Raw genomic sequence first — 57,671 nt, forward strand, 5'->3', positions numbered from 1 at the left:
CAGAACACCGGTACCAAAAACTCGCATCTGACATTGGTGGTGCGTTCCTAGCGTTTCTCATTGGCTTTGGCCTGCTGGAGTTCGTCGGCGTGCTCATGCAGCCCATCATGCGACCGTTGTGGAAGACGCCGGGACGCTCTGCTATTGATGCAGTGGCCTCGTTCGTGGGCTCATATTCACTGGGAATTTTGGTCACGGACCGCGTCTACCAAAAGGGCGGATACACCGGGCGTGAGGCAGCGATTATTGCCACCGGCTTTTCGACGGTCTCTGCGGCCTTCATGGTCATCGTGGCCAAGCAGCTCGACTTGATGAAGGTATGGGGCACATACTTCATCGTCACGCTCATCGTGACTTTTGTGGTTACCGCCATTACCGTGCGGATTCCGCCGCTGCGCACCATTCCAGACGAGTATTTTGCGGACGCGCACCCAGATCCGGAAAAGCCGGTGGAAGGCTCGCGCATCAAAAACGCGTGGCGCGAGGCGATGTTGGCGCTACAACGCGCACCGTCGTTGTGGGAGTCCATCTGGGAGAACCTGCGCGATGGTGTGCGCATGGCGGCAGCAATCGTGCCGTCCATTATGTCGGTGGGTCTCATCGGACTGCTGCTTGCGCGCTTTACGCCCATCTTCGAGTGGATTGGCTACCTGTTCTACCCATTTGCGTGGGTAGCGCGGCTTCCGGAGCCGGTACTAGCGGGCAAGGGCGCGGCCATGGGAATTGCGGAGATGTTCCTGCCCGCCACCGCAGTGGCAGGCAGCGACAGCATGGTGCTCAAGTTCGTCATCGGCGTGGTGGCAGTCTCTGCCATTATTTTCTTCTCCGCATTGGTGCCGTGCATCCTGGCAACCAAGATTCCGGTGAAGCTGACTCACTTGGTCATCATTTGGTTTGAGCGTGTCGCGCTGACCATTCTTATCGCCACCCCGATTGCCCACCTGCTGTTTTGATAGGTTAAACCCAAGACGGGTTAGAGGATCTATATCGCTGGAGGGCAATGATGCTTATAGCCACTATCGCAGCTGAGGTAGCCTTTTGGCTTTGCTTAGTGGCTGGCTGCCTCTTGCGCTACGTGTTTAATCTGCGCAAACTCGGTTTGATACTTATGGCCGCGACCCCAATCATCGACCTGCTGCTCTTAGTATTTTTCTACGTGAGCCTGAGCCAAGGCGGTAGGGCCGAGTTCATGCACGGATTCGCGGCCTTTTATATTTCTTTCTCTGTTGTCTTCGGCAAAGACATTATTGGATTCGTAGACCGGAAGGTTTCTGGAGTTGCACCCCGAGAAAGTGCTCATGCGGACAGGCGCAGTTTCACAAAGTGTGTGGTTGCGAGTGCTGGCGCAGCGCTTTTGCTGCTCATAGGCATTGTGGTGACTGGCTTAGCGGGTAGCTTCTGGCTTGTCTACTGGCTCATCGCTGTTGCCTTTACTCCTGCTATGTGGTGGGGAGTCCAACGTTGGATGAGTAAGAAAGCTACCTGATAAACTGCACGGCCCGGGTAAACCCCAACGCCGTTGGCGTTTAGCTAGTGAGGTGGGCCGTGACAATGTCATCGATAAGCCGCGCGGCTGCTTTGGCGGTGCGGTTATCTATGTCAAAGGTGGGATTGAGCTCGACGACGTCCACCAGAGCCAGCTTGCCCGTCCGCGCAATTGCTACGGCCATGGCGCGGATACGCTCATAGCTCACGCCCAGAGATGCCGGGGCGGATACGCCCGGCGCGGTAGAAGCCGGCAGGACATCGAGGTCGATGGACAAGTGAACCTTGTCCTTGCCCTCGGTGGCGCGGGCTGCAAGTTCGCCGCACTCGGCCGGGGTGAGGTTGGTTAGCTCTTCATCCAAAGTGATGGCCACGCCGAGAGATTCGGCTTCATCAAAAAGCACCTTGGTGTTATTGGGGCGGGAGATGCCCAGCACGGTGTAATCAAAGTCATCGCTAAGCTCCGAAATCTGCTTGAACGGGGTGCCGGAGGTCGCCTGGTCCGCGCGGCGGAGATCGAAGTGGGCGTCGAGATTGATGATCTTGGTGGCGCCTACCGCGCGATACAGGCCGCGGTGGGAGCCGAAGGCGGTTTCGTGCCCGCCGCCCAGGATGATGGGGAGGGTGCCGGCCGCGACGAGTTCTTGCACCTTATCGGAAAGGGCGTCGTGGGCACCCTCGAGGTCATCGGCCTGTGTGGTGATCGTGCCGGCGTCGGCAAGCGCATGCTCATGGTGCACCGCCAAGGAGCCAAGCGCGGAACGCAGCGCGGCTGGGCCTGCGGCTGCACCCTGGCGCCCACCATTACGCAGCACGCCCTCGTCGGAAGCAAAACCCAAGAGAGTCACTGGGGCTGGGGAAGTGGCGGACTGATTGATAACGCTATGCCAGCGAGCATGCTCTGGTCCCGGGCCATCGGAGCGGCCGGACCATTCGGGGGCGGGGGTGAAAAGTTCAGCTGTTTCAGTGTTCATGGTCTTCGATGTTAGGCAAAACCGCGGCATGTGGCAGGAAACTCTGCCTACAATCACTAAGCGTGAGTACCAACAGAGTCCCCGCGGCGCGTCACGCGATGGAGATCCTCAAGCTTTTATCCACGATCGACGTCCCTATTTCTGCCGCCCGCATCCAAGGTGAGCTCAACCTGCCGCGCTCATCTACGTACCACCTGCTGGCGGAGATGGTTGATGCTGGTTTTGTAGCCCATTTGCCGGAGCATAAGACCTATGGCCTGGGGTTGGCGGCGTATTCCATGGCCTCGGCCTATGTAACGCAGCAGCCCTTGGTGCGCATGGCTACTCGGGACTTGGAACAGTGTGCGGCGCTGGTGGGTGGATCGGGGCATCTGTCACGTATGGCTGGATCGGAAATTTTGTATCTGCAGGAGGTGCGTGCGGCCGGGGCTACTTCCTTGGTGACCGAGGTGGGCGTGCGCCTGCAAGCACATAAGACGGCATCCGGGCGTGTGATGCTGGCGCATCTGCCTGATGCGGAGGTGCGCGCCGCCTTTGATACTGCGGGAGGTAGCGGCTTTGCCGCGTTGAAAGAACGCTTGGGTTTGGTAGCTGCACGCGGGTGGGACCAAGAGATTGAAGAAATTACTCGCGGTCAGGCCTCTGTGGCGGTACCCATCCTGGATCATTTGGACCGCCCAGCGGCGGCGGTGGCGGTGACGTATCCGGTAGGGACGCCGGATACGAAGGTAGACGCCGCTATTCGAGCTTTGCTGGAGGTATCGGACAAGATGGCGGCTAAAATGTACCGCAATCATAAAAAGTGAGGTAGCATACATTCATCGCGTTAGGCTGTCGCGCGACACATTGAAATTGTTGATCCCTTTTAAAGGAGTTTTTGCCATGCCTAACGCCTACCCAACTACCGTGACCGTAAATGTCGGCGCGCTGAGCATCGAGGACGTCGTTGCCGTTGCCCGTTATGGCGCGCAGGTGGAGATTGCTCCCGAAGCGCTAGCAGAGGTGGCCGCTACCCGCGAGCGCATTGAAGAACTCGCGCAGGATCCGACCCCCGTCTACGGGATTTCCACCGGTTTCGGCGCTTTGGCCCGCCGTCATATCCCGGAAGAGATGCGCGCCCAGCTGCAGCTTTCCCTGGTACGTTCGCATGCTGCGGGCACCGGCCCGGAAGTAGAAGAAGAAGTCATCCGCGCACTGATGCTGCTGCGCCTGTCCACCCTGTGCACCGGCCGCACTGGCGTGCGCCCCGTAGTGGTGGAAACGTATGCCAAGGCCCTCAATGCCGGCATTGTGCCGGTGGTGCGCGAGTATGGCTCGCTGGGCTGCTCCGGAGATTTGGCGCCGCTTGCTCACTGTGCACTGGCCCTGTTGGGAGAAGGCGAGGTGCGGGTAAACGGCGAGCTGCAGGATGCGGGCGAAGCCTTGGCCGCAGCTGGCATCGAGCCGCTGCAGCTGCGCGAGAAGGAAGGCCTAGCGCTCATCAACGGCACCGATGGCATGCTCGGCCAGCTCTGCCTGGCCATTACTGACCTGCGCGCGGCCGCAAAGACCGCCGATATTGCCACCGCCATGACCGTGGAGGGCCTGCTGGGTACCCTCGTTGTCTTTGCAGATGACCTGCAGCAGTTGCGCCCACATCCGGGCCAGGCCGATGCCGCGGCCAATATCCTCCAGGTGGCCGAGGGGTCACAGATCTTGGAAGCCGCGCTCGAGGAGTTCAAGAAGAATCAGGTACAGGATGCCTACTCCGTGCGCTGCGCCCCGCAGGTCGCCGGCGGTTTCCGCGATACGTTGACCCACACTGCCCAGGTGGCTGAACGCGAGCTGGCTGCCGCGGTGGATAATCCGGTGGTGACCAAGGATGGCCGCGTGGTCTCCAATGGTAACTTCCACGGCGCGCCGGTGGCCTATGCGCTCGACTTCCTGGCAATTGTCACCGCGGATTTGGCCTCGATTTCCGAGCGCCGTACCGACCGCTTCCTGGACCCGGCACGCAACCGCGGGCTGAACGCATTTCTTGCCGACGACCCCGGTGTTGACTCCGGCCACATGATTGCCCAGTACGCCCAGGCCGGCATCGTGAGCGAAATGAAGCGCCTGGCCAACCCATCTTCGGCCGATTCCATTCCTTCTTCTGCCATGCAGGAAGACCACGTGTCTATGGGCTGGTCCGCGGCTCGCAAGCTGCGCAAGGCCGTCGATGGCCTGCAGCGCGTGCTGGCCGTTGAGATCCTCACCGCCGCCCGCGCCATCGACATGCGCGAGGGTGCCCCGGCTAAGGGAACCGGCGCGGTGATCGCCAAGCTGCGCGAAACCGTCAAGGGGCCAGGTGTGGACCGTTACCTCTCTCCGGAAATCGAGGAGACCGTGCGCCTAGTCAAGGAGGGCGCGCTTGTCGAAGCCGTCGAGAATGCTACCGGAAAGCTGCGTGGTTAATATGTCGACCATCTCTTGGCGCCCGCAATCTGAGCCCAACCCCTTGCCGTTTTCCCCTTTTAAAGCCAGCACGGTACCGCGCCCCATTGGATGGCTTTCCAGCGTGGATGGTGAGGGCCGCGAAAACATCGCGCCCTATAGTCAGTGGCAAAACCTCACCTTCGATCCACCCATGGTGATGTTTTCGGCCAACCAGTACCCGGATGGTCGCCGCAAGGACACGGTGCTTAACGCGGAGGAGACCGGCTGGTTCGTGTGGAATATGGCCACCTATGATCTACGCGAGGAAGTCAATAAATCCGCCCAGGTGCTCGACTATGGCGACAGCGAGTGGGACCGCCTTTCCGTAACCAAGGAATACGCGGACAATTACCGCATTCCCATGGTGAAAGAATCGCCGGTGAAGTTCGAGTGCCAGTACAAGACCACGCTGCGCGTGCCTGGTAATTCCAAGGTGGGCAGCATCGACCTCGTGGTGGCGGATGTAAAAACCATCCATATCGATGAATCTGTCATCGATGAGGAAGGCAAGCTTGACATCCTCAAGATTAAGCCCATCGCGCGCATGGGCTACTTTGACTACACCGTGGTCACAGGAAAATTCGAGATGCGCGTGCCCGGCTCCGACGACGCCGCGCGCGCCGGACTAGAGGGCAGCGCCTAGCGCATCGGCCATAGCCCGCTGGCCCGCGTGGGTGGATCAAGCGGCGAGGAGGGCCGCAGAAAAGAGGGGGATAAACCGGCGCATGCAGGCCGTCATAGATCATCCCGCATGTGTCTCATATACGAGACAGTTAGGGCTAATGTGGCATGGTACACAGAGCTGTGTCACAGTACTTTATGACATGTGACGCTGAACAAGTCCTCGGGGACAGCCCCGGGATACCGGCCTAGGGGGCTTGTGTGGGCGTCGAAAAGCACAAGCGAAAGGAATCCTCACCATGTCTCAACCACGCGAAGTACGCGCACCGCGCGGAACCGAACTGTCCGCCAAGTCCTGGCAGACCGAAGCGCCCCTGCGCATGCTCATGAATAACCTCGACCCGGAGGTAGCCGAGCGCCCCGAGGATCTCGTGGTCTACGGCGGCACCGGCCGTGCAGCGCGCAGCTGGGAAGCCTTCGATGCCATCGTAGAGTCCCTTAAGGATCTCGAGTCCGACGAGACCCTGCTCGTCCAGTCGGGTAAGCCGGTCGGCATCTGGAAGACCAATGAGTGGGCACCCCGCGTGCTCATCGCAAACTCCAACCTCGTGGGGGACTGGGCCAACTGGGAGCACTTCCGTGAGCTCGAGGACGAGGGCCTCATGATGTACGGCCAAATGACGGCCGGCTCCTGGATCTACATCGCTACCCAGGGCATCCTGCAGGGCACCTTTGAGACCTTCGCGGCCGTAGCGAAGAAGCGTTTTGGCGGCACCCTGGCCGGCACTTTCACCCTGACCGGTGGCTGCGGCGGCATGGGTGGCGCACAGCCGCTGTCTGTCACCCTTAACGGTGGTGCCTGCCTCATCGTGGACGTTGATGAAACCCGCCTAAAGCGCCGCCAGCATAAGCGTTACCTCGATGAGGTTGTCACCGACCTAGATGAAGCACTCAAGCTGGTTCTTGACGCCAAGGAAAACAAGAAGCCGCTATCCGTAGGCCTGGTAGGCAACGCCGCCGAGGTATTCCCGGAGATTCTGCGCCGCCAGCGCGCCGGGGAATTTACCGTCGACATCGTCACCGACCAGACCTCGGCCCACGATCCTTTGTCCTACCTGCCTTCTGAAATCACCGTGGAAGACTGGCACAACGAGGCTAAGGCGGATCCAACCACCTTCACTAAGAAGGCCCGCGAGTCCATGGCTGCTCAGGTCCAGGCTATGGTCGAGTTCCAGGATGAGGGCGCAGAGGTCTTTGACTATGGCAACTCCATTCGTGATGAGGCTCGCAAGGCCGGCTACCAGCGTGCCTTCGAGTTCCCTGGCTTTGTGCCGGCCTACATTCGTCCGCTGTTCTGCGAGGGCCTTGGCCCGTTCCGCTGGGCTGCGCTCTCCGGTGACCCAGAGGACATCAAGGTAACCGACCAAGCCCTCAAGGAGCTCTTCCCAGACAACGAGCACCTGCACAACTGGCTCGACGCAGCAGAGGAGTACGTTGAGTTCGAAGGGCTGCCGGCGCGTATTTGCTGGCTCGGCTATAACGAGCGCCACAAGGCCGGCCTGCTCTTCAACGAGCTTGTCCGTGACGGAAAGGTCTCTGCTCCGATTGTTATCGGGCGTGATCACCTCGACTCCGGTTCCGTGGCTTCTCCGTACCGCGAAACCGAGGCGATGCTCGATGGCACTGACGCGGTAGCAGACTGGCCACTGCTTAACGCCATGACCGCTGTGTCTTCCGGTGCTACCTGGGTGTCCCTTCACCACGGCGGCGGCGTGGGCATGGGCCGTTCCATCCACGCCGGTCAGGTTACCGTTGCAGACGGCACCGAGTTGGCCGCCGCCAAGCTGCGCGCGGTCCTCACCAACGACCCGGGCATGGGCGTTATCCGCCACGTCGATTCCGGATACACTCGCGCGAAGGAAGTAGCTGATGAGCGCGGCGTACGTATTCCGATGGAATTTCGAGCTCGCGACTAGCAGACGGCACCACATACGGGTTGGTCAAACCCAGAAAGGACGCTTTAGATGAGCACCCTGTTTACTGGAATCTCCGAATTACACACGGTTAGTGAAGCCGGAACGCTTGACGACGCCGCCATCGTCGTCACCGATGGTGTGGTTTCGTGGGTGGGGCAGCGGTCTCAAGCGCCGGCCGCTGACGACATCGTGGATTGCGGTGGGCGAGCAGTTTTGCCCGGTTGGGTCGATTCGCATACCCACATGATTTTCGATGGAGACCGCTCCGCCGAATTCGAGGCCCGCATGAGCGGTGGCTCTTATGAAGCAGGCGGCATTGCAGTCACTATGGATGCCACTCGCTCTGCTGGCGAAAGCCGACTCGAGCAGCTTCTGGTCGAGCGCATTGCAGCGGCCCGTCGAGGCGGTACTACGACCGTCGAGACAAAGACTGGGTACGGCCTCAACACCGAATCCGAAGTGCTAGCTGCGCGGGTAGCATCCAAGTACGCAGATGACGTCACTTTTCTCGGCGCGCACCTTGTTCCACCAGGCGCGGATGCTGATGACTATTTGGATGAGGTCGTAGGCCCGATGCTTGACGGCGTCGCAGACTATGCGAATTGGATTGACGTGTTCTGTGAGCGAGGCGCGTTTGATGAGACGCAGTCTCGGCGGGTTCTTGCTGCTGGTAAGGAACGTGGCTTAGGCGTGCGTGTACACGGTAATCAGTTGGGTGAGGGGCCCGGTGTTCAACTCGCGGTTGAGCTGGATGCCGCTTCAGTCGACCACGTTAACTATTTGAGCGATGCCGACATTGAGGCTTTAGCCAACTCCGAGACCGTCGCTACCATGCTTCCTGCCTGCGATCTTTCCACTCGCGAGCCGCTAGCTCCAGGGCGTCGTCTGCTTGATGCAGGCGCCACCGTTGCTATCGCTTCTAATCTGAATCCGGGAACGTCTTATACCTCCTCGATGAATTTTTGTGTTACTACGGCGGTGTTGCAGCAGCGTCTATCTCTAGACGAGGCTGTCCGAGCAGCGACGTTTGGTGGCGCTAAAGCTCTTCGCAGGCACGATGTTGGTGGAGGCCTAGATGCGCAGGGGCGTCCGGCAAAGGGCACGATTGTTGAAGGCGCTGCGGCCGATCTTCATGTGCTCGATGCACCGAGCGCCATTCACCTGGCTTATCGCCCGGGTATGCCCATGACGTGGCGTACGTTTGTCGCAGGAAAACCTGCGTTCTAAAGGCGCTCAGCGATGGCATGTGCCATCGCTGACTGCCCTTCGTGGGTGGGATGCATGGGGTAGGCCCCAGTTTCAGTCCCCGCGAGGTCGACCCAGCGCTCCGCAACGGGGGCGCAGCCGGTGTGCAGTTCGGTGGCCGGTGGCACGATGAACTGCGCGCCGGCGCGGTGGGCTGCTTGCTCGACTTCCAAGTTGATCTGCGAAATCTTTTGCATCAGCCAAAGACGGTCGACGTCGCTGACTTTTTCAATCGCGGGGCAATTGCTTTCGTTATCCGTCGCTGCAAGAAGTGGCATATAGGCGGTCGCGAAAATCTTGGCCTGTGGGGCCTTGCGGTGGATGCCGGCGTAGACGTCGTCTAGCTTGGCAGGCAGTGCCGCCAGGGCTTGGTCGATCTCCCCGCCGTGGAGCTCGGCGCAATTCAGGTCGCTGGTGTTCATGGCGCAGCTTGTCAGCACGCCGAAGCCGGCGTCATTGCCGCCGATGGACAAGGTGATGATGTCGGTCGTGGTGTGCACGGCGTCCAACTGCGGTGGAAGGTCCGCACGTGGCCCCAGGACGTGGTCGGTTAGGGCGCCTTGGCACGTGACGTCGTCAAGCGCGAGCCCCTTCATCTGCTGTAACTGTGACGGATAGTTGTCGCTCGCCCGTGCACACCATCCTGGCCCGGTGTGTGGGGCGCCGCGGGTGCCCATCGAGGCATAAGAGTCGCCCAACGCGACGTAGTGCAGGGCGTCGCTAGTCTGCTCGTCCTTGCCTGTCTCTTCTTTTGCTGTGTCGCAGGCGCCAAGGCTGAGCGCTAGGGCGGTGGTTGCCAGCGCAGCCAGCGTGGCGTGGCGCAGGTGGTGCGGCAGGAGGCGAGCGGAGACGGTCATGGGCGTGATTGTACGCAAATGCGGGGGGAAGGTTGACTATGCAATTGGGTGAGTGTGACCGTTAGGTAATGGGATAGATGGTGTGTTTGTTGGCACCTTTAAAGCGCTTTTAGCTCGATCGATGGCGGTAGGGGGTTTGTATAACGTACTGTGGAGCAAGCAATGAGCATTACCGATAACGCCACCGGCGGCGTGAACGAGCCGGAAGAAATCAATAAGTCGGAATCTCAGGAAATCTCGCAAGGTGACGTTGAAACCACCGGGGCTGCGAATAACCCTGAGGACACCGGCGCTGAAAATACTTCAGCCAACGACAATTCTCAGGGGTTTGCAACTCTCGGCCTGCCTGACGATGTTCAGCACGCCGTTGCGAAGGTCGGCTTTACCCAGCCATCCCCAATCCAGGAACAAACCATCCCGATCCTGATGGAAGGCCGCGACGTCGTGGGCCTCGCCCAGACGGGTACCGGAAAAACCGCAGCTTTCGCGCTGCCGGTTCTATCCCAGGTCGACCCAGAAGTACGCCACCCACAGGCACTGGTTCTCGCCCCAACGCGTGAACTTGCCCTGCAGGTTGCGGACTCCTTCCAGTCCTTTGCTGATCACCTGGGTCGCATCGAGGTGCTGCCAATCTACGGTGGTCAAGCATACGGCATTCAGCTTTCTGGTCTGCGCCGTGGCGCCCAGATCATCGTCGGCACCCCTGGCCGCGTCATCGACCACCTAGAGAAGGGCTCCCTGGATATTTCCCAGCTGCGCTTCCTAGTCCTCGACGAGGCAGATGAGATGCTGAACATGGGCTTCCAGGAAGACGTTGAGCGCATCCTGGAAGACACTCCGGAAGAAAAGCAGGTCGCGCTGTTCTCGGCAACGATGCCGAACTCCATCCGCCGCCTGTCTAAGCAGTACCTCAACGATCCTGCTGAGGTTACTGTTAAGTCTGAGCGCCGCACCAATGACAACATCACGCAGCGTTACCTTTTGACCCCACACCGTCAGAAGATGGATGCCTTCACCCGCATCCTCGAGGTCATCGAGTACGACGCCATCATCGTCTTTTGCCGTACCAAGCACGAGACCGAAGAGGTCGCTGACAATCTGCGCGACGCTGGCTATAACGCGGCCGCCATTAACGGCGACATCGCCCAGCAGCAGCGTGAGCGCACCGTTGACCAGCTCAAGGATGGCCGCTTGGACATCCTCGTGGCTACAGACGTCGCCGCTCGTGGCCTGGACGTTGAGCGCATCACCCACGTGGTCAACTACGACATCCCGAACGACACCGAGTCCTACGTGCACCGCATTGGCCGTACCGGCCGTGCAGGCCGTACCGGTGAGGCGATCCTGTTCGTCACCCCGCGTGAGCGCCGCATGCTGCGCTCCATCGAGCGCGTGACCAACGCCCGCCTCGAGGAAATGGACCTGCCTTCCGCTGACGAGGTCAACGAGAAGCGCAAGGAAAAATTCCTGGCCAAGATCGGCGAGTCCCTGGGTGAGAAGCAGTTCGAGTTCTTCCGCGACATGGTTCGCGAGTACTCTGCAACGAACAACGTTGCCATGGATGACATCGCCGCAGCGCTTGCAGTCCAGCTGCAGGGCGGTAAGGACTTCCTGCTCAAGGAGCAGCCAGCGCCGAAGCGCGACCGCCGTGACCGCGACCGTTTTGACCGTGGGGATCGCCGCGACCGTGGTGACCGCGGTGGACGTGGCGGCTTCCGTGACCGCGATCGTGACCGTGGCCCGCGCCGCCCGGACGGTGACTTTGAGACCTACCGCCTGGACGTCGGCAAGCGCCAGAACGTGCGCCCAGGCGCCATCGTCGGTGCGCTGGCCAACGAGGGTGGCTTGTCCTCCAAGGACTTCGGCCGCATCACCATTGCAGTGGGCCACACCCTGGTCGACCTGCCGAAGAACCTTGACCGCGCAGTGCTGGACCGTCTGAAGGACACACGCATCTCCGGCCAGCTGATTAACATCGCCAAGGACACCGGCCGCCCGCCGCGCCGCGATGGCGATGACCGTGGCGGACGCGGCGGCCGTGGTGGTTACCGTGATGATCGTCGCGGAGGCCGTGGGCGCCGTGACGACCGTGGCGGACGGGGTGGCCGTGGTGGCTACCGTGACCGTGATGACCGTCGTGGCGGTTGGCACGACTAACACGCGCAAAGCGTTACCGCCGTCCTTTTTCTTCCGCGGTACCTTAGAGGTGCAGCAAACCAGGGAGAATGGGGGGACGGCGGTTTCGCCGTTTTAGCGCAACTTCAAATGCTGTATGCCCGCGATGATGCCTTCGCGCCATGGGGCATAATCGTGGCCGCCGACGAATTGGCGCGATACCTGGTGAGGTGACTGCAAGCAACGCGCGAACTCTTGATTGACACTGCCCATGGAATCCTTTTTCGTGGGGGTGCTGGAACTCAATGCGGTCTCTAGGGTGCCAATCTCATGGAAGATTCGCCGCGGTGGCCCGGCAAGCGGCTTTTGCCAAGCCGCAAGTTCTTCTGGATCAAACCAAAAGGACGCCGACTGCACGATGGCATTTTCTAGCAGGTCCGGACGCCTGCGCACGGTGCGAGCGGCGGCGAGCCCGCCGAAGGAAGCGCCGGCGATGGCGGTGTCCGCAGGTCGCATATTTACCCCGAGACCATGCAGCCAGGGAAGCAACTGATCGGCGAGAAAAGGCTCAAGCACCGCCGCGTTGCACAGCAAGGTGCCGCGGTCTTGCGCATTCGTGGTGCTGAAATATGCGGTGCTGCACTGCGGCGCGAACGGGTAGGAGTTTACGTACCTGTTGCCATCTGTGAGCAACAGAAGCGAAGGGCCGCCGGTGATATCAGCCCAGGCCTCCACACTAAAGCGGTGGCCGTCGGGGGCGGCAATATCGAAAAGCGTGTGGTGTTGGGGCTTGCGAACGGGATAAGGCGCGGCCGGAACTTCACCAGACGCTGGCACGCGCAGGCAAGTAAGGTTTCCCACCCTCTCGGATTCTTGGTCGAGTGCTGTGGCAGTTTCAATGTGTTTAATCCATTGCTCCCGTTCGGTTGAAATTGGCTTGCCTGCAGGAATTAGCCCGGCACTCATTACGAGACCGCGCGGTAGCGCGAAAGCGCCGACGAACCAGTCGCGGTAAGGCCGTAGCCGGAAATGCTCGAGGTCTTCGCGATGGACGTGAGTGATTGTGTCGAAGAAAACGTAAGCGTCGTGAGGCGAAGCGATGAGTACAACCGCTTGGTCATCGGTGTGCGAAAGCACCTGGTAACGCGCATAGACCTTTTCGGGATTAACTTCGTCCCAATCGAAATCAATGCGCTGAGCTGCACTAAGAAGGCTAATTTCGGATAACATAACGAGTTAGTATAGCATCACCTAAATAAATAATGGGTTACTTTAGTTCGGTGGGAGGTTTGCCTCGTGCTCACAGTTCGGCGTATTGCCGTCTTAGTGCTGACCTGCGCAATTCTTGCCTTGTTGTGTTTTGCTTCTTTAGCTATCGGTTCATCCCACATTCCGCTAGCCAACGTGTGGCACTTGCTCCTTCATCCTGATGGCTCCGGTGAAAGCTACAACGTCAATGGGTTGCGTCTGCAGCGGACGGTGGTGGGCGTGCTCGTGGGAGTAGCCCTTGCAGTCGCAGGTGCAGTAATGCAGGTGATTACTAGGAACCCGATGGCAGACCCAGGCTTACTGGGCGTCAACTCTGGGGCTTCGCTCGCCATCGTGGTGGGTGCGTGCTTGGGTAGCGCTGATAGTGCCCACATGCAATTTCTCCTCGCTGCGGTGGGCGCGGCCGGCGCTGCGACTTTGGTGTACTTCGTTGGCGGTGCCTCGCAAGTGGGCGGTGCCTCGCCCGTGCGGCTGGTGCTCGCTGGCGCCGCCTTTTCCGCCGCGTCCGGCGGCGTCGTTTCGGCACTATTGTTGTTGCGCGAAGATGCATTTCAAACGTTTCGCTACTGGGACGTGGGCGCGCTAACTCGCAACGACGTCAACCTGTGGTGGTTTGCGGTACCGCTCGCCGCTGGGCTCGTCATCATCTTTGCAACGTTCCCGCAGCTTTCAAACATGGCGCTTGGCGACGACGTCGCTGCCGCCTTGGGCACCGATGTGGTGCGAACCCGAGGCCTTGCCTTGGTGGGGCTGACCTTGCTTTGTGCTGCCGCAACTGCGATTGCTGGCCCCATCAGCTTCGTGGGGCTCATGGTCCCACTGTGGGCGGGATGGCTGATGGGCTCACACCTTGCCTGGACCATCTCCTTGTGCTTGGTATTCGGACCGTGCTTGATGCTCACTGCAGACATCCTGGGCCGCGTCATCGCCAGGCCCTCCGAGATCCCAGTGGGTGTCCTTACTGCCTTTGTCGGAGCGCCCTTCTTGTTCTTTATGGCAACTCGAATGAAGACTCGGAGCTGACATGTCACACCTAATACAGCGAGGTGGTCTGCCGAAAGGTCAGTGGCGAGTGGGAACGGGGAAGTACTCGGTCATTGTCCATTTCCGCAGTTGGGGCGTTTGTTTAGCATGTTCCATACTTCTATTGGCATTGAGCCTTGTCGCTTTACGCGTTGGTACCACTAGTTATGGATTTGCGGACTTGTGGGAAGTTCTTAGCGGAGGCGGGGAAAAGCGCGCTCGCTTGGTGATAGTGGAGTGGCGTCTACCGCGCATCCTTGCGGGCATCGTGGTAGGAGCGCTGTTGGGTATGTCGGGTGTTGTTTTCCAAACGATAACTCGCAACCCCTTGGGCAGCCCGGACATCATCGGGTTTTCCATGGGCGCACAGACGGGAATCTTGGTGAGCGTCCTCGTCTTTGGCGGCAGCATCATTGGTTCTTCCTTCGCGGCAATGGTGGGCGGAACCCTAGCCGGGGCAGTGATCTTTGCTTTGTCCAGCAAAGGAGGCTTTGGCGGTGTGCGCCTGATTTTGGCCGGCATCGCGCTGTCGGCGATGCTGGGCTCTTTAAATCGCTGGCTCCTGCTCCAGGCCGATAGCGATGCCGCCTATGGCGCGGCTCGTGCTATTACGGGAACGCTTACCGCAGTCGAGTGGAAGGAAGTGACCGTTGCTCTCGCCGCTGGCGGGGTGGTGATGCTCCTCCTGCTGTGTGCGCAGCGCCAGCTGCACCTTTTAGCGCTGGGGGAGCAACGCGCTAGCACACTCGGTATGCGCGTTAACACGGAACGCGCTTGGTTGGTTATCTTGGCAACGCTCATGGTCGCCATCGCGACTACAACCGCGGGCCCCATCGCGTTCATTGCGTTACTAGCTCCTCATATTTCGAAACAGCTTACCGGTTGTAACACCCCAGTTGTTCCGGCGGCTGCCGTCGGATCAACGTTGCTCTTAGGCGCCGATGTCATGGGGCAGGTCTGGGCTTCCGAACTACCCGTGGGAGTCATCACTGCTGCAGTAGGCGGGTTTTACTTTTTCGGTCTGTTGCTGCGGAAGGAAACAAGATGAAGACAAAACTAAAGCTGAGCGAAGTGCGCACTACCTATGGCAAGAACGTGATTTCTGAATCGGTGACGCTGGAGATTCCGGCAGCGGAATTTACCGCAATCATTGGTCCAAACGCCTGCGGCAAGTCAACGCTGCTCAGTGCCATCGCCCGATTACACAAGCCTGACGAAGGCTCCATCGTGCTGGATGGGCGGGAAGTCTATGCCACCGCGCCCCGGCAACTCGCGCGAAGGCTTGGGCTGCTGCCGCAGGAGGCCAAGGCGCCAGAGAAGATGACCGTGCGTGAACTGGTGGCGCATGGCCGCTCGCCACACCAAAGCCTTTTCCGCCAGTGGTCGAGCGCGGACCGTGAAGCTGTAGATCTGGCCATGGCACAAACTGGTGTTGCCGACTTGGCAGATAGAGAGGTAGATGCTCTTTCAGGCGGTCAGCGCCAACGCGTCTGGCTTGCACTCGTGTTGGCTCAGCAGACTGAGACCATCCTGCTCGATGAGCCGGTGAGCTTTCTCGACCTTGCACATCACATCGACATCTTGGAACTGTGCCAGAAGTTGTGCAATGAAGGCCGAACGGTGGTGGCGGTCTTGCACGATCTCAATCTTGCGCTGCGCTATGCCTCCAATCTGGTGGTCATGAAAGACGGAGCCGTCGTGGGGCAGGGGCCGCCTCGTGAGGTGGTCACTGAGCAGCTGCTCGAACATGTCTACGGTGTGCGCTGCCTTGTCACCCCAGACCCACTCACCCACGAGCCGATGGTCATTCCCAGGCCGCGGTTGAAGCCAAATTCCTGATCTCGAACCCCTAAACAAAGTCCATCCGATTTCTCAAGGAGAAAAATTGAAACGACATCTCAACGCTATTACGGCGCTAACGGTTGTATTAGCTACCAGCGTGGCGCTTGTTAGCTGCAGCAGCCAAGACGCTGGTGAGCAGGAAAGACCTGAGGCTCAGACGCAAGCGACGCAGACGGGGCAGTGGCCCCGCACCGTAGAAACCGATGACGGCAACCTAGAGATTGAGGCACAGCCACAGCGCATCGTCTCGACCTCGACGACACTGACCGGTTCGCTCCTCGCCCTAGGAGCACCCGTCGTGGCCTCGGGCGCGACCAAGCCCAATATCGAGGGATTGTCCGATGATCAGGGCTTTTTCAATCAATACTCGGAGGAGGCCAAAGCCAAAGGGGTGGAAAAGCTGTGGTCGAATTCTTCACCAAACCCAGAAGACGTTCTGCCTTACGAGCCGGATCTAATCATCGTTTCAAAAAATGGCGGCGATTCAGCCTATGACCAGGTGGATCAGCTGAGGAAGATCGCGCCAGTGATGGTGGTGGATTATACGAAGGCCTCGTGGCAAGACGTCACGACCATGCTGGCGAAGGCAACCGGCAAGGAGGACAAGGCCAAACAAATTCTTGCGGACTTCGACCAGAAAGTGGACAAGGTCGCGAATTCCATCAAGGTCCCAGATCATGCGGTGTCGCCGCTAACCGTCTTTGGAGATGGCTCGGGCGCAGCTGCACTGACGCACAAGGCTGCGCAATCGCAGCTCCTGGAAAGACTTGGCTTCACGCTGACGGATATCCCTGAGCAAGTAAAGGGTGATACTTCGATGGGCAAGTCGCGCGGCGACATCGTCCAGCTGTCCTTGGAAAACGTGCAAAAAGGTCTGCCAGGCGAATCTTGGATCGTCGTCGCTGGCGATAAGAAAACCCAAGCGACAATGGAAAAGGAACAAGCCTTCAACACTTCACCGGCATATAAGAATAAGCAGGTCTACTTTTTGCCAGGGGAGACCTTCCGCCTTGATTACTTCTCCGCGCAGCTGATGCTCGATTCCCTGGCCAAGCAGTTTGCTGAATAAGCGCAAGGCCCCAACAGCATAAATAGGCCGCGATCCCCACGGATCGCGGCCTATTTATGCTGTTGGCTGATTAGACAAACATCAAGATTGCGCAGATCATCCACAGCAGGTTGAAGATGCCGGAGAAAGCGGAAAGCTGCTTCTTCAGACCTTCAGCGTCCATGTCTTCGGCGCCGTCGAGAGCAGCGAGGGCCTTCTTCTGCTTCGGCACGATGAGGAAGAACAGCAGGCACCAAGCGATAACTGCCAGCAGGATCGCGATGTGGAACTGGACTGCGGACTTGTAGGCTTCGAGGTCCGTCAGGAAGACAGCGACGCCCAGAACCGGCACGATGGCGGAGATGTAGCCATAAGTGTTGGTGATCTTGTGCAGGATGCGCGCTGCACCGACTGCTACGTGCTCACCATTGGCGGCGCTAAACATCTGACCAGGGAAGGCAGAAGTTGCCACGCAGACCGGGCCGATGAGCAGCACTGCTGCGAGGACGTGCAGAATTACTAGAAGACTAGTCATGGAGGCCTTTCACTTCAGTTTGGGGTTCGCAAGAAGTTTAGTCAGTGGTGAGCTGGAAATCGAACCGACACTGCCTGCGCATTACCCGTACATCCGCAGCTGGAAGGGGCAAATCATATTTGCGTGCCACGGCCGCAAGCCGGCGGGAGTAGTCGCAGCGGTTGGCAGGCGGTAGCCACTCGGAAGGCAGGGAATCGGACTTGTCCTGGTTGAGATCTTTTGCAGTTGCTACCAAGTTGAGCGGGTCATTGGCAAAGGCTGTCTTGCGCTGCCTATCCCAGCGGTAGGCGCCCATGTCCCACGCCGCCGAAAGAGGGAAGACGTGGTCGACCTCAACGGTGGCTGGGTTGTGTTTACCCGAATAAGGATCGTATAGGCCGTAGGCGGTGGCCTGGGCATCTCGTACATTGTCCTTTGTATCGGGTAGCCAGCCGCCGAAGGCTTCGCGTTCGTAGCCGATGATGCGAACTCGCATATCTGCTTCAGCCACGCCCAAGGGCGGGCCCGGCAGGAAGTGGTTTAGGCCCCACAACGCAGTAACCGCGCACAGCCCGGCAAGAAAATAGTGCTTCATAGACTATTTAGACTTGTGCCGTGCTGTGCGCGGTTCCCGGTGGGGAGATATAAGGGTGGCTTAGCCTTGTACCTTCTCTGCTGCTTCCTCGAAGTCCAAGTTTTTGTTGTTTTCAACAAGCTTGGCCAGCTGGGAAGCTTCTTCGAACTCGGTGACGACCTTGGTATCTGGTGCCTTGGTCACTAGGGAGACCACGCCGGTGACCACCAGGGAGATGGCAAAGCCTGGGACCAGCTCGTAGAGGGCATCGGAAAGCGCAGACATGCCCCAGCCGATAGCCACGATGGCACCGGTCACCATGCCGGCAATCGCGCCGGTGGAGTTCAGGCGCTTCCAGTACAGGGACAGCAGCACCAGCGGGCCGAATGCGGAACCGAAGCCGGCCCAAGCGAAGCCGACCAAGCCCAGGATGGAATCGGAAGGATTAATCGCCAGGACTGTCGCGATGATGGCAATGGCAACCACAGCCGTACGCGATAGGTTAATGAGAACGTCCTGGGAGGGCTTCTTCTTTGCCACGATCATGAACAGATCCTCGATCAGAGAGGTGGAAACCACGAGCATCTGTGAGGACATGGTGGACATGATGGCGGCCAGAACCGCAGTCAGAACCAGACCTGCAAAAAGTGGGTGGAACATGACCTGGGCCATGTCAAGGAAGATGGTTTCGTAGTTTTCCTGATCGGTAATGGCGTGATCAGTGTTGGTGAAAAATACCGTGCCGGCCAGGGCCACGAAGATGGCGCCAATCAGGGAAAGGAACATCCAGCTGATGCCGTAGAAGCGGCCCGCGCGGGCGTCGGCAGGCTTGCGCAGCGCCATGAAGCGCACGATGATGTGCGGCTGACCAAAATACCCCAAGCCCCAGGCTAGGTTGCCGATGATAACTGCTGCGGAAACACCGGAGAAGAGCGAGAAGTACTCAGGGTTTTCAATGACTCCGCCGGAAGCATAAGGATTCTCCGCCGCGAAGCTGAAGATATCGCCAGGATTATCCAAAGTCATGATTGCCATGATCGGAACGATGATGAGCGAGGCGAACATGAGCAAGCCCTGCACGGTATCGGTGTAGGAGACCGCGAGGAAGCCGCCGACGAAGGTGTAGAACACGGTAACGGCCGCAACGATCAGCATGCCGACCAAGTAATCGCCGCCGAAGGTGGACTCGAAATAGCGGCCGCCGGAGACCATGCCGGAAGAGACATAGAAGGTAAAGAAGAAGATGATGATGGCGGCCGAGAGAATGCGCAGCACGCGGGATTTGTCATGCAGGCGGTTCTCAAAGAAGGACGGAACGGTAATCGAGTTACCGGCAATCTCAGAGTAGGAGCGCAGGCGTGGGGCGACCCATTTCCAGTTGGCCCATGCGCCAACCAGCAGGCCGATGGCCATCCATAGCTCCGACATGCCCGTTAAGAACAATGCGCCAGGCAGGCCCATGAGCAGCCAGCCGGACATGTCCGAGGCGCCGGCGGACAGTGCCGCGACGAAGGGGTGGAGTCCACGCCCGCCCAGGACGTAATCGTCGTACTGGTCTGTTTGTTTATAGCTCCAGAAACCGATGGCGGCCATCGCGAGCAGATAGAGAATCATCGCCACGACGTACCAAGTGGAATCTTGCACGGATTTCTCCTCGTTGTTTGAGAGTAGGACCCTCCCACGCTAACGTGACGCGCATTACAACCCAACGAGATTCTGTCCCGTTACCAAAAATATGTGACTCCATACACAGGTAAATCTCATGGTCTATCAGTGGAAACGTAAGAATGTAACGAGATTATAACGATTGCGCTTTCTTGCAATTTTCGCCCTTAAAGCTCTCGCCCTGCCCCCAAAAGGTGCGCTGCTAGACTGGCAGCTATGGCTTCTTACCTCCTCCACGGCCTTTGGCTCCCAGTCTCAGGGCTTAGCCTATGGATTGAGCAGGTGGAAGGGCACAAGATCATCATGCCTTCGGCAGTGCCAGAGGGGACTTTCCCCGAGGTGGTGGAGACAATTCTTGCCAAGAAGTCCTTCCGCAACCGCGCCCGAGTCTCTTTGCGCACGCCAAAGGGCAAGGACGTCTCCCTCATGGTCCCCATGGCCATGTTTGCTCCCGAGGAAGCCGTGGCCACCCTGGCCAAGATGGAGTTTTTAGACTCACTAAGCCAAGCGGCAACACCGGAACAAAAAGCCACCATCGCCCCAGATCTTCTGTGGCTGATTCGCGCCTACCGGGGACTTAGCAAGTTCGTGCGCGCCGGGCGCGTGACCATCCGCCTTTCCTATCAGGGCGGCGAGTGGTTCCCCATGTGGCAGCTGACCTCGGGCTTGGGCGAGCGCGGATGGCTCGCCGAGATGCTGGCTGCCGCGCCGGGCATTTTGACCATCAATAACCGCGCGCTTTCTGATGACATGGCAGACGAGCTGACCCACTGGATCGCATTTACACAGTTGCGCTCGCTTGCCGACGCCCCCCGTCCCGCACCGTGGCACGACTTCGCGCAGGCCATGCTCACGACCGCGCCGGTGAAAAAGGGGCGCGCGCAGCTGCTGCGTGCTCTAAACGAGTGGAAAGACTCGATTACCTCTGTCGACCTGCAGCTGGTGTTCATTGTGGAAGAGCCCGGCCACGATGAAGATCCAGAATCCAGCGTCTGGCCCATCCGCGTGCAGGTCCGTTCCGGCACCGACGCCCCGCGCCCCATCATCGAGGAGCAGCTGGACAGAGGCAGCGTGGTCAAGCTGCGCGACTCGCAGCGCAAGGCACTTAGCCTGGCGCCGCGCCTGCGCGAGTCTTCGGCCGTTCCGGACTATGACGCCGGCGATTGGGATGTATTCTTGGGCACCGATCAGCTGGTGGAGTTCGTTTCCAAGGACGTCGCCCAGCTCAAGGCAGCCGGCTTTACCGTGCTGCTGCCTAAGGCATGGGCGCACATGGAAACCAAAGCCAAACTGGAAACCCGCGAGGTGCGTGACCCTGCCGAAGGATCCACCAAGGCCCACCTCGGCATGGACAAGCTGGTGGAATATGATTGGCATCTTTCCGTAGGCGATATTGAGCTCACCGAGGAAGAGATGCGCCAGCTGGTGGCGTCCAAGTCCGGCCTGATTCGCCTCCGCGGCGAGTGGGTGACCGCCGATACCCAGGCGTTGTCCAAGATTTCCGAGTACATGGACAAGCTGGCGGAAACCGCCAAGAAGCGTAAGAAGAAGGAACTCGAGCGGCTTAGCGCCGCCGCCGAGCGCGCTCGGAAGCTAGAACAGCCGGGCTGGCAGGAACTTGTCGCGGACGTCGAAAAGCGCTTGCAAGAATTCAACGAGGGCGAAACCTCCCAGGTCTCCGTGGCGGAGCTGCGCGAGTTGGCCCTGCAATCCATGGCCGAGGAGCCAGTGGAATTTACCGGCTCGACGTGGCATACCTCTCTGCTCGGCGGCATGGATTCTCCCGCGCCCGCGCGCATCGAGCTGCCCGATACCGTCCAGGCGGAGCTGCGCGAGTATCAGCGCCGCGGCGTGGATTGGCTCTACTGGATGTCCCGCAACAACATTGGAGCAGTGCTCGCCGACGACATGGGCTTGGGCAAAACCCTCCAGCTGCTTACGCTGCTTGCCATCGAGCGCCAAGAAAACCCGGAGCTCAAGCCAACCATTGTCGTGGCGCCTACTTCCGTAGTGGGCAACTGGGCGCGCGAGGCCGCGAAGTTCGTGCCGAGCCTCAAAGTCCTGGTGCAGCACGGCTCGGATCGCCTCAAGGATGAAGCACTCATCAAAGCCGCGGAGAAGGCAGACCTCGTCATCACCTCCTACGGAACAGTCGGCCGTGACTTCCTTACCTTGGGCAAGGTGGAATGGGACCGCGTGGTGCTCGATGAGGCACAGGCGATTAAGAATGCCGCGACGCGTTCCTCGAAGGCGGTGCGCTCGCTGCCTTCGCGCCACCGTATCGCGTTGACCGGCACGCCGGTGGAAAACCGTTTGTCGGAGATGCGCTCCATCCTGGATTTCTGCAATCCCGGCGTTCTGGGCAGCGCGTCCTTCTTCCGTAATCATTTTGCCAAGGCCATCGAGCGTGAAAACGACGAGACCATGGCCGAGCGCCTGCGCCAGCTGACAGCGCCGTTTATCCTGCGCCGTCTCAAGACGGATCCGAACATCATCGATGACCTGCCAGAGAAATCGGAGCAGATCATCACCGTGGCGATGACGGCCGAGCAGGCGGCGTTGTACAAGGCGCTTGTTGACGACGTGCAAAAGGCCTTGGAGGTACGTGAGGGCATGTCGCGCCGCGGCCTGGTGTTGGCCTCGCTGACTCGCATCAAGCAGATCTGCAACCATCCGGCACACTATCTGGGCGATGGCTCCGCCATCACCATTAAGGGAAAGCACCGCTCGGGCAAGGTCGAAGAGCTGATGCGGATTGTGGACCAAGCTGTAGAAAGCGAAGAACGCGTCCTCATCTTTACCCAGTACAAGGCCTTCGGCGACCTTTTGCAGCCTTATCTCACCCAGCAGCTGGGCAGGGACATCCCGTTCCTGCACGGTGGGGTGACAAAGAACCGTCGTGACCGAATGGTGGAGGAATTCCAGGCGCCGGACGGGCCGCCGGCGATGATCCTCTCGCTCAAGGCAGGCGGCACGGGCCTGAACCTGACCGCGGCGTCGATTGTTGTGCACATGGATCGCTGGTGGAATCCCGCCGTGGAAAACCAGGCGACCGACCGTGCCTTCCGCATTGGTCAGCAACGCAACGTGCAGGTCTACAAGATGATTACTGCGGGCACGCTCGAGGAATCCATCCAGGACATTTTGGACGGCAAGACGCACCTGGTCGGCGCCGTGGTAGGCGAGGGCGAAGGCTGGCTAACCGAGCTGGATCCGGAGCAATTGGCACAGCTGATGAGCTACAGGGAGGCTGACTAATGGCGCAGCATACTAAGTCTGAGGAACACGACAACGTCATCTATGCCAACTTCGGCGCGCGCAAACGCGTGAGCACGCCGGAGGAGGCCGGCCGCGTCTCTCGCGTGCGCAGCATGGCTCCTGCGGCAACGCGCATCGTCTCCTTCGTGAACAAGGAGGCCGATTCCGGGCGCATTACCCGTGGACGCCAGTACGCCAACGGCGGTCATGTGGTGGGCCTGGACGTGCGCAACGGCGCAGTACACGGCAAGGTTGCCGGTTCCCAGAACGAGCCTTTCACCGTGTTGTTGCAGGTGCCGTATCGCACCAACGATGACGTGGCGGAGCTGAGCCAAATGTTTGCCCGCACGCCGAACTCGATCGCGAACGCACGCGACGGCCTGCTCAGTGAGGAAGCGCTCGACATTCTCATTGCGCAAGACCCAGCCGATATGCGGTTTTCATGCACCTGCCCGGACCCCGAGTACGTGTGCAAGCACGTGGTTGCCGTGGCCGACCGGCTGGCGGCGCGCATGGATGCCGATCCCTCGGTAATCTTTGCCCTGCGTGGCTTGGACTTTGCGCGCCTCGAGCAGGCTGTGATGGAGCAGGCGAAAAATGTCTCCCAGGACAGTTTTTCCGGTAGCAGCCTCAGCCCCGAAGAGCGCAACGAGCTGTTTTGGGAAGGCCGGCAGTTGCCCGATATGCCGCGCCCGAAAGTGGCACCGGCAGTTGATGACTCTGACCCAGATCTGCTGCGTAAGGCCATGCGCGCCGTCAGCCATACGAACATAGATTTGCTTCGCGCGGTCTCTGATGTCGAGGACCTTTACTATCATCTGACTCACCAATAGGCATAAGGGCTTAGCGCCTGCTGCCGGAGACTTTAAAAGGGGAGAGTTTCATCCATGGTGACCTTCATCCATACCTCGGACTTTCAGTTGGGCATGACCCGCTGGTTCCTCGAGGGCGAGGCCCAGGTGCGCTTCAACGATGACCGTGAGGCGGCCGTTGTCAGGCTCGGCGAATTAGCCGCGGAAACCGGCGCGGAATTCATCGTGGTGGCAGGTGACGTATTTGAGCATAATTCGCTCAGCAAGGCCACCTTGGGGCGTGCCAAGGAGGCCTTTCGCAATCTGCCGGTGCCTGTTTATCTGTTGCCCGGCAACCACGATCCGCTGGTGGCGGATTCCATCCTGCGCAAGCCTTTTGCGGACAACGTCCACGTCATCGCGGATTCCACCCCGATTGAGGTGCGCGAAGGAGTGGAGATCGTCGGCGCCCCGTATCTCTCCAAGCGCGCAAACTATGACCTCGTGCAGGCAGCGCTCGCCCCGCTCGAGCCTTACGACGGAGTGCGCATCGCCGTGGGCCACGGGCAGGTGGAAGCACGCGAGTCTGAGGCTGACGTTATTGACTTAAAGTTTGTTGAAAACCAGATTTCTGAGGGCGTCATCGATTACCTAGCTCTGGGAGATACCCACTCCACGCAGGCCTTGGGGCAGTCGGGGCGCGTCTGGTTCTCCGGCAGCCCGGAGACCACCGCTTTTGATGACCGCGAGCGCGATTCCGGCAATGCACTGGTCGTGGTAATCGACAATGGGCAGGTTGAGGTCACCCCGCACCACATCGGCCGCTGGGCTTTTCGCGCGGTGGCGGCAGACGTCAACTCCGACGAGGATGTCGAGCGCTTCCTCACTGTTCTCGATGACATGCCGAACAAGTCCCGTACCGCAGTGAAGTATGGCTTGCGCGGCACGGTGGGGTTGGGCGCCCAAGCGCGTTTGGAGCAAGGCTTGGCCGAGCTCGAGCCGGTCTTCGCCTCGCTGCGCCCGCGTGAGCGAACCATGGACTTGCACCTTGCTCCCGATGAGGAGGAACTTGCCAGTCTTGAGCTTTCCGGCTTCGCCGCTGATGCCTTGGCGGAGTTGGTGGAAAACCTGGAGGACCCTGTAGCCCGCGACGCAGCCAACCTGTTGTTCCGTCTCAGCGTGAAGGAGGCTTAAAGCCATGATGCGTCTACACAGCTTGGAAATCTGGAACGTCCGCGGCGTCGAGCATCTGCGTATCGAACAGCTGCCGGAGACCGGCGTCGTGGTCATCCACGGTGAGAACGAGGCCGGCAAGTCCACCATCGTGGAAGCCATCGATACCGTGCTGACGGAAAAGCACACGGGTGCCGCTAAGAAGATTAAGGCGCTCAAACCGGTGGACCGAGATGCGGGCCCTGAGGTAGAGCTTGAGGTCACCGTGGGGCCGTATCACTTCCGCATCCACAAGCGCTGGCTCAAGAAAAAGATGTCTGAACTGCGCGTTCTAGCACCGCGTGCGGCGCAATTTACTGGCGGCGAGGCCGATGACGAGCTGGATCGCATCTTGAACGAGCATCTTGACCGCCAGCTCCTTGACGCTCTGTTCCTCCGCCAGGATGACCTAGGCTCCGGCGTGGCTGCCGTGGGTATTCCTTCGGTGACGAATGCCTTGGAAGAAGCTAGCGGTATGGATACCGCGGCCGCGGAAGACTCTGAGCTGGTCAATCGCGTGCAGAAGGAATACGAAAAATACTTCACCGCGCGCACCGGGCAGCCGGCTAAAGAACTAAAGGATGCCCAAGAGCGCTACAACGCGGCAGAACTTGCGCACAATGAGGCCACGGAAGCATTGCGCCAGCTTGACGATGTCGTGGTCAAACATGAGGCTGCACAACTTGCCAAGCGCGACGCCGAGGAAGCATTGCCGGCAGCGCAGGCAGAGCTAGCCGAGCGCGAAAAGGACGTTGTTGAGGCCCGCGCCGCCCTCGAAAAGATCGAAGCCCAGCGCGAAGTGGTTGACCGCGCTGCGGCAGATTTGGAGGCCAAGAAAGAAGCACTTGAACGCCGCCGCAGCGCGGTGGAGGAGGTTTCCAGGGCCGCTGCGAATCTCACGGCTTTAGCCACCAAGGTCGAAGAACTTAGCGCGAGCGTCGAAGATGAGAAAGAAGCCCGCAGCGCGCTCGAGGAAAAGCTCGAGCGCGCAAATCAAACCTATGAGAAGGCACGCGCCAACCTCCAATACGCGCGAAAGGCGCACAAGAAGAAGGAGCGGGAGGCCCTTGGCGAGCGCCTTGAAAACCTAGGCAAGCTCGACAAAGAACTAGCTGACCGCCGCGCCGAGGTAGCTCAAGCACCAGAGGTTGCAAACCTCAAAGACATCGAGCAAGCCGCTAACGAAGTCCAGGTCCAAGAACGCGTTTTTGCCGCAGCCGCTGCCAAGCTGGTCATCAGCGGTGAAGGCGAGTTCGAGGTCGACGGCGAAGTCCAACAAACCGACGACAACACACAAACCATCCAGCTACGCGATGGCATGAAGTTTGCATTCGGCAAGACTCAGGCAACTTATCAAGCAGCAGCCGGTGATACCTCGGCCGACACCGTGGCACAGGCGCGCACGCGCCTTGCGCAACTGCTTGAAGACGCTGGCTGCGAAGACCTCGCTGCAGCACAGAAGCTGCGCGAGGAATTCTTGGAAAAGCAGCGCGCCGTCGTACAAGCTCAGCGCGAATTCAAGGCGGCCTTGGGCACCGACGACCTTGGCGAGCTCGAAGCAAAATATGCCGCACAGTCAGCGGACTTTGAAGAGCCTCGCGAGCACGAGGGCACGGACGTATCTGAGGAAGCACTCGACTTGTCCAGTGCCGACGCTGCTGAGGAGGCCGCGCGCAGCGAAGTCACCATGGCGGAAAAGGAGCTGGCCCCGTACCGAGATAGTCAGGCAGCCACGCAGCTGGCTGCGGCGACGGCGCGGCATGAATCCGCTGCCAACCAGTATGCTGCAGCTGAGGAAGCTTTGCGTAACGCCCGCGATGCAGCAACGGATGCAGACGTTGAAGAGGCTCTCCATGCGGCGAAGGTGCAGCTGGAGCAGCAGCGCGAACGCCTGCGAGAACTAAGCGCCATCGACGTCGATACGGTCTTTGCTCTGCACAAGGGCGCGGAGGAACAGGTACGTAGCCTGAACAACGCAATTTTGAGTGCCGACGGCGACATGCGCGAATATGTCGGCCGAATCGAGATGCACTCTGGTGTGGCCGAACGCCTGGCTGCAGCCAGCGCCGAGCTAGAAATCTCACGGGAGGTACTCGCGGCCGTCGAAAAGCGTGCAAATGCTGCCCGCTATCTGCGGGAGCTGTTGCTTAAGCATCGCGATGCTGCGCGCCAGCGCTACGCCGCGCCTTTCGTGACAAAGCTTAATGCTCTCGCGCGCACCGTCTTCGGCGGTGACGTCGACTTCGAGCTCTCCGAGGAGCTCGTTGTCACCGCGCGTAGCCGCAACGGCCAAACCATTGATATGGGTTCGCTTTCCGGCGGCGCGAAGGAACAGCTGGCCATCCTTACACGGTTTGCTATCGCCGGGCTCGTTCAAGAGTCCGGTGTGCCCGTCATCGTGGACGATGCGCTGGGCTCTACCGACTCGACACGCCTGAACCTGATGTCGACGCTCTTCGCCCAGGTAGGCAAGCATTCGCAGGTGCTCGTGCTTACATGTATGCCGCAGCGATACGCGCGTGTACCGGAGCGCACGGAGCTTGCCATGGACGCGCTGAAGGTTTAGTTTTTCTCAGTAAAGCCAGTGTGTACTGTTATTTGCATGACTACGGGAACCCGCTGGCTTAACGAGGAGGAACAGGAGCTTTGGCGCCTGCTTCTTGGATCCATCCGCAAGATCAATCGCGGCATGGAAGAAACTCTCATGTCCGGTGGGGAAGTCTCTGCTTCTGAGTTCGCCGTCCTAGTGACGTTGTCCGAGCAAAAAGACCATCAGATGCGCCTGCGCGAGCTGTGTGCCGAGCTGGATTGGGACCGTTCCCGCACATCCCACCAAGTAACGCGCATGGAAAAGCGCGGGCTCGTCACCAAGTGCAAGAGCGTCGGCGATGCCCGCGGCGTGGTGGTAAAGATAACGGATGACGGTTTTACCCGCCTCGAGCGCGCCGTGCCTGAGCACGTCGAGTCCGTGCGCCGTCTTGTCTTTGATCACCTAAGCGAGGAAGATGTTCCCTCGTTGGTTAACTTCTTCAAAGGGGTGCTAGCAGTAAAGAACGTCCCTGGCTACGAGGGATTCGTACCCGAGGAACTTCTGCACGGTCAAGCAGAGCCTCAGGTTTAGGCTTGCAAGGTTGCCGGCCAAAACACGACCAAAGCTGACCTATCATGTGGCTTAGCGCCACAGCCTAACTCATATGTAGCCCAAAAGGAGACACCACCATGATGGGACAAGAGCTCTTCGAGCACCCTAAGCGCCAGTACCCGCACTACAACATCACTGTTCTCGATGACCTGGGCGACCCAGAAGCTCACCTTGAGGGAATTGCTACGGAAGAACAGGCGGCTGCCATGGACGCCGCTTTGGAGAAGTTTCCAGACGCTGCAATTACCTTTGACGAGGAAAGCGGCCACTGGATTGTTGGTGAAGAAGCCGATATCAACCGCATGTTCGCCGATAGAGACGCTTTTGTCGACGCCCTCGAAAACAACGAGGACCCTGGTATTTAAAACAGGCCGCAATGGTGTCAATCAAACGGTGGATAACTACAAATTCATAACGATCTACTGCTAAAGTTAGTGCCAGTGATTACTCTTGCTAGGCGAGGTGTGCCTAGGGAGTACAAGGCGCAGTGAAAGGAAACAACGGATTATGAACGAATACGAGGCACAGGAACAGCGCGAAGCAGCTGCACGTGACAAGGCTGACGGCTGGGTATCTGTGTTCGTCCAGTGGATCCCGAACATGCTCCTGGTTTTCGTTCTCGTTACCGCTATGTTCCTCGGCATGTTCTACATCGAGCACGGCTCCCTGGACATCACCCAGGAGATCGTAAACCCGTTCATCAAGTAGTACTTGGAGAACTCAAAGCTCAATAGCTAAATATTAAAATGGCGGCCCATCTTCTGGACCGCCATTTTGTCGTTTTAAAAGCCTGCCGCAATTAGTGCTGCTCGTTCGGATCGTTGTCCGCGTCTTCCTTGGTCTCGTGAATGGTGCCCTTAACGTGATCCGGTGCGGTGTAGATGGAGTAGAGCTTTGCCGGCTCGGAGCCCTCGTTGACGAAGTTGTGCCACTTGCCAGCTGGTACGAAGATGGCAAAGTCGTCTTCGACTACCTGGTCGATGTCTAGGTTGTCCTTGTCTTCACCAATCATGATGCGGCCCTGGCCGGACTCGAGGCGCAGGAACTGGTCATGGTCATCGTGGACCTCCGCGCCGATTTCGCCGCCGGCAGGAATAGACATGACGGTCATCTGCAGGTATTGGCCGGTCCACAGGGTGTCACGGAAAGCATCGTTAGCCAGGGTGGTCTCTTCGATGTTGAGAACATAAGGGGTCGGGCCATGGTCGGTGCGCAGATCTGACATGTCAGGTACCTCCTTGTAGGGATTATGGGTCTTTAACACCAGCTTATGCGCGCCCGCGTATTAATGCTGAGGATTTTCTTTTCTCGTATCTTCGCCGCCGTCCTGCCATTGCCTCTTATGCTGTTCGGACTTTTTGTGGTTGCGGATGGATATCACGCCGATGACGATACCGATGACGATGGGCACCCACACTTTCGAGTTGTCGAGCAAGAAAACCATCCACTCGGGCAGCGCCGGGAGGTCAGGGAAATCGATGTTCGGCCAGTTGATGCCTGGCCAATCGATACTGATGGTTGGCAGATGGATTTGGGGAAGCTCGGGGAGATCTGGCAGATCCGGCCAGTTGATGTCGGGGATAGGCAGCAAGTCCAACAGCTTGCGCAGGATTGGGCCGAGCACGATAACGGCCAACGCCCAACCGCCTTTACCAAGGCCCGCGAGGAGGGGATAGGTCACGCGTTTAACGGGGCTTTGCTCCATCTCTTCGCGACGCCGCGCTCCACGGCTGCCAGCTGGTGGATCGAACTCGACCACCTCTGAGCCGTTGTGATAGGTCACCTCGAGCAACTCGTCGAGAGCATTCGCGTGGAGCTTGAGGTGCGGCTTCGTGCGGTTGACAAACTCTAAGCTGTGCAGCTCGTCGGTATCGATTTGTTTTAGTGCCACTCGCGCCGAAGACAACGAGGTGTACCTTCCAAGGACTTCGCCATCGCGGCAAATTTGCACGCGAATAGGTGGATTATCAATGAATGCCCGGATTCTTTCTTTAAGCGGCATGTTGGCGTCCAGGGCGGTGTATTCTTGCTCGCTTGGTTCTTGCGGCCAGTCTTCATAAGCTGCAGCAAACTCCACATCGGGGCCGACCGTGACTTCGAGTTTTCCGGCCTCCGGATGGTCAAGCGTCCACGTTTCCATGACCTAGGCCTTCCTTCCTGTTAACCAGCTGCCCAACCAAGCAAGCAGGACGACTTCAACTGCGTAAATCCACGTACCGGTGTTGTAGTAGACCTTGGTAGAAAGCCAAAACATAAAGGCCGCAATGAGCGGAAAGGACAGCGTATAGCGGAAGAGCCGGCCATCCAGCATGCCTAATGCCAATGCCATCACTGGCAGCAGCACCAGCATGGTCACAGTCGCTGTACTCCCACTAAGAGTTGCGCCCACAATCCCCGGTACCACGAAGAACGCTAACGCGGTAGCGATAAACGAGAGGTAGGCCCGCTTCGGACGAGACGTTGATTCCATGGCCCTGACCTTACAGCCCGCGAGATCATTCTTAGGAATGATTCTTTGACTTCGTGTGGTAGGGGGGATTCCTAATATCGAGCGACGGCGATGCGCTAGAGATATCTGGAAGCTGCAAGAAATGGAAAATGTGGATACGAAGCTAAAACCCTCGCCTGCCGGGTTGAACGCCGAGCAAGCGAGGGGAGAATTTGTGCCCCCGACAGGGATCGAACCTGCGACCTTCGGTACCGGAAACCGATGCTCTAATCCGCTGAGCTACGGAGGCAAATGATAGGTGGCATGCGCCAGATATCAACGGTGTGATTCTAGCGCATGCCAGTAGTTAGAAGCTAATGCGGGGTGAGTTCCGCATACGAGCCTTACTTCACGATGATGACTATGAGATCGCGCGGACCGTGCACGCCCTCGACGCGGGAGAGCTCAATATCGGAAGTAGCAGACGGGCCGGAAATCCAGGTTGCTGGGAAGTCCGGATTGATGCGCGAGACCATCTCCGGCACGCCGTAGACCACCTGCTCTTTGCGTACGATGCATACATGGCGGTCTGGGACCAGCGTGAGAGCGCGGCGGCCGCACAGCGGGCCCGCCTCCAGTACGATGGTGCCGGTCTGTGCGGAAGTTACGTGGGACTCAGTGAGCACGGCGTCGACAGTATCCAGCTCGCGTGGGTCAGACGTGGGATCGTCGGCGGTTAAGGTGACGTCGGAGGTGATGGCGTCGATAAGCGCGGCGTCCATGCCCTGTGCATAGGTCACAGTGGAGCAATTCTTGTCCGTGAAGACCTGCGAGATGGTCTGGGCCAGAGAAACTTCATCCGTAACGTGGACCTCCGCCTTGTAATCCTCTAGGCGGTCAACCAGCATGTCACGCAGCTCATCCGCGTTTAGCGTGCCCTGCGTTTCGTACTCGCGCGGGATGTCGACGTGTTCAGGCAGGCCTGCCTGCTTCTGCGCGGTGCGAATGCGCTTCAGGATTTCTTCTTTGGCGGTACTCACTTGATGCCCTCCTTCTTGGCCTGGGCGAGCAATTCTTTAGCTTCATCGGAGTCAAACCACTGACGGAAAGACTTCTTCGGGGGGACTGCAGTATCGCGGGCGTCGGACCAGCCGGAGAGGAACAAAGGCAAGTTATCGATGACGCCGTTGAAGCCGCCCAATACTCGGCCGAGAGCGACCATGTGGGTGATCTGGTTCCAGACCTTTGGGTGGCCCCACACGAGCTGAACCGCGCTAAACAGTTTGGATTCCACCGGCGGGGTAGCGTTGGTGACCTTTTGGTGGCGGTTTTCCAAGATGACGTCGGTCAGCGGAATCTTGACTGGGCAGACTTCGTCGCAGCGGCCGCAGAGCGAGCAAGCATAAGGCAGGCTGGCGGAAGGATCGTGGTGGTCCTTGATACCGGTTAGCTGCGGGGTAATGGAGATGCCGATGGGGCCTGGGTAGACCGAGCCGTAGGCGTGGCCGCCGGCGCGTTCGTAGACTGGGCATACGTTCAGGCAGGCGGAGCAGCGGATGCACTTGAGTGCCTGGTGGCCGATCGGACTGGATAGTGCTGCGGTACGGCCGTTATCCAGCAGAACGAGGTGGAAGTTCTGCGGGCCATCGTTTTCAGTTACGCCCGCCCACATCGAGGTGTACGGGTTCATGCGCTCTGCCGTGGAAGAACGCGGCAAAAGCTGCAGGAAGACCTCAAGGTCCTGGAATGTTGGCACGAGCTTTTCGACGCCCATCACAGTAATCAGGGTCTCCGGCAGGGTAAGACACATGCGGCCGTTGCCCTCAGACTCCACGATATTGATGGTGCCGGTTTCTGCGACACCAAAGTTCGCGCCGGAGATGGCGACCTTGGCCTTCATGAACTGCTCGCGCAGGAAGGTACGAGAAGCCTCCGCGAGTTCGGCTGGCTCAGCCTTTAGGGATTCATCCGTGTTCGGCATTTTGTTGACGAAGATGTCACGGATTTCGGCACGGTTGCGGTGGATGGCTGGAACCAGGATGTGGGAGGGCTTATCCTCGCCCAGCTGAACGATGAGCTCAGCCAGGTCGGTTTCGCGGGCATTGATCCCTACGGACTCGAGGTGCTCGTTCAGGCCGATTTCCTGGGTTGCCATGGACTTGACCTTGACGACGTCGGTCTCACCGGTCTCGCGGATAAGGCCCTCGATGATCTCGTTGGCTTCCTTGGCGTCGCGGGCCCAGTGAACAATGCCGCCGCGCTTGGTTACCTCTTCCTCAAACTGGAGGAGGAGCTCAGGCATCCGGGCTGCCACGTCCTCTTTGAGGGCGGAGCCGGCGTCACGCAGTTGCTGCCAATCCGGTAGCTCTTCGACGGCGTTGGCGCGCTTATTGCGAATAGTGGTGGTGGCGTGGTGCAGGTTGCGGCGCTGGGTAGCGTTGTTCAGGCCGACGTGTGCCAGCGGCACGAATGCCTTGCTGCCGCGCAGGTTGCCGTAACCTTCGGGCGCCCGCGGTGGGGTGGTATCGAGGAAGGAAGTCATTAGAGCATTTTCTCCTTGGAATATGCGGCCGTATCAGGGGTCCATGGGTGCTCCTTGGTGGAAGCCAGGATTTCGGCCATGTGGATAACGCGCACGCCACTGCGCTGGCGGGAGAGGGCGCCGCCGATGTTCATCAGGCAGGAAGAGTCACCGCCGGTCAAGTACTCAGCCTCGGTGTCCTTTACGTGGCGGGTCTTGTCCGAGACCATGGCCTGGGAGACCTCAGGATTCTTAATAGAGAAGGTACCGCCGAAGCCACAGCACTCTTCCACGTTTTCTAGCGGCACGAGGTCGATGCCCTCGACCTTGCTCAGCAGCTGGTACGGGCGGTCACCCAACTTCAAAAAGCGCAAGCCATGGCAGGAAGCGTGGTAGGTGACCTTATGCGGGAAGAAGGCACCTAAGTCGGTGCGCTGCTCGATGTCGACCAAGAACTCCGGGAGGTCCAAGGTCTTCTGGGAAGCAATCTTGGCGCCGTCGACGTCAGCGGAGGTGCCGAAGCGGTCAGCAATCTTGGCGTGCTGTTCGCGGACTGCGCCGACGCAGGAGCCAGAAGCGGAGACTACGTAGTCAATGGAAGGATCCGCGAAGGCGTCCGCATAGCTGCGGATCATCCCTAGGGTTTCCTTCTGATAACCGGTATTGATATGCATTTGTCCGCAGCAGGTCTGCTCTTCCGGGAAGACCACTTCGTGGCCCAAGCGGGAGAGGATTAGTGCGGTTGCTTTGTGTGCGTCCGGGAAGAGGGCGTCACCAATGCACGTGGAAAATAGTGCAATTCGCATACTTTGCGCTCCTTTTACTGCCCAAGTTTCCTCCGATGAGCTGGATGCATGAGGCTCAGGCAAATGTTTTTCGTTGTAGGATAAATACTACCGATAACTCCGCAGATATTCTGTCGAAAAAGACCTGTTTAACTGGGGTTATTACACAACACTAGTGTTGCGAAATTGCTTACGTGCGCAGATGGATGCACGGCTTTTGTCAATGTCCGATCTGCGGCGCCAAGTGAGTCATGCGTCACTGGCAAGTTCAAACCTTTTGGGGGTATACAAAAGTCGCCACACCTAATAGCCGGGTAGGTGCGGCGACTTTTTGGCTTTGAAAATTGCGGCTATGGAACTAGGAAGCCCAACACATTGGTCATTAGGAACACGATGATGCAGACCGTGGCCAGGAAGGCGAGAGAGTAGCCCACCACGGCCTTCAGGATGCGGGATTCCTCGCCTTCCATCTTGACGGCCGTTGCGGCGATGGCCAGAGACTGCGGGGAAATCATCTTGCCCACCACGCCGCCGGCGGTGTTGGCAGCAAGCATGAGGTCTGGATTGACGGAGATGCGCTCGGCGGCGGTGACTTGGAGGTTAGCAAAGAGAGCGTTGGCTGAGGTGTCCGAGCCAGTGACTGCCGTGCCAATCCAGCCCAGGGCGGGGGCGAAGAGGGCGAAGATGCCGCCTGCCGACGCCACGAACTCACCAATGGAGATGGTCTGGCCGGAGTAATTCATGGTGTAAGCCAAGGCTAGGACCAAGATAATCGTAAGGGCCGAGAACTTCATGCGGGCGCAGACCTCGCCAAACTTGGCAAGCGGCGCGGACTTTGCCAGATGGTAGTGGCCGCCTTCATTGAAAATCCAGAAGATGATTGCCACGATTAGTCCAGAAATCAGCAGCAAGGTGCCGGGATTACCAAAGACGTTGAAGCTAAACGAGGTGTCCATTGCCTTGCCGGCAGAGTCAAGGACTGTGCCATCCAGGCCCGGCCAAGCGAACTTAATCTTCCAGAAACCAAAGAGCTTGGGCACGGCGGTGGCAAGCGCAAAGACTGCGGTAACCACGGCGTAGGGAAGCAGCGCCATCCAGATGCGGACGCCGGAAAGATCGGTGACCTCCTCCTGTGCTGGGATCTCCATGCGCTGACGCAGTTCGGCAACGCCCTTTGGCTTCCACATACGCAGGAACACGAATGCGCATCCCAGGGAAACGATGCAGGCCACAACGTTAGTCAGCTGGTAGGCAAAGAAGTTGGCCGCGGCCCACTGGGCGATGGCGAAGGAACCGCCGATGACTGCGGCGGCAGGTGCTGCCTCCTTGACGCCGCGCATACCGTCCAGGATAAAGAGGATGAAAAATGGAACTGCGGCTGCGATTAGCAAGACCTGCAAGGAAATCAGGCCCGCAATATCGGCGGTCTGCTCCGCGGTGCGGCCGCCAACTTCACCCGCGGTGGTAACGGGGATACCCACGGCGCCGAAGGCAACGGGCGCGGTATTGGCAATAAGGACGGTGGTGGCAGCCTTCAGTGGTTTGACACCCAATGCCAGAATCATCGTTGCGGTAATCGCTACCGGAGCACCGAAGCCTGCCAGGGCTTCGAGGAGGCCGCCGAAGCAGAACGCGATGAGGATGGCCTGGATGCGGATATCGCCTTCGCCAAGCAGGTCGAAGGTCTTGCGCAGATCCTCAAAGCGGCCGGAAGCTACAGTGATCTCGTAGAACCAGATGGCGGTGATGATGACCCAGACGATGGGAAGCAGGCCAAACAGGCCGCCGCGCACCGCAGAGGAAAAGGCCATGCCTGCTGGCATATCGAAGCCGAAGGTGGCGATGAGGAGTGCGACGGTGAGGGCAACTGCGCCCGAGGTGTGTGCGCGGGCCTTAAAACCCAGCAACATGATGAAGAAGGCGATAAGCGGTAGCGTCGCTACGGCAGCGGAAAGGCCAAGGCTACCGCCGATCGCATCCGTCGATATTTGGAAAGTGTTCATAGTTACCCAAGTCTCTAGAAGGAAAACGAGCGTTTTATTTAATACTCAGTCTTCCTAAAGCCTAAAACTTGAGCGAGCCTTGTCGCGACAGTTTCGCAATAAGGGGCATATGTCACACAAGTTGCTTGCTGTCATAAAAAGCTCCAACGCGTGCCTGATGCTGCTCATGTCAGCGCGGGACGATAGACTCTGACGCTATGAATCCCGTAGATCTTTCTGTGCTTATTAAAGAGACCGCAGTCGCTGTATTGAGCGAACACGAGCTCGACACCGCCGTCCTTCCTGAGACCGTGACCGTGGAGCGTCCGCGTAATCCCGAGCACGGTGACTACGCCACCAACTTGGCCCTGCAGGTAGCCAAGAAGGCTGGCGTGAATCCGCGTGATCTGGCCACCTGGCTCGCTGAGGCGCTGGCAGAAAACGCTGCTATCGACGTCGCGGAGATCGCCGGCCCAGGCTTTTTGAACATCCGTCTGGCCGCTGCTGCGCAGGGCGCAATCGTCAGCCAGGTTCGCGAGGCCGGTACTTCTTATGGCCACAATGATGCTTATAAGGATCAGAAGATCAACCTGGAGTTCGTTTCTGCGAACCCCACCGGCCCAATCCACCTAGGTGGCACCCGCTGGGCAGCAGTAGGTGACTCCCTGGGGCGCGTGCTCGAGGCTTCGGGAGCTGAGGTTACTCGCGAGTACTACTTCAACGATCACGGTCGCCAGATTGACCGTTTCTCCAACTCCCTCGTTGCTGCGGCCAAGGGCGAGCCGACCCCGGAAGATGGCTACGGCGGAGACTACATCCAGGAGATTGCGGCCAAGGTTGTCGAGCAGGTCCCGAACGCACTGGAAGGTTCTTTAGACGAGGTCCGCGAGAAGTTCCGCGCCTCCGGCGTGGAGATGATGTTCGCGCACATCAAGGATTCTCTCCACGAGTTTGGCGTTGACTTCGACGTCTACTTCCACGAGAATTCCCTCTTTGAGTCCGGCGCCGTCGAAAAGGCCGTCGCTCACCTGAAGGACAACGAGAAGCTCTACTTCGAAGATGGTGCATGGTGGCTGAAGTCCACCGACTACGGCGATGACAAGGACCGCGTGGTCATCAAGTCTGACGGCGACGCCGCATACATCGCTGGCGATATCGCTTACGTAGCTGACAAGTTTGACCGCGGCCACGACCTGGCCATCTACATGCTGGGCGCGGATCACCACGGTTACATCGCCCGCCTGCGCGCGGCCGCTGCTGCCATGGGCTATAACCCAGAGCAGGTCGAGGTGCTCATCGGCCAGATGGTCAACCTCCTGCGTGACGGTCAGGCAGTAAAGATGTCCAAGCGTGCCGGCACCGTCATCACCCTCGACGATCTCGTCGAGGCCATCGGCGTCGATGGCGCACGCTACTCCCTGGTGCGTTCTTCCGTGGATCAGTCCATCGACATCGACTTGGGCCTGTGGGCTTCCCAGTCCTCCGATAACCCGGTTTACTACGTTCAGTACGGCCACGCGCGCATCTGCTCCATCCTGCGCAAGGCACAAGAGCTGGGCCTTGATGCCGCAGCTATGGCAGATGCAGATCTCGCGCTTCTCACACACGAGAAGGAAGGCGATCTCATTCGCACTCTGGGCGAGTTCCCTGAGGTTGTCTCCACCGCAGCGACCTTGCGCGAGCCGCACCGCATCGCCCGCTTCGCCGAGGAGTTGGCGGCTGTGTTCCACCGCTTCTATGACCAGTGCCAGGTGCTGCCGAAGGCGGACGAGGCAACGCAGCCAATCCACATCGCACGCCTCGCGCTTGCCGACGCCGCACGTCAGGTCCTCTCCAACGCTCTGACCATGGTGGGTGTCAGTGCCCCGGAGAAGATGTAAATGGATTTCAACCAGCTTCCAGCCCACGTCTGGCCGCGCAACGCCAAGCGCCAGGACGATGGCGTGGTCGCCATCGCCGGCCTGCCACTTACAGAGCTCGCGCAGGAATACGGCACGCCGCTCTATGTCTTTGACGAGGACGATTTCCGCTCTCGTTGCCGCGACATGGCACGTGCCTTCGGCGGACCTGAGCACGTGCACTATGCATCGAAGGCATTTTTGACCAAGCGCATCGTGAAGTGGGTGGCCGAGGAAGGCCTATGCCTTGACGTGGCTTCCCTCAATGAGGCCAAAGTAGCCCTGGCAGCTGGTTTCCCGCCGGAGCGCATGACCGCGCACGGCAACAACAAAGAGCGCGAATACCTACAGCTGTGTGTGGACAATGGTGTAGCGCACGTCGTGCTCGACAATGAGGGTGAGCTGGCGCAGCTTGATGAAATCGCGCGTGCGGCCGGCCGCGTTCAGCCAGTCATGATTCGCGTCAAGCCCGGCGTCGATGCCCACACCCACGAATTCATCGCAACCTCGCATGAGGATCAAAAATTCGGCATCTCCCTGGCCACAGGTGCGGCATTTGGTGCCTCCAAGGCAGCTCTGGAAGCTGAAAACCTGGAGCTGGTGGGGCTGCACTGTCACGTGGGTTCGTCTGTTTTCAATGCTGATGGCTTTAAAATGGCCGCCGAACGCGTGCTTTCGCTCTATAAGCGCATCCATACCGAGCTGGGGGTAGCGCTCAAGGAGCTCGACCTGGGCGGCGGTTTCGGCATTCCATACATGGAGTACGAGGAAGCTCTCGACGTCGCCAAGCTGGCCCAAGATCTGCTTGCCGCAGTGGAGCGCACCGCTCGCGAACTGGGCATCGATGCGCCTTTCGTTCTGGTCGAGCCGGGCCGCTCGCTGGTCGGCGCCTCTGCGGTAACCGTGTACTCGGTGGGCACCGTCAAAGACGTAGAGACCGGTAAGGCCGAGCTGCCGATACGCCGTTATCTCTCAGTCGATGGCGGAATGTCGGATAATATCCGCCCCGCGCTCTATGAGTCGGAATATGACGTGCGTGTGGTTAACCGGTTGACTCAAGGCGAGCCAGTGGATTCCCGCGTGGTGGGCTTCCACTGCGAGTCCGGTGACATCTTGGTTAGTGAACGCAAGCTGCCGGGCGACATTAAGCCAGGGGATCTGCTGACCTTCGCCACCACCGGCGCCTATCAGTACATGATGGCCTCGCGCTACAACGGCGCGCTGCGCCCGGCCGTGGTCTCCGTGCGCGATGGTGAGGCTAGTTTGATGCTGCGTCGCGAGACAGTCGAGGACCTAATGGCCCTTGAAATTGATTAAATTCACCGCTTTTAACTGTTGAGCAAAAGAATCTTCTGGAAGCGCAAAAACTAGACAGCTCGTTCCGTATAGTGTGGGTAGCAATTTAACTACTAACGATTAAGGGACGATATGACTTCACAGACCAAGATCCGCACTGGTAAAGGCGAAGGCGAAGCTGTAGGCATCGCGCTGCTTGGTTTCGGCACCGTTGGTGCCGAGGTCTTCCGCCTGCTGGGGGAAAACGCTGATGCCTTTGCCCACCGCATTGGCGGTCCCGCAGAAATCCGCGGCGTCGCCGTGCAGAACAAAAATAAGCTGCGTCCTGGCGTGCCGAAGGATCTGCTCACCGACGATGCGAAGGCCCTAGTCATGCGCGACGACATCGACTTGGTTGTCGAGGTCATCGGCGGTATCGATTTCCCCCGCGAGCTCGTGCTGGCTGCGCTGAATGCCGGTAAGTCTGTGGTTACCGCGAACAAGGCGCTGGTGGCTGCTCATGCGGACGAGCTGGCAGAAGCTGCCGATAACGCTGGCGTGGACCTCTACTTCGAGGCGGCAGTGGCTGCTGCCATCCCGGTCGTGGGAATGCTGCGTCGTTCGCTCGCGGGCGACCAGATTCAACGCATTTCCGGCATCGTCAACGGCACCACCAACTTTATTTTGGACGCGATGGAGTCCACGGGCGCCTCCTACGCGGACGCGCTCGCTGAGGCCACGCGGCTAGGCTATGCCGAGGCCGATCCAACTGCCGATGTCGAGGGCCATGATGCCGCCTCGAAGGCGGCCATCCTCGCGTCTTTGGGCTTTCATACCCGCGTTACCTTCGACGATGTTTATTGCGAGGGCATTTCCAACATCACTGCTGAGGATATTGCCGCCGCACAGCAGGCAGGCTATTCCATCAAGCTGCTGGCCATCTGCGAGCGCCTGCGTGATGCGGAAGGCAATGAGTCCGTCAACGCACGCGTGCACCCGACCTTGGTCCCTAAGGAGCACCCGCTGGCATCCGTCAGCAAGTCCTATAACGCTATCTTCGTCGAAGCCGAGGCAGCTGGCTCCCTGATGTTTTACGGCAACGGTGCCGGCGGTAACCCGACGGCGTCTGCGGTGCTTGGCGACGTCGTCGGCGCCTCCCGCAACATCGTTCACGGCGGCCGTGCGCCGGGGGAGAACACCTACGCTAACCTGCCGATAGCAGACTTTGGTCAGGTATACACCCGCTATCACATCGATATGGAAGTCGTAGACCGCACAGGCGTGCTCTCTGCGATCTCCGCGCTATTTGCCAAGCACAACGTCTCCCTGCGCACTGTGCGCCAGGAAGACGGCGACGGGATCGCTCGCCTCATCGTGGTCACCCACACCGCGTTGGAGCATGAGATGCAGGGCATCGTCGAGGAGCTGGGCCAGCTTGATGATGTCAAGGCGGTCCACTCCGTTATTCGCTTGGACGGTGGCCAGCTGTGAGCACGGAGGTAGAGGTAGGTGTCAAGGCCACGGTAAAAGTCCCTGCTTCCTCAGCTAATCTGGGCCCCGGCTATGACACCCTCGGCATTGCGTTAAGCCTTTATGACACCGTCGAGGTTGAGGTCATCCCCGCTGGGCTGGAGGTAGAAATCTTCGGTGAGGGAGCAGAGGACTTGCCACGCGATGACTCTCATCTGGTAGTTAAAGCCATCCGTTCCGCGCTGAATGCGGCGGATGCTGCGGTGCCGGGTCTGCGCGTTACCTGCAATAACAACATCCCACAGTCGCGTGGTCTTGGTTCTTCGGCCGCCGCTGCCGTCGCCGGCGTTGCAGCGGGCAATGCCTTGGCAGGCTCACCGCTAAACAGCGATCAGCTAGTGCAGCTGTCTTCTGCTTTTGAAGGGCACCCCGATAACGCCGCGGCGTCCGTGCTAGGCAATGCCGTGGTCTCCTGGACCACAGTGCCGGTTGACGGCCGATCTTTGCCAGAATATCGCGCTGTCAGTGTGGATGTACACGAGTCCATCCAGGCCACAGCCTTGGTACCGGATTTCCATGCCTCCACCCAAGCCGTTCGCCGCGTCCTGCCTTCGCACGTGACGCACGGCGATGCTTCCTTCAACGTCTCGCGCACTGCCGTGCAGGTGGTCGCACTGCAAAAGTATCCGGAGCTGTTGTGGGAAGGCACCCGTGACAGGCTGCACCAGCCTTATCGTGCTGATGTGTTGCCTATTACCGCGGAATGGGTCAACCGTCTGCGCAACCGCGGCTATGCGGCCTACCTTTCAGGTGCGGGCCCTACCGCGATGGTGCTGCACACTGAGCCTATTGAGGAATCAATCTTGCAGGATGCGCGCGAAGCGGGCCTGCGAGTACTCCCACTGGAGGTTGCAGGCCCGGTCGAGGTCCATGCAGCGCGGGCTTAAGCAGTCTGCTTGACGTTTACGCAGCAGGTTCCGTTGCCTGACTTCGGAACCAGCGTAAGCGAGAGGTGCTCGCCGGAATCAGCTGCGACTTGTTCCAAGAAACCATCGTGGATAGCGCAGACGAACGGGGAGGGCTTGATGCCTGCCGCTACGAATGGGCAGGCATGCAGCTCCATGTCGGTCTGACCATTTTCTTCGAGCTCGGTAGTCGATGCAGTGGGGTCAAATCCCATATCGCGCATCTTGCGATATAGCGGGGTCAGCGCGTTGGCGGAGGGAAACTGGTCCTGGTGCGTTGAGGCAGCCCACTTGCGGCCAATTGCGCGTGCCTGTTCGGAGGCGTAATCGTTGAGCTCTTCCTTATCTGCCAACATCTCTGCCAAAACGCTAATGAGGGTGACGTATTCTTCTGCCACTGAGCGGTTATCAGGGATGCGCACCTGGAAAATCAGCGAAGGGCGTCCGCGGCCCTTGGCCGGTGCGGTAATAACGCGGACTGCGCCTACATGTACCAGCTCATCGAGGTGGCCGCGCGCGGTATTGACATGCATGTCCATGTCTTTGGCGATGTCCGCCGCGCGTGCTCCTTGCGGATATTCCTGCAGAACGTTTAAAACTTCTCGCTGTTTGGGTGACAGGCGTAGTGCTTCTGGGAAAAGTTCTGTGGAGGACCGCGGTGCATGGACGGGCATGTTTCTCCTCGAATAATTTATAAGGTTAATCGGTTGTTAATAATGACGATACAGCGCTGACCCGTAGAAAAGACAATGATAGAGGTGCGATATGTGCCACTACGTGCCGCGACGGTAATTTATTTAGTGCAGATCTCGCAGTAAACCGTCTCGCCCACGCTCAATGTTTTGGCTTGATCGATGCCAATCGCCGCCTCGACGTGTTGGCCGCTAAGGTCTAGCGCGGCGATTACACGGTCTAAGGAATGGGCACGAATATCCTTTATTTTCGCCTGCCACCTGCCCGACTCAGTGAGAGTTATCTCCTCCGGACTTAGCACAAAGCGAGTTGGCCCGGTGGTATCGGGGATCACGGCGCCTTGTTCGAGTCTTCCCTGGATAACCACCCTGCCGAGCAGCCTTGCGACGAAGTGATTGGGCGGGTTTTCTACGATCTCGTTTGTTGGAGCGTGGAGGAGAATCTTGCCGCGTTCTACCACTGCGACCTCGTCGGCCAGGCTCAAAAGGTCTAGCACATTATGGGTGACCATGACGGTGGTCCGGTCGTGGCTCGCCGCAGCTAGCAGCTTGCGCCATTGCGCAGCAGCTGCGGCGTCGACAGCAGCTAGCGGTTCATCCAACAATAAGATGGAAGGGCGTGCAGCCAGCGCGCGGACGAGGCCAGCTTGGGCAGCCTGGCCGCCCGAGAGATCGCGTGCTTTTATCTCCGCAATCTCGCTTAAGCCCGCCGCAGCAATCAATTCGGCAGTAGCGGCCTTATCGTGAGTGACCATAGTGATAGCCTCCGCGACCGTCGAGTGGGGCGGCAGCGCTGGCTTTTGCGTCAGCATCACGGCGTGGGACTCATCAGAGAGGCGACGCAGCAGTGTGGTCTTGCCGGCACCGTTGATGCCAACGACCGCCGTGGTGGCTGCTTCCTTGAAAGGCGCCAATTGGCCTGCGGCGGGCGGCAGGCTGAGTTGGCGCAGCTTGGCGACGTCGATGTCAGACTGCGCATGCGCCTGCGGCGAAGGCTCACGGTGTAGCAGCGATGGGATGCCCGCGCAGGCGAGACAGACCACAGCGAGGCCGATGAGAATCGCAGACAGCGCATAAGCGTTGTCCGCACTGACCTCGCGTTCTAGATAGATGCCGCTCGACATCGTGCGGGTGAGCCCCGGCATGGAACCGGCGAAGGTAATCGTGGTGCCAAACTCGCCGAGGCTGCGTGCAAAGGCGAGTGCTCCACCCGTGAAGATTGCCGGTGCGATGGTCGGCAGCATGACTTTGCGCCAGATGGCCCCGCGTGTCATGCCAACCCGGCGCGCGGACAGGGCCACTTCATGGTCGGTCTGGCGCAGCGCGGAGTCCACCGCCACCACTACGAAAGGAAGGGCGACGAAGGTTTGCGCCACGACGACGCCGGCGAAGGCGAAGGCGAAGTTTAGCTGCAAGGCATCCAAGAGTGGGGCCAAAAGGCCGCGGCGGCCCAACGCCGCGCTGAGCGCCAACCCTCCGACCACCGGCGGCATCGCCAGTGGCAAGTACACCAGCAGGCGCACCGCCTGGCCAATGCGGTTTTGCCCGTGCAACCAGATGGCTAGGCCGGTGCCGAAGAAGGTGGCAAGCAGTGCAGAAATAGCAGCCGAGGTTAGCGTGATGCGTAACAGGTCGTGGGTAGTTTCTTGAGAAAGCACCGTGCCAAGGCCCGTCCACGGAACGCGGGTGGCCAAAGCAAGTACTGGTACCGCGACGTATAAAACCGCCAAGGCGCCCGCCACGGCGAAAGGCCAGGGGGCGCGAGGTGGGGTGGTGCGCACATGCATGGAAAGCAGTTTAGTCGGCGGGCACGAAGCCATAGCGCGACCAGGTCTCGTCGAAGTCGTTAGCGAGCATGTCCAGCAACGAAGAGGCGGCATCCTGGTGCGGGCTGTTTTTGACTACGGCACCCAAGATTTGGTTGCGGAATTTCTCCGCGCCCTCGATGGGGATTACCTCCAGGTCAGGATTGGCTGCTGCATCGGTGGAGTATACCCATCCAGCATCCGCCTCGCCGCTGGCCACTTTGCCTACTACGTCGGCGACCTGGCCCTCTTTGGAATCGGCGCTCACGTGCAGGTGCTGATCTGCCATGATTTTATCGGCGATCGCCCCGCAGGGGACCGAAGGGTCGCAGCGCACGAAGTAGTCGGTCTCATCCAAGTCGTGGACGGAGTGGATATGCCCAGGATTGCCCGGCGGTACCACCATCACCATGGAGTTGGTGGCCAGTACGCGAGGCTGCTCGACATCGCCTGCGGCCACCGCCTTGTCCATGGTCTCCTGGGACGCGGTAAGCAGCACGTCGGCAGGCGCGCCTTGATGGATTTGTTCTACCAGGGAAGCAGAACCGCCATTGTTAATCAGCATGGGCGTGACGGCCTCAAGCTCATGGTTGAGCACGCGCGTTGAAGAGGCGGCGAAGACGTTGAGCTTATCCCCGCCGCCTGCGCAACCGGTAAGCGCGCAGGCGGCTAGGGCAGCAAGGCAAATAGCAGCAGATTTTTTCATAATCACCAAATTTACGCACCTGCACGATTTCGAGTGAGAGATGGGGAGGGGAAGTCGCAGAAAACTGCTACGCCACGCGGGTGAACTTGATGTGGAAGTCCTGTGGTTGTTCCTTCAGGTATTCCAGCTCAAAGGACTCTTCGCGGGCTTCGATTTCTTTGAGCAGTGGCACTGGGTTGTGCGGTGCGATAAGGATCATTGCTTCGCCGACGTTGAGGGTGCCCAGCGCGCCGTGGATAGCGCCGTGGCGCACGGCGTGTGGGATTTCGGAGGCGTTTAGGGTTGGCACTTCGCTTGCTTTGTGGGCATCAGTAATTGGCAGTTGCATGATGGTCCTTTCATTTGGTTTGAAGGCTTTGGTTTTCACCTTAGCGCCAATATTAGTACGATAAAACTCGTGAAAAATATTGCGCATCGTTTCGTGTTTCTGGCCTTTGCCGGAGCGGCGTTGCTCGTTGGTCTTTATGCGGGCGCGGCACTGCTGGGCGTCGCACCAACGTCCACAGCTGCACGTGCGCATGGACCGCTCATGGTCTTTGGCTTCGTCGGCGGAGCAATCGGCTTAGAGCGCGTAGTCGCTGTCAAGAAAACGTGGGCCTGGGCAGGGCCCATCTGCCACGTCGTGGCGGTGGTGAGCCTGCTAGTGGGCGCACCCCGGTTTGTCCCCGCCATCTTCTTTGCGTGGAGCTTCCTCATCCTCGGTGCAATTTATCTCGAGATTCATCGCCGGCAGCCCACGCTAGCCGTGCTCGTGCAGGCGGCGGGTGTTATCGGCGGCGTGGCGGCCAGCCTGTTGTGGGCCATGGCTGATTCCTTTGCCATGGCCATGCCGCTGTGCGTGCTGTACGTGGTGAGCACCATCATCGGAGAGCGCATGGAGCTTGCCCGTGTGACCATGGCCGGTACAAAAGCGGAAAACCTCATCACCGTGCTCGTTCTGGCGCTAGCAGCCGCCGGTGTCATCTTCGTCCTAGTCCCCGCGGTGGGCTACCGCTTGATGGGCCTTTTCCTCTTCGCGATTTCGGTGACCACCGTCCGCGTGGATGTGGCCAAGAATTTGGTGCACGGCACCGGCCTGCCGCGCTATTCCGCAGTCTGCATGCTGGCAGGTTACTTCTGGTTGGCGCTCGCCGGAGTCATCTGGCTGGCGTTCGGCCAAGCAACGGGCTTTGCCTATGACGCCTCGGTGCACACGGTCTTCCTGGGGTTTGTGATGTCGATGATTTTCGCACACGCGCCCATCATCCTGACCTCCGTCATTCGCAAGAAGCTGCCATATCGCACCGTGCTCTACCTGCCGGTCGCACTATTGCACGGCGGTCTTGTCCTGCGCATCGCCGCGGACGCACTCGCGCAAACAACTGTCTTCCGTGTGGGCGGCATGACTAACGTAATAGCAGTCTTGCTCTTTGTCTTAAGCGGTTTTATTTTGACCATGTGGGAGGCACATCGTGCACATCGCTGACGTTTCTTTGGCCGCACGCGGGCGCTGGCACATGATTGCCGCCTGCGTCATCGGCTTCTGGGTAGTAGCTGGGATAGTCATCAACATCGCCAGCCACCTAGGCGCAAGCGTGGTGTGGTGGGACCTCATCCATCCCTTCACCATCGGTGCGATGACCACCGCCATCATCGTCTATTCCACGCACTTCACGGAGGCACTCACGCGCATGCAGGCCCGCGGGTACAAGGGCGTGGCCTGGCGCGTGGGGATTGTCCAGGTTGGCTTGGTACTGCTGCTCGTTGACCGCGCCGGGTTTGACTGGGGCCCGCTTTCCGACGCCGCATCGCTTCTTATCATCGCTACCTTCTGCTGGCATGGCTTCGATATCTACCGGGCGCTTCGGGGATCACTGGCCGGTTCTTTCGCGGTGACGGTGCCTTTCTACATCGCGGCCGCAGCATTCGTGATTGTTTCCGTGTTGCTCGTGGTGCTAGCAGCCAATGGTGTGGGCAACTATTCACTCCTGGTAGCCGCCCACTCGCGAGGCATGGTCTGGGGCTTTGCCTGGCTGACCATCGTGGCAACAGTGGTCACACTTTTGCCTACTTTGAGCGGCACCAAGATTGCCCCCGCCGCGCGGGCGCGCTGCACCAGGGCGCTCATCGTCCACTGCGTTGGCTTGGCGCTCGCGTTGGGCCTTAATTCTTTCGGGCTTAGCCGCGCAGCAGGAATGGCACAGCTGCTGGTGGTGCTAGCGGCATTGCTCATCATCCAGCCCATCCTCGCCACGCTGCTGGCGGGCAAACCACAGCTGACCACGGCGACGGTCTCGGTCGTCGCCGGACTGTTGTGGATGCTTAGCCTTTGCGCCGCCGACGCGGTCTGCGCCATTTTAGGGGTCTACCCACGCGTGGTGACGTTGCTGCTCATGCCAGCATTCGTAGGCGCAGGGCTCATGCAACTGGTTACGGGCGTGCTACACCACTTGCTGCCCACCCTCGTCGGCGGCGGCCCGGCCAAGGTGACACTGGGCAGAAAGGTCGCAGATTCCGGCGGATACGCCCGCTTGGTGCTTATCAACCTAGGTGCGATGTTGTGCTTGCTCGGGGCCGATATAGCCGGGCTTATCATGATGGGGCTTGGCCTTATCACCAACGTTTTGGCCATCGCGGTGGCCGTTTCCAAACAGAAAAGACTGGAGAACTAAATGCTCAGCGTTTCTTCTAATCAACCTCCTAAGCCACCGGCTCAGAACAACTGGGCATCGTGGATTCTCATCGGCATCGCCCTGGCCGCGGTGATTGCTCTAGCGGTGTTCAATAGCACTTCCAAGGCACAACGGGCGTCGGAAAGCGAAGGCGTTGATGCCACCGTCGTTGAGGTTAGCGTGGAAGGCATGTCCTTCGTGCCTTCTTCCATCGATGTGCCAAAGGGCACCCACCTGGTGGTGAAATTCACAAACACCGGAGATATGGTCCATGACCTGAAGATCGGCGACAACGAAACCGGCCGCGTCGAACCCGGCAAGACCGTCGAGCTAGACGCCGGCCTCATCGAGGAGACCAGCCAGGGCTACTGCACCATCGCGGGGCATAAGGCGCAGGGCATGGTCTTCGACGTCAACGTCACTGACGCGCCTGCAGAAGGCGACGCCATGGCTGGCATGCACCATCATTCAGCTAGCCACCCAGATGTGCCCAGCGCTGCCGAGCGCACCCAGGAACGGGAGGGATTTAAGGCCTTCGATGCTGTGTTGCCGGCTGCAAAGGCAACCACGCACGAGGAAACCTGGACCATGACCGAGGAAGAGGTCGAGGTAGCACCAGGTGTAAAACAAACGCGCTGGCTATTCAACGGCCAAGCCCCAGGGCCAACCCTGCGCGGCAAGGTGGGCGATAAGTTCAAGATCACCATCAAGAACGAGGGAACCATGGGCCACTCCGTGGACTTCCACGCCGGCGAGGTCAACCCGGATGAGAACATGAAGACCATCGACCCGGGCCAGTCGCTAACCTACGAGTTCACCGCGCATCGCTCCGGCATCTGGATGTATCACTGCTCCACGGCGCCGATGAGCCTGCACATTGCTAACGGTATGGCCGGTGCGGTGGTCATCGATCCGCCAGAGCTTGGCGACGTCGATGCGGAGTACACAATGATTGCTGACGAAATCTTCCTGGGCGACGAAAATGGCGCCGACGCCGACCGTGTCTCAAACGGCGAGTACGACCTGATGGCGTTTAATTACTATCCGAATCAGTACGACCTTGAGCCGCTGCATGCCAAGGTGGGCGATAAGGTACGCATCTGGCTGCTCAACGTGGGCCCAGACCAGCCGTTGTCTTTCCACGTGGTGGGCGAGCAATTTGACACCGCGTACAAGGAGGGCGACTACCTGATTAAGGACCGTCGCGATTCGGGTTCGCAGGCGCTGGATCTCCTACCCGCGCAGGGCGGCTTCGTGGAGATGACCTTCAATGAACCCGGCACCTATAGCTTTGTCAATCACATCATGACCTCGGCCGAAAAGGGCCAGCACGGAAAGATTGTGGTCACGCAGTAGAGCTTAGACAAAAGGAGCGAGGAAGAAATCTTCCTCGCTCCTCTAATCGATCTAGTGCTTAAGCTCCGTGGGCAGGAGTCTCGTTGGCGTCGAGCTGCGCGCGGTGGGAACGCACCGGCTCCCACGCAGTGTGTGAGCGCATATCCGTGGCGCGCTGGTCGCGGGAACGGTAGACCACGTACGGACGGGTGACGTAGCCCACCGGCGCCGAGAAAGCGTGGACCAGGCGAGTAAAAGGCCAGACGGCGATGATGGTAAATCCACACAAAACGTGGACCTTGAACTGCCAGGGAACATCAGCCATCCACTCCGGGTGGATGTTGAAGATCAGCAGCTGGCGCAGCCACGGCGAGATGGTCTCGCGGTAGTCATAGCCATGTGGCCCGCCGAAGACCTGGGTGCTAAACGTCGCGATGGTGCCAGACAGCAGCGCTAGCGCCAGGAAGAAGTACATGACCTTGTCCGAGCTCGAGGTGGACAGAAACACTGAGCGATTAACGATGCGGCGGTAAAGCAGACCCACGAAGCCAAGAACCACGGCGACCGCCGCGATGGAGCCAGGGATCGTCGCTAACAGGTGATAAGCGTGGTCACTGATGCCTACTGCACGCGTCCACGACTTTGGGAAAGCCAAGCCCATCAGGTGGCCGATGACCACGAAGACCATGCCCCAGTGGAACAGCGGGGAGGAAAGGCGTAGCAGCTTCGATTCATAGATCTGGGAAGAGTGCGTGGTCCAACCGAATTGGTCGGTGCGCCAGCGCCAGAAGATGCCGACGAAAAACGCGGCGATGGCCAGCCACGGGAAGGCACCCCAGAAAAAGTTGTTGAAATAATCCATGAGTGCTCCTTAAACGAGATCAGGTTGGGCAGTGGGGAAAGGAAGATCGGCAATGCCCACCATTTCAGCTGGAGGGCCGGTACGAATGAGATCGACGTATTTCTGCGCGGTTTCGGCATCTACCTTCGGCAGCGCCTTGCACACGGCGACGATAAGACGCACATAAGGCGAATCCTGTTGTGAAAGTGCAGCACGCAGCACCTCTATGCCCTCGCGATAGCTCGCCAGCATCTCAACGGCGCGCGCATGGTCTTCGCCCTCGGCGAGTCCTAGCGCTTCCAGAACCACGCAGAGGTGGTCCGGCAATTCATTTTCTGCCAGCTGGAAACCAAAGGACTCAAGCTGCTGGGAGAAGGACAAGATGGCCATTCCGCGCTGCCGGGTATCGCCGACGGCGTAGTAGGACAAAAACAGCGAGCAGCGGCGGCGCTGATCGAAGGTCTCAACGTAGTGCTCCTGCAGCGTGCGCAGCCCCGCGGTACGGGCGGCGTCGATAAAGCCCATGAAGTCCGTTGCCAGCGCCATTGGTAGCTGGTCGAGCTGGTCCTGGACCACGTCCAAATGGGAGAGGAAATCCTCCTCCGGGTAGCGCAGCAAGACACTGGCCGCCATGGCGACGATGCGCCGCTGGGTCTCATCGACCGCCACCGGTGTCACGAAGTCAGTGGGGACCTGGCCGGTGTGCGTACGTGCCGTGCGCTTGACATCGGCAGCTCCGCCCAAAGAGCCGATGCCGGCAGGCACACCGCTGACGGTGCCGTATCCTGCCACGGCGTCATCTTGCGGAGGTTGAGCCGCACGGGTGGCAAGCTTTTCAAAGATATTCATCTTTCAGCCCTACCCCCCTAGTCCCGGTTTGGGAACATCGAATCGGGGCGGTCACCAGTCCACGACAGCAGGGAAACCGTGCCGGAACCTGCTGCTGCGCCATGCGTGCAGGCCTCCGGCGCGCCCATGCCCAAGTCGTGGAAGACGTCCTCGGACGCACGTGCCGGGTCGACGTCGCCGAAAGGATCCAGCGAAGCGATGCCACGCGGGGTCTCCGGGGAGGCAGTCGGGATGACGTAGCGGTCGTCGTACTTGGCGATGGAAAGCAGGCGGTACATAGCCAGCATGTCCTCTCCGGTCATGCCGACGGCCTGTGCAATCTCCTCCTGTGGCTCGTTGCCCAAGTTGATATCGCGCATGTAGGAGCGCATAGCGACTAGGCGGCGCAGCGACTTTTCAACTGGCACGGTATCGCCTGCGGTGAAAAGACCTGCGAGGTACTCCAGCGGAATACGCATGTTAGACAGCGCGGAGAAGAGGATCTTGTGATCCTCGCCGTCATTGCCGGTGGCGCTTACCTGGTCCACGATGGGCGAAAGCGGCGGGATGTACCAGACCATCGGCAGCGTGCGGTACTCCGGGTGCAGCGGAAGCGCGACGTTGTACTTGAAGATGAGGTCGTAGATTGGCGAGTTCTGCGCGGCATCGATCCAGGAGTGCGGGATGCCTTCTTTTTGTGCGGCAGCTACGACAGCAGGGTCGTGTGGGTCCAGCATGATGGACTTTTGCGCTTCAAAGAGGTCCTGCTCATTCGGCGTCGCGGCGGCCTCGGCCACGCGATCGGCATCGTAGAAGATGACGCCCAAGTAGCGCAGGCGGCCCACGCAGGTTTCAGAGCAAACCGTGGGCTGGCCTACCTCAAGGCGCGGGTAGCAGAGCGTACATTTCTCGGCCTTGCCGGTCTTGTGGTTGAAGTAAACCTTCTTATAAGGGCAGCCCGAGACACACATGCGCCAGCCGCGGCACTGGTCCTGATCCACGAGCACGATGCCGTCTTCAGCACGCTTGTACATCGCGCCGGAAGGGCACGAAGATACGCAGGTGGGGTTCATGCAGTGCTCGCAGATGCGTGGCAGGTAGAACATGAAGGAATCCTCGATCTCCTTCTTTACCTGCAGATTCATCTGGTGCAGGGTAGGGTCCTGGTCCATGGTCTCAACAGAACCACCCAGGTTGTCATCCCAGTTGGAAGACCACTCAATCTTGTTTATTTCGCGGCCATCGATTTGAGAGACCGGCTTTGCGGTGGGCTGGGTCTTCTGTCCAGCTTTGGCACCCATCAGATCCTCGTACTGGTAGCTCCACGGCTCGTAGTAGTCCTGGATCGTCGGCAGGTTCGGGTTATGGAACAGAGTAGCCAGCTTCTTCAAGCGTCCACCGGCCTTGGGCTTGAGCTTGCCAGAGCCGGTAAGCTCCCAGCCGCCCTTCCACTTTTCCTGGTCCTCCCAGGTGCGCGGGTAGCCCACGCCGGGACGGGTTTCGACGTTATTGAACCAGATGTACTCGGTGCCTTCGCGGTTGGTCCATGCCTGCTTACACGTGACCGAACAGGTGTGGCAGCCGATGCACTTGTCCAGGTTCATGATCATGGAGATTTGGGCCATGACTTTCATTAGTAAGAAACCTCCTGGGAGCGACGGCGCACGCGGGTGACTTCGTCGCGGTTGTTGCCGGTTGGGCCGATGTAGTTGAAGTGATAGGTCAGCTGGCCGTAGCCGCCGGCAATATGGACCGGCTTGATGGAGATACGGGTCAGCGAGTTGTGCGTGCCGCCGCGGCGGCCGGTGAACTCGTTGATTGGGGTACCAACGGTGCGTTCCTGGGCGTGGTTGCAGATCATCGTGCCCTCCGGGATGCGGTGGGAGACGATGGCGCGGGCGGACACGATGCCGTTGCGGTTGTAGACCTCAACCCACTCGTTGTCCTTCACGCCGATCTTTGCGGCGTCCTTGTCCGACATCCAGACCACCTGGCCGCCGCGGGAAATAGACAGCACGTGCAGGTTGTCGAAGTACTGCGAGTGAATCGACCACTTGTTGTGGGTGGTGAGATAACGCAGTGTGACCTCGACCTCGCCGCGCTCATTTTGCAAGGTCTGGCCCGGCGCGAATTCGCCGTGCATATGCAGATGATCAAGCGGTGGGCGGAAGATAGGCAGCGCCTCGCCGTAGTCCATGAACCAATCGTGGTCGATGTAGTAGTGCATGCGGCCGGTCAGCGTGTGCCATGGCTTGTCGAACTCGACGTTGATACTAAACGCCGTGTAGCGGCGCTTATTGCGCTTGTCAGCCGTCCATTCCGGCGAGGTGATGACCTCGGTCGGGCGCTCCTTGATGGAATCCCAGCTGATGCGCACGTCTTCATCGGAGGTCGCAAGCGGTGTCATGTCACGGCCGGTGCGCGAAGACAGATACTCGAAGCCTTGCTTTGCCAGCTCGCCGTTGGATACACCGGACAGGTGCAAGATGGCGTCGATGACCTTTGTGTCTTTGCTCAAGTCAATGAGCTCACCCATCGAGGTCTTCGAGGTTCCACAGATGAGCTCAAGTTCCTTGACCTGCTTTTCCACGTTGAACTTGGTGCCATGCACCGCAGTTCCGGCCTTGGCCGGCAGCGGGCCCAAGTGGGTCCACTTCTCATAGATCTTGGTGTAGTCACGCTCCACCACATGCAGCTTCGGCATGGTAACCCCTGGCACCAAGCCGAGCTTTTCGACGTCGGGCACAATGCCGTTTGGCATGCCCAACTCATCGGGGGAGTCGTGGTGGCTCGGTTGCGTGATGATGTCAGTTTGCACGCCGAGCCACTTTGCGGACTTGGCAGAAAGCGAAGCCGCGAGGTCGCGGAAGACCTCGAAGTCGGTGCGCGCCTCCCACGGCGGGTTGATGGCCGCGTTGAAGGAGTGCAGGTATGGGTGCATATCCGTCGAGGACATATCGTGCTTTTCGTACCACGTAGCTGCCGGCAGCACGATATCAGAGACCAAGGTCGTAGACGTATTGCGGAAGTCCGTGGTCATCATGAGGTCGAGCTTGCCCTCAGGAGCCTCATCAACCCACTTGATGGTGCGTGGACGATCCTCGGCAGCGAGCTCTTCGGCCGTGGCATCGGAGTCGATTCCGAGCAAGTGACGCAGGAAGAACTCGGTGCCCTTTGCAGAAGAGCCCAGCAGGTTGGTACGCCAGTTCAAAAGAATGCGCGGCCAGTTTTCTTCTGCCGAAGGGTTGTCGTAGGAGAACTCGAGGTCGCCATCTTTGAGTTGGCTTACTACGTAGTCATTGATGTCGACGCCTTTTTCCTTTGCCTCTGCTGCAAGCAATAGGTTGTTGCGGTTGAACTGCGGGTAAGCCGGCATCCAGCCGCGACGCATAGCCTCAGCCATGGTGTCGGAGACCATCTTGTCACCGATGGCACCGTGGTTGGCCAGGGGCGATCCCAGATGGGAGGCGCGGGAGTTGTCGTAGCGGTATTGCTCGGTGGCGAAGTAGTAGAAGCCTGTCGAAATCATGTGGCGCGGAGGACGCTGCCAGTCGGTGGCCATGGCCCACTGGGTCCAGCCGTTGATAGGGCGCAGCTTCTCCTGGCCCACGTAGTGAGCCCAGCCTCCACCGTTGACACCCTGGGTGCCGCACATCGAGGTCAGCGCCAAGAAGGTGCGGTAGATGGTATCTGCGTGGAAGTAGTGGTTGACGCCGGCACCCATGATGATCTGGGAGCGTCCCTTGGAATCTGCTGCGTTCTGCGCGAACTCACGGCCGATGCGGATGGCGGTATCGGCAGGCACGCCGGTGAGGCCTTCTTGCCAGGCTGGCGTGCCCACTTCGGAGGCATCGTAGAAGTCCTTCGGCCAGGAACCTGGCAAGTTAAGCTCTTCGCGGTTGACGCCGTAGTGCGCGAGCATGACGTCGAAGACCGTGGTCACGAGCTTGCCGTCGACGCGACGAACCGGCACACCGCGGTGCACGATGCCCGTGCCGACAGGCTTGTCGGTGCCGATGTCGGCTGGATCCGCATCCAGGTCGAAGCGCGGGAAGAGTACCTCGGCGGTCTCGAAGGAATCGGTCTCTGCGATGGACATGACTGGATCGGCGTTGTCGAGGGAGAGGTTCCACTTCGCCGAGTCGTTGTCCCAGCGGTCAGCGACGGTGCCGCCCGGATCGACTACCTTGCCGTCTTCTTCCATGACCAGGCCACGGTGGGTGGCGTTTGGCGAGGAATTCAGCTCCGTATCGGAGACCTGGGAAGCCGTGAGGAACTTGCCTGGGGTATAGGTGCCGTCCTCGCGCTTGTCCAAGGTGACCAAGAAAGGCGAGTCCGTGTACTTGCGCATGTAGTTCAAGAAGTACGGTTCTTGGCGCTCAACGTGGAACTTCTTCAAGATGACATGCCCCATGGCAAAGGCCAAAGCGGCATCCGAGCCCGGCTCGATGCGGGCCCACTCGTCGGCGAACTTCGTGTTGTCAGCGAAGTCCGGCGAAACCACGACAACCTTGGTGCCTTTGTAGCGTGACTCCACCATGAAGTGTGCATCCGGGGTACGGGTTACCGGGATGTTGGAGCCCCACATCATGAGATAGGAGGAGTTGTACCAGTCACCGGATTCCGGCACGTCAGTCTGATCACCGAAGGTCTGGGGAGATGCCGGCGGCAGGTCGGCGTACCAATCATAGAAGGAGAGGGCGACGCCGCCGATGCTTTGCAGGAAGCGGGTACCGGCGCCATAAGAGACCTGCGACATGGCAGGAATAACTGTAAAGCCGAAGATGCGGTCCGGACCGTACTTGCGAATGGTGTAAACGTGCGCCGCAGCAGCGATGTCGATTGCTTCTTCATAGCTGATACGAATCAGGCCGCCCTTGCCACGCTGGGAGATATAAGCCTTGCGCTTTTCAGGATCTTCCTGGATGGCACGCCATGCGAGGACAGAGTCGCCGCCGTTTTTAGCTTTTTCCTCACGGAACATGTCCACCAGAACGCCGCGCGCATAGGGATAGCGCACGCGGGTAGGCGAGTAGGTGTACCAGGAGAAAGAAGCACCACGAGGGCATCCGCGCGGCTCGTATTCCGGCATGTCATTGCCGGTGGTCGGATAGTCCACGGCCTGGGATTCCCAGGTGATGACGCCATCTTTGACGTAGACCTTCCACGAGCAAGAACCCGTGCAGTTGACGCCGTGTGTAGAGCGAACCATTTTGTCGAAGGCCCAGCGGTTACGGTAGAAGACATCTGCCTGCCTGCCGCCCTTTAAAAACAGCTGTTGGCCAGAGTCGCTGGCTTCGCCTTTGCGTAGATAGGCGCCGAGCTTGAAAAGGGAGCTGGGGCCGGATTTATTTTCAGTCATGGGGGTGGGTTACTCCTTTAGAAAGGCGTGGTTTAGCCGGGGAAAGGCGCGCGTGGACGAGCGTAGTAGATCCACACGAGGACAGAGGTGATTGCGAAATACACAACGCAGCCCCAGAAGAACGTGGCGGCGGGCATCATGGAAAGCAGCACGCCTACGACGAACGGGCCGAATGCGCCGATGGCACCGGTCCAACCGATGACGCCGCCTGCCTGACGCTTCGGCAAAATCATTGGCATCTGCTTGAAGGTGCCGGCATTGCCCAGGCCGGTGAAGAAGAACATGATGAGCATGCAGGTCAAAAAGCCCTTGAACTCGCTCGGGTCGGAGGGGTTTAAGAAGAGTGCAGAAAGGGCAGTAAACACCGTCATGCCTACGCAACCGACGAAGGTCCAGATAGCGCCGCCGAACTTATCGCATAGCGGGCCCCATAGCGCGCGGACCAGCGCGCCGATCAGCGGGCCGAGGAAGGCATAGGCAGCACCGCGCGGCAGATCATCGAACTGGCCAGCAAACTGGGAATCGGCGCCGAAGGTCTGGTTGATAAGAAGCGCCATTTGAGCCGCGAAGCCGGAGAAAGCGCCGAAGGTCATCAAGTAGACAACGGTCAAGATCCACGTGTTCTTGTTGCCGAAGATATCGATCTGCTGGCGGAAGTTTGCCTTGACTGGAACGTCCTTGAGCAGCATCCATGCGAGAACAGCACCAACTAGTGCCCATGGAACCAAGAAGATGGCCGGGTTGTGCACGAAGATTGCGCCATCATCTGTGCGCTGCGGTGCCACGAAGCCGATTCCCAGGAGGGTAAAGCCCATCAGCCACGGCGCAACCAGTTGAATGAAGGAAATACCGAAGTTGCCCAAGCCAGCCTGCAGGCCGAGGGCGGTGCCGGACATGCGCTTAGGGAAAAAGTAGCCGGTGGAAGGCATAAAGCCAGAAAAGACGCCGCCGCCGATACCGGAGAGGAAAGCCAAGGTTAAAAGCCACCAGTACGGGGTGGAGGTGTCCTGCACGGCGAAAAACCAGCCGAGCATCGGGATGATGAACAGCAGGGAGGAAACGAACACCAGCTTGCGGGTGCCGATGATAGGTGGCAGGAACATAAACAGCAGGCGGAATAATCCGCATGCGAGGCCTGCAATGGAGGTTAGCCAGTACAGCTGGCTCTTGCTGAGATCGAAGCCGATCTGGTTGAGCATCGGTGCAATTGCGGAAACGAGGTACCACGTTGCAAAACCGATGATCAGTACGAAGGTGGAAACCCACAAGGTTTGCCACGCAACTTTGGAATCCCAATGGTCTTTTTCTTCGGGATTCCATCCTTGGATGGTCTTGCCCGACGTGTCAAGTGCAGTCATTTTTCCTCGGTTTTCTCGTAGAAACTGTCCCTGTCCAATTTAGTTTCAATTATCCTAAAAAGAGACATTTTCTACGGAGTTCTCCGAGTTTAATTAGGAAACATTAGTGTTGCGAAAACATTTCATATACCGACCTTTCGCTGGTTAGCCCATTAAGGGGTGGGAAACCGCTGCTTATGACTCGCTTCTGTTAAAAATGTCACACTATTAAACCGAGGTAAAGGACGCCCAAATGAAACCTGCCACCGCTGCCATAATCGTCACCGCTGACCGCGTTTTGAGCGGCGCAAAGCCTGATTCTGCAGGCGCCTTGGCCAAGGAGCTTTTGTTGGTTCAGGGGCTCGAAGTGGCGAGCCACGATGTCGTTGCGGAAGGCTACGCCCGCGTGGCCGAAGCGCTGCGCGAGCAAGTACGGGCTGGCGTCGACGTCATTGTGGTCATCGGAGGTACTGGCGTCGGTCCCACCAACTACACACCTGAAGTAACCGAAGAGTTCATCGCTGCCCGCCTTCACGGGCTGGAAACCCAGGTGCTGCTCAAAGGTCTGGAGAGTTCGCACAAGGCTGGCCTTTCCCGCGGGGTCATTGGCATGACTGACCGCGGCTGTGGCTCGCTGATTATCAATTCCGCGTCCTCCCGCGGCGCAGTTGCTGACACCTTGGGTGTCGTTCTCCCTTTACTCGGGGATATCTTCCGGGATG

49 protein-coding genes and 1 tRNA gene (1 of these 50 running past the window's edge) are annotated in these 57,671 nt (G+C 59.3%); 27 read left to right on the forward strand and 23 right to left on the reverse strand.

Annotation, left to right across the window (positions count from 1 at the left end; all coding sequences use genetic code 11):
• Both HMPREF3155_RS05845 and HMPREF3155_RS05850 read left to right on the forward strand, forming a co-directional pair.
• Positions 1 to 953: YjiH family protein (locus HMPREF3155_RS05845; RefSeq protein WP_070432813.1), on the forward strand; the 953-nt coding region annotated here is incomplete at its 5' end.
• 98 nt (positions 954 to 1,051) lie between these two features.
• Complete coding sequence (locus HMPREF3155_RS05850) at positions 1,052 to 1,486, forward strand: hypothetical protein (RefSeq protein ID WP_235591287.1); 435 nt, start codon at positions 1,052 to 1,054, stop codon at positions 1,484 to 1,486.
• Between the two features lie 40 nt (positions 1,487 to 1,526).
• Here the strand turns inward: HMPREF3155_RS05850 and hutG are convergent, their stop codons facing one another.
• Positions 1,527 to 2,459, reverse strand: a complete 933-nt coding sequence (gene hutG, locus HMPREF3155_RS05855) for a formimidoylglutamase (protein WP_062039024.1) — start codon at positions 2,457 to 2,459, stop codon at positions 1,527 to 1,529.
• Between the two features lie 98 nt (positions 2,460 to 2,557).
• On the opposite strand from hutG, the gene HMPREF3155_RS05860 reads away from it, so the two are divergent.
• From HMPREF3155_RS05860 to hutI, 5 genes are all read left to right on the forward strand, one after another.
• Positions 2,558 to 3,265, forward strand: coding sequence for an IclR family transcriptional regulator (locus tag HMPREF3155_RS05860; protein WP_062039021.1), 708 nt, complete (start codon positions 2,558 to 2,560; stop codon positions 3,263 to 3,265).
• Between the two features lie 76 nt (positions 3,266 to 3,341).
• Entirely contained in the window at positions 3,342 to 4,895 is a 1,554-nt protein-coding gene (gene hutH, locus HMPREF3155_RS05865) for a histidine ammonia-lyase (RefSeq protein ID WP_062041217.1), read from the forward strand.
• 1 nt (position 4,896) lies between these two features.
• Positions 4,897 to 5,559, forward strand: a complete 663-nt coding sequence (locus HMPREF3155_RS05870; protein WP_148138224.1) for a flavin reductase family protein — start codon at positions 4,897 to 4,899, stop codon at positions 5,557 to 5,559.
• A 277-nt stretch (positions 5,560 to 5,836) separates the two neighbouring features.
• Positions 5,837 to 7,513, forward strand: coding sequence for a urocanate hydratase (gene hutU / locus HMPREF3155_RS05875; RefSeq protein WP_061921857.1), 1,677 nt, complete (start codon positions 5,837 to 5,839; stop codon positions 7,511 to 7,513).
• A 48-nt stretch (positions 7,514 to 7,561) separates the two neighbouring features.
• The gene (gene hutI, locus HMPREF3155_RS05880) at positions 7,562 to 8,740 is read left to right on the forward strand and encodes an imidazolonepropionase (RefSeq protein ID WP_061921860.1); all 1,179 of its coding nucleotides are present in this window, start codon (positions 7,562 to 7,564) and stop codon (positions 8,738 to 8,740) included.
• On the opposite strand, the gene HMPREF3155_RS05885 is transcribed toward hutI, so the two are convergent.
• Complete coding sequence (locus HMPREF3155_RS05885; RefSeq protein ID WP_070432814.1) at positions 8,737 to 9,615, reverse strand: SGNH/GDSL hydrolase family protein; 879 nt, start codon at positions 9,613 to 9,615, stop codon at positions 8,737 to 8,739. The genes hutI and HMPREF3155_RS05885 overlap by 4 nt on opposite strands.
• Positions 9,616 to 9,777: 162 nt before the next feature.
• Between HMPREF3155_RS05885 and HMPREF3155_RS05890 the strand changes: the two genes are divergently transcribed.
• Positions 9,778 to 11,772, forward strand: a complete 1,995-nt coding sequence (locus tag HMPREF3155_RS05890; protein ID WP_070432815.1) for a DEAD/DEAH box helicase — start codon at positions 9,778 to 9,780, stop codon at positions 11,770 to 11,772.
• 93 nt (positions 11,773 to 11,865) lie between these two features.
• Here HMPREF3155_RS05890 and HMPREF3155_RS05895 read toward each other — a convergent pair whose 3' ends face one another.
• Entirely contained in the window at positions 11,866 to 12,960 is a 1,095-nt protein-coding gene (locus HMPREF3155_RS05895; protein ID WP_070432816.1) for an alpha/beta hydrolase, read from the reverse strand.
• A gap of 66 nt (positions 12,961 to 13,026) precedes the next feature.
• Between HMPREF3155_RS05895 and HMPREF3155_RS05900 the strand changes: the two genes are divergently transcribed.
• The 4 genes from HMPREF3155_RS05900 to fepB are packed head-to-tail and all read left to right on the forward strand — an operon-like array spanning position 13,027 to position 16,933.
• Entirely contained in the window at positions 13,027 to 14,022 is a 996-nt protein-coding gene (locus HMPREF3155_RS05900; protein WP_210385646.1) for a FecCD family ABC transporter permease, read from the forward strand.
• 1 nt (position 14,023) lies between these two features.
• Positions 14,024 to 15,070: a FecCD family ABC transporter permease gene (locus HMPREF3155_RS05905; RefSeq protein WP_061925934.1), complete on the forward strand. Its 1,047-nt coding sequence runs from the start codon at positions 14,024 to 14,026 to the stop codon at positions 15,068 to 15,070.
• A complete protein-coding gene (locus HMPREF3155_RS05910) occupies positions 15,067 to 15,861 on the forward strand; it encodes an ABC transporter ATP-binding protein (RefSeq protein ID WP_061925931.1) in 795 nt (264 codons plus the stop codon). Before HMPREF3155_RS05905 ends, HMPREF3155_RS05910 begins: the two co-directional genes overlap by 4 nt.
• 46 nt (positions 15,862 to 15,907) lie before the next feature.
• The gene (gene fepB / locus HMPREF3155_RS05915; RefSeq protein ID WP_070432817.1) at positions 15,908 to 16,933 is read left to right on the forward strand and encodes a Fe2+-enterobactin ABC transporter substrate-binding protein; all 1,026 of its coding nucleotides are present in this window, start codon (positions 15,908 to 15,910) and stop codon (positions 16,931 to 16,933) included.
• A 70-nt stretch (positions 16,934 to 17,003) separates the two neighbouring features.
• Here fepB and HMPREF3155_RS05920 read toward each other — a convergent pair whose 3' ends face one another.
• The 3 genes from HMPREF3155_RS05920 to putP are packed head-to-tail and all read right to left on the reverse strand — an operon-like array spanning position 17,004 to position 19,644.
• Positions 17,004 to 17,447 (reverse strand): hypothetical protein, encoded by a 444-nt coding sequence (locus HMPREF3155_RS05920; RefSeq protein ID WP_061925925.1) that lies wholly within the window; start codon positions 17,445 to 17,447, stop codon positions 17,004 to 17,006.
• 37 nt (positions 17,448 to 17,484) lie between these two features.
• The gene (locus HMPREF3155_RS05925) at positions 17,485 to 18,021 is read right to left on the reverse strand and encodes an HNH endonuclease family protein (protein ID WP_070432818.1); all 537 of its coding nucleotides are present in this window, start codon (positions 18,019 to 18,021) and stop codon (positions 17,485 to 17,487) included.
• A gap of 60 nt (positions 18,022 to 18,081) precedes the next feature.
• Positions 18,082 to 19,644, reverse strand: a complete 1,563-nt coding sequence (putP, locus tag HMPREF3155_RS05930) for a sodium/proline symporter PutP (RefSeq protein ID WP_070432819.1) — start codon at positions 19,642 to 19,644, stop codon at positions 18,082 to 18,084.
• Between the two features lie 237 nt (positions 19,645 to 19,881).
• Here putP and HMPREF3155_RS05935 point away from each other — a divergent pair, with 237 nt between their 5' ends.
• From HMPREF3155_RS05935 to HMPREF3155_RS05965, 7 genes are all read left to right on the forward strand, one after another.
• The gene (locus HMPREF3155_RS05935; protein WP_070432820.1) at positions 19,882 to 22,923 is read left to right on the forward strand and encodes a DEAD/DEAH box helicase; all 3,042 of its coding nucleotides are present in this window, start codon (positions 19,882 to 19,884) and stop codon (positions 22,921 to 22,923) included.
• Positions 22,923 to 23,756: an SWIM zinc finger family protein gene (locus tag HMPREF3155_RS05940; protein ID WP_061925914.1), complete on the forward strand. Its 834-nt coding sequence runs from the start codon at positions 22,923 to 22,925 to the stop codon at positions 23,754 to 23,756. Before HMPREF3155_RS05935 ends, HMPREF3155_RS05940 begins: the two co-directional genes overlap by 1 nt.
• 54 nt (positions 23,757 to 23,810) lie before the next feature.
• On the forward strand, positions 23,811 to 24,908 hold the full coding sequence (locus HMPREF3155_RS05945; protein ID WP_062041200.1) for a metallophosphoesterase family protein: 1,098 nt from the start codon (positions 23,811 to 23,813) through the stop codon (positions 24,906 to 24,908).
• A 4-nt stretch (positions 24,909 to 24,912) separates the two neighbouring features.
• Positions 24,913 to 27,492, forward strand: coding sequence for an AAA family ATPase (locus tag HMPREF3155_RS05950; RefSeq protein WP_070432821.1), 2,580 nt, complete (start codon positions 24,913 to 24,915; stop codon positions 27,490 to 27,492).
• A 36-nt stretch (positions 27,493 to 27,528) separates the two neighbouring features.
• Positions 27,529 to 28,047 carry a MarR family winged helix-turn-helix transcriptional regulator gene (locus tag HMPREF3155_RS05955; protein ID WP_070432822.1) on the forward strand — a complete coding sequence of 173 codons (519 nt, stop codon included), beginning with the start codon at positions 27,529 to 27,531 and terminating at the stop codon, positions 28,045 to 28,047.
• A gap of 98 nt (positions 28,048 to 28,145) precedes the next feature.
• Positions 28,146 to 28,433 (forward strand): molecular chaperone GrpE, encoded by a 288-nt coding sequence (locus HMPREF3155_RS05960; RefSeq protein ID WP_070432823.1) that lies wholly within the window; start codon positions 28,146 to 28,148, stop codon positions 28,431 to 28,433.
• A gap of 142 nt (positions 28,434 to 28,575) precedes the next feature.
• On the forward strand, positions 28,576 to 28,776 hold the full coding sequence (locus tag HMPREF3155_RS05965; RefSeq protein ID WP_070432824.1) for a hypothetical protein: 201 nt from the start codon (positions 28,576 to 28,578) through the stop codon (positions 28,774 to 28,776).
• A gap of 91 nt (positions 28,777 to 28,867) precedes the next feature.
• On the opposite strand, the gene HMPREF3155_RS05970 is transcribed toward HMPREF3155_RS05965, so the two are convergent.
• The 8 genes from HMPREF3155_RS05970 to HMPREF3155_RS06005 all read right to left on the reverse strand — a co-directional run bounded on the left by HMPREF3155_RS05970 (position 28,868) and on the right by HMPREF3155_RS06005 (position 35,805).
• The gene (locus tag HMPREF3155_RS05970) at positions 28,868 to 29,293 is read right to left on the reverse strand and encodes a cupin domain-containing protein (protein ID WP_070432825.1); all 426 of its coding nucleotides are present in this window, start codon (positions 29,291 to 29,293) and stop codon (positions 28,868 to 28,870) included.
• Positions 29,294 to 29,353: 60 nt separating this feature from the next.
• A complete protein-coding gene (locus HMPREF3155_RS05975; RefSeq protein ID WP_070432826.1) occupies positions 29,354 to 30,208 on the reverse strand; it encodes a hypothetical protein in 855 nt (284 codons plus the stop codon).
• Between the two features lie 3 nt (positions 30,209 to 30,211).
• Positions 30,212 to 30,538 (reverse strand): hypothetical protein, encoded by a 327-nt coding sequence (locus tag HMPREF3155_RS05980; protein WP_148138225.1) that lies wholly within the window; start codon positions 30,536 to 30,538, stop codon positions 30,212 to 30,214.
• 194 nt (positions 30,539 to 30,732) lie between these two features.
• Positions 30,733 to 30,806 (reverse strand) — tRNA-Arg (locus tag HMPREF3155_RS05985).
• A 94-nt stretch (positions 30,807 to 30,900) separates the two neighbouring features.
• The gene (locus HMPREF3155_RS05990; RefSeq protein ID WP_062035363.1) at positions 30,901 to 31,536 is read right to left on the reverse strand and encodes a LutC/YkgG family protein; all 636 of its coding nucleotides are present in this window, start codon (positions 31,534 to 31,536) and stop codon (positions 30,901 to 30,903) included.
• A complete protein-coding gene (locus tag HMPREF3155_RS05995) occupies positions 31,533 to 33,038 on the reverse strand; it encodes a lactate utilization protein B (RefSeq protein WP_062035362.1) in 1,506 nt (501 codons plus the stop codon). The genes HMPREF3155_RS05990 and HMPREF3155_RS05995 overlap by 4 nt, the downstream gene beginning before the upstream one ends.
• Complete coding sequence (locus HMPREF3155_RS06000; protein ID WP_070432828.1) at positions 33,038 to 33,823, reverse strand: (Fe-S)-binding protein; 786 nt, start codon at positions 33,821 to 33,823, stop codon at positions 33,038 to 33,040. Before HMPREF3155_RS06000 ends, HMPREF3155_RS05995 begins: the two co-directional genes overlap by 1 nt.
• 329 nt (positions 33,824 to 34,152) lie before the next feature.
• Positions 34,153 to 35,805: an L-lactate permease gene (locus HMPREF3155_RS06005; RefSeq protein WP_070432829.1), complete on the reverse strand. Its 1,653-nt coding sequence runs from the start codon at positions 35,803 to 35,805 to the stop codon at positions 34,153 to 34,155.
• 197 nt (positions 35,806 to 36,002) lie between these two features.
• On the opposite strand from HMPREF3155_RS06005, the gene argS reads away from it, so the two are divergent.
• The 4 genes from argS (at position 36,003) to thrB (ending at position 41,374) form a co-directional block, all read left to right on the forward strand.
• Positions 36,003 to 37,664: an arginine--tRNA ligase gene (gene argS / locus HMPREF3155_RS06010; protein WP_070432830.1), complete on the forward strand. Its 1,662-nt coding sequence runs from the start codon at positions 36,003 to 36,005 to the stop codon at positions 37,662 to 37,664.
• Positions 37,665 to 38,999, forward strand: a complete 1,335-nt coding sequence (gene lysA / locus HMPREF3155_RS06015; RefSeq protein ID WP_070432831.1) for a diaminopimelate decarboxylase — start codon at positions 37,665 to 37,667, stop codon at positions 38,997 to 38,999.
• A gap of 111 nt (positions 39,000 to 39,110) precedes the next feature.
• A complete protein-coding gene (locus HMPREF3155_RS06020) occupies positions 39,111 to 40,448 on the forward strand; it encodes a homoserine dehydrogenase (protein WP_070432832.1) in 1,338 nt (445 codons plus the stop codon).
• A complete protein-coding gene (thrB, locus tag HMPREF3155_RS06025) occupies positions 40,445 to 41,374 on the forward strand; it encodes a homoserine kinase (protein WP_070432833.1) in 930 nt (309 codons plus the stop codon). The genes HMPREF3155_RS06020 and thrB overlap by 4 nt, the downstream gene beginning before the upstream one ends.
• On the opposite strand, the gene HMPREF3155_RS06030 is transcribed toward thrB, so the two are convergent.
• The 4 genes from HMPREF3155_RS06030 to HMPREF3155_RS06045 all read right to left on the reverse strand — a co-directional run bounded on the left by HMPREF3155_RS06030 (position 41,371) and on the right by HMPREF3155_RS06045 (position 44,923).
• A complete protein-coding gene (locus HMPREF3155_RS06030) occupies positions 41,371 to 42,066 on the reverse strand; it encodes a helix-turn-helix transcriptional regulator (protein WP_070432834.1) in 696 nt (231 codons plus the stop codon). The genes thrB and HMPREF3155_RS06030 overlap by 4 nt on opposite strands.
• A 119-nt stretch (positions 42,067 to 42,185) precedes the next feature.
• Positions 42,186 to 43,871 carry an ATP-binding cassette domain-containing protein gene (locus HMPREF3155_RS06035; RefSeq protein ID WP_070432835.1) on the reverse strand — a complete coding sequence of 562 codons (1,686 nt, stop codon included), beginning with the start codon at positions 43,869 to 43,871 and terminating at the stop codon, positions 42,186 to 42,188.
• A gap of 10 nt (positions 43,872 to 43,881) precedes the next feature.
• Positions 43,882 to 44,595 (reverse strand): molybdate ABC transporter substrate-binding protein, encoded by a 714-nt coding sequence (gene modA / locus HMPREF3155_RS06040; RefSeq protein ID WP_070432836.1) that lies wholly within the window; start codon positions 44,593 to 44,595, stop codon positions 43,882 to 43,884.
• A 67-nt stretch (positions 44,596 to 44,662) separates the two neighbouring features.
• On the reverse strand, positions 44,663 to 44,923 hold the full coding sequence (locus HMPREF3155_RS06045; protein ID WP_061921912.1) for a DUF2249 domain-containing protein: 261 nt from the start codon (positions 44,921 to 44,923) through the stop codon (positions 44,663 to 44,665).
• Positions 44,924 to 44,992: 69 nt separating this feature from the next.
• Here HMPREF3155_RS06045 and HMPREF3155_RS06050 point away from each other — a divergent pair, with 69 nt between their 5' ends.
• From HMPREF3155_RS06050 to HMPREF3155_RS06060, 3 genes are read left to right on the forward strand one after another with little or no spacing between them, the layout of a single operon-like run.
• Positions 44,993 to 46,060: a hypothetical protein gene (locus HMPREF3155_RS06050; protein ID WP_235591034.1), complete on the forward strand. Its 1,068-nt coding sequence runs from the start codon at positions 44,993 to 44,995 to the stop codon at positions 46,058 to 46,060.
• Positions 46,047 to 47,246, forward strand: coding sequence for a beta-carotene 15,15'-monooxygenase (locus HMPREF3155_RS06055; protein ID WP_070432837.1), 1,200 nt, complete (start codon positions 46,047 to 46,049; stop codon positions 47,244 to 47,246). The genes HMPREF3155_RS06050 and HMPREF3155_RS06055 overlap by 14 nt, the downstream gene beginning before the upstream one ends.
• Complete coding sequence (locus HMPREF3155_RS06060) at positions 47,247 to 48,602, forward strand: multicopper oxidase domain-containing protein (protein WP_070432838.1); 1,356 nt, start codon at positions 47,247 to 47,249, stop codon at positions 48,600 to 48,602. It abuts the gene before it with no gap.
• Positions 48,603 to 48,660: 58 nt separating this feature from the next.
• Here the strand turns inward: HMPREF3155_RS06060 and narI are convergent, their stop codons facing one another.
• From narI to HMPREF3155_RS06085, 5 genes are read right to left on the reverse strand one after another with little or no spacing between them, the layout of a single operon-like run.
• Positions 48,661 to 49,443, reverse strand: a complete 783-nt coding sequence (gene narI / locus HMPREF3155_RS06065) for a respiratory nitrate reductase subunit gamma (protein WP_062035339.1) — start codon at positions 49,441 to 49,443, stop codon at positions 48,661 to 48,663.
• Positions 49,444 to 49,452: 9 nt separating this feature from the next.
• Positions 49,453 to 50,271 carry a nitrate reductase molybdenum cofactor assembly chaperone gene (gene narJ, locus HMPREF3155_RS06070; protein ID WP_070432839.1) on the reverse strand — a complete coding sequence of 273 codons (819 nt, stop codon included), beginning with the start codon at positions 50,269 to 50,271 and terminating at the stop codon, positions 49,453 to 49,455.
• A gap of 17 nt (positions 50,272 to 50,288) precedes the next feature.
• Complete coding sequence (narH, locus tag HMPREF3155_RS06075) at positions 50,289 to 51,884, reverse strand: nitrate reductase subunit beta (protein ID WP_070432840.1); 1,596 nt, start codon at positions 51,882 to 51,884, stop codon at positions 50,289 to 50,291.
• Positions 51,884 to 55,612, reverse strand: a complete 3,729-nt coding sequence (locus HMPREF3155_RS06080) for a nitrate reductase subunit alpha (protein ID WP_070432841.1) — start codon at positions 55,610 to 55,612, stop codon at positions 51,884 to 51,886. The genes narH and HMPREF3155_RS06080 overlap by 1 nt, the downstream gene beginning before the upstream one ends.
• 32 nt (positions 55,613 to 55,644) lie before the next feature.
• Positions 55,645 to 56,970 (reverse strand): nitrate/nitrite transporter, encoded by a 1,326-nt coding sequence (locus HMPREF3155_RS06085; protein WP_070432842.1) that lies wholly within the window; start codon positions 56,968 to 56,970, stop codon positions 55,645 to 55,647.
• A 232-nt stretch (positions 56,971 to 57,202) separates the two neighbouring features.
• On the opposite strand from HMPREF3155_RS06085, the gene HMPREF3155_RS06090 reads away from it, so the two are divergent.
• Positions 57,203 to 57,671: the 5' portion of a molybdopterin-binding protein gene (locus HMPREF3155_RS06090; protein ID WP_070432843.1), read on the forward strand. 17 nt of this gene lie beyond the right edge of the window; the window shows 469 of its 486 coding nt (coding positions 1-469); it begins with the start codon at positions 57,203 to 57,205; its stop codon lies beyond the right edge, outside the window.

It is taken from the genome of Corynebacterium sp. HMSC06D04 (assembly GCF_001807315.1).
Lineage (GTDB): Bacteria > Actinomycetota > Actinomycetes > Mycobacteriales > Mycobacteriaceae > Corynebacterium > Corynebacterium simulans.

Coding starts and splice junctions, on each gene's coding strand:
- HMPREF3155_RS05905 (WP_061925934.1), top strand. CDS start 14,024: ATGTCACACCTAATACAGCGAGGTGGTCTGCCGAAAGGTCAGTGGCGA.
- HMPREF3155_RS05975 (WP_070432826.1), bottom strand. CDS start 30,208: ATGGAAACGTGGACGCTTGACCATCCGGAGGCCGGAAAACTCGAAGTC.
- HMPREF3155_RS06085 (WP_070432842.1), bottom strand. CDS start 56,970: ATGACTGCACTTGACACGTCGGGCAAGACCATCCAAGGATGGAATCCC.
- HMPREF3155_RS06000 (WP_070432828.1), bottom strand. CDS start 33,823: ATGCGAATTGCACTATTTTCCACGTGCATTGGTGACGCCCTCTTCCCG.
- lysA (WP_070432831.1), top strand. CDS start 37,665: ATGGATTTCAACCAGCTTCCAGCCCACGTCTGGCCGCGCAACGCCAAG.
- modA (WP_070432836.1), bottom strand. CDS start 44,595: ATGAAAAAATCTGCTGCTATTTGCCTTGCTGCCCTAGCCGCCTGCGCG.
- HMPREF3155_RS05980 (WP_148138225.1), bottom strand. CDS start 30,538: ATGGAATCAACGTCTCGTCCGAAGCGGGCCTACCTCTCGTTTATCGCT.
- hutG (WP_062039024.1), bottom strand. CDS start 2,459: ATGAACACTGAAACAGCTGAACTTTTCACCCCCGCCCCCGAATGGTCC.
- HMPREF3155_RS05920 (WP_061925925.1), bottom strand. CDS start 17,447: ATGACTAGTCTTCTAGTAATTCTGCACGTCCTCGCAGCAGTGCTGCTC.
- HMPREF3155_RS05945 (WP_062041200.1), top strand. CDS start 23,811: ATGGTGACCTTCATCCATACCTCGGACTTTCAGTTGGGCATGACCCGC.
- HMPREF3155_RS05970 (WP_070432825.1), bottom strand. CDS start 29,293: ATGTCAGATCTGCGCACCGACCATGGCCCGACCCCTTATGTTCTCAAC.
- HMPREF3155_RS05955 (WP_070432822.1), top strand. CDS start 27,529: ATGACTACGGGAACCCGCTGGCTTAACGAGGAGGAACAGGAGCTTTGG.
- HMPREF3155_RS05965 (WP_070432824.1), top strand. CDS start 28,576: ATGAACGAATACGAGGCACAGGAACAGCGCGAAGCAGCTGCACGTGAC.
- HMPREF3155_RS05885 (WP_070432814.1), bottom strand. CDS start 9,615: ATGACCGTCTCCGCTCGCCTCCTGCCGCACCACCTGCGCCACGCCACG.
- HMPREF3155_RS06060 (WP_070432838.1), top strand. CDS start 47,247: ATGCTCAGCGTTTCTTCTAATCAACCTCCTAAGCCACCGGCTCAGAAC.
- narJ (WP_070432839.1), bottom strand. CDS start 50,271: ATGAATATCTTTGAAAAGCTTGCCACCCGTGCGGCTCAACCTCCGCAA.
- hutH (WP_062041217.1), top strand. CDS start 3,342: ATGCCTAACGCCTACCCAACTACCGTGACCGTAAATGTCGGCGCGCTG.
- HMPREF3155_RS06035 (WP_070432835.1), bottom strand. CDS start 43,871: ATGCATGTGCGCACCACCCCACCTCGCGCCCCCTGGCCTTTCGCCGTG.
- hutI (WP_061921860.1), top strand. CDS start 7,562: ATGAGCACCCTGTTTACTGGAATCTCCGAATTACACACGGTTAGTGAA.
- HMPREF3155_RS06080 (WP_070432841.1), bottom strand. CDS start 55,612: ATGACTGAAAATAAATCCGGCCCCAGCTCCCTTTTCAAGCTCGGCGCC.
- HMPREF3155_RS05910 (WP_061925931.1), top strand. CDS start 15,067: ATGAAGACAAAACTAAAGCTGAGCGAAGTGCGCACTACCTATGGCAAG.
- HMPREF3155_RS05940 (WP_061925914.1), top strand. CDS start 22,923: ATGGCGCAGCATACTAAGTCTGAGGAACACGACAACGTCATCTATGCC.
- HMPREF3155_RS05960 (WP_070432823.1), top strand. CDS start 28,146: ATGATGGGACAAGAGCTCTTCGAGCACCCTAAGCGCCAGTACCCGCAC.
- hutU (WP_061921857.1), top strand. CDS start 5,837: ATGTCTCAACCACGCGAAGTACGCGCACCGCGCGGAACCGAACTGTCC.
- HMPREF3155_RS05925 (WP_070432818.1), bottom strand. CDS start 18,021: ATGAAGCACTATTTTCTTGCCGGGCTGTGCGCGGTTACTGCGTTGTGG.
- narI (WP_062035339.1), bottom strand. CDS start 49,443: ATGGATTATTTCAACAACTTTTTCTGGGGTGCCTTCCCGTGGCTGGCC.
- HMPREF3155_RS05995 (WP_062035362.1), bottom strand. CDS start 33,038: ATGACTTCCTTCCTCGATACCACCCCACCGCGGGCGCCCGAAGGTTAC.
- HMPREF3155_RS05860 (WP_062039021.1), top strand. CDS start 2,558: ATGGAGATCCTCAAGCTTTTATCCACGATCGACGTCCCTATTTCTGCC.
- HMPREF3155_RS05935 (WP_070432820.1), top strand. CDS start 19,882: ATGGCTTCTTACCTCCTCCACGGCCTTTGGCTCCCAGTCTCAGGGCTT.
- argS (WP_070432830.1), top strand. CDS start 36,003: ATGAATCCCGTAGATCTTTCTGTGCTTATTAAAGAGACCGCAGTCGCT.
- HMPREF3155_RS06030 (WP_070432834.1), bottom strand. CDS start 42,066: ATGCCCGTCCATGCACCGCGGTCCTCCACAGAACTTTTCCCAGAAGCA.
- HMPREF3155_RS05870 (WP_148138224.1), top strand. CDS start 4,897: ATGTCGACCATCTCTTGGCGCCCGCAATCTGAGCCCAACCCCTTGCCG.
- HMPREF3155_RS05895 (WP_070432816.1), bottom strand. CDS start 12,960: ATGTTATCCGAAATTAGCCTTCTTAGTGCAGCTCAGCGCATTGATTTC.
- narH (WP_070432840.1), bottom strand. CDS start 51,884: ATGAAAGTCATGGCCCAAATCTCCATGATCATGAACCTGGACAAGTGC.
- HMPREF3155_RS05950 (WP_070432821.1), top strand. CDS start 24,913: ATGATGCGTCTACACAGCTTGGAAATCTGGAACGTCCGCGGCGTCGAG.
- HMPREF3155_RS06005 (WP_070432829.1), bottom strand. CDS start 35,805: ATGAACACTTTCCAAATATCGACGGATGCGATCGGCGGTAGCCTTGGC.
- HMPREF3155_RS06020 (WP_070432832.1), top strand. CDS start 39,111: ATGACTTCACAGACCAAGATCCGCACTGGTAAAGGCGAAGGCGAAGCT.
- HMPREF3155_RS06045 (WP_061921912.1), bottom strand. CDS start 44,923: ATGCAACTGCCAATTACTGATGCCCACAAAGCAAGCGAAGTGCCAACC.
- HMPREF3155_RS05890 (WP_070432815.1), top strand. CDS start 9,778: ATGAGCATTACCGATAACGCCACCGGCGGCGTGAACGAGCCGGAAGAA.